Here is a 55731-nt window from a genome sequence, read left to right as displayed (position 1 = left end):
CAAGGTGCTGCCGTCGGCCGCCGGCGCCACCCTCATGATCTTCCTCCGGAAGCGGTGAGTCCGGTGCCGGGTCGGGTCTCAGCCCCGCTCGAGGGCGCGCAGCACGCGGTCGGCGATGAGACGGTGCCCGGCGTCGGTCGGGTGGACGCCGTCGCTGCCGATCACGGGCGGCTGGGCGCCCGCGGCACCGGCGAACCAGTTCTCGCCGATGGGGTCGATGAACGTCGCCCCGGCGGCCAGGGCGGGCGTGCGGACCGCGTCGCGCAGGGCCTCGAGGCTCGGGGTGATGGTGCCGTCGGACCAGACCGGCCCGATGACGATCAGGTGCACCCCGGGCAGGCGGTCCTGCAGCTGCCGGTACAGGTCGGCCGCCGCGGCGGAGACCTGCGGGAGCGGGGTCAGGCCGTCGTTGCGCGAACCCTGCACCACGACCGTGCCCGGCCGCACCGCGACCGCCCGGTCGAGCTGCCCGGCCGCGAAGTCCTGCGTGCCGGGCGAGGCGTAGACGTACCCGGTGCCGCCGACGGCGACGTCGGTGACCCGCCAGCCCCGGGCCGCCCCCACGATCGCGGTCCAGTTGGCCCGCCCGGTCCCGCCGAGCTTGGTGCCCTGCGAGATCGAGTCGCCGATCACGGCGACGTCGGCGCCGCGGTCGGTGGCCGCGGCGGCGTCGACGTCGGAGAACCGCAGCGTCACGCCGAGCACCACGGCCACGACGAGGGCCAGCACGAGCACCGCGACCCCGCCCGAGACTCCCCGGCGGGCGCCGGGCGACAACCGCCCCCACGCCTGCCGCACCTGCCACACGTACCGGTTCACCCGGTGTTCCCCCTCGACGATTCCGGAGTGGTCATGACCAGCAGCGAGGCACCCTCGACGGTGCCCCCGGAGGCAGGCACCGAGCCGGCCCCCGACCTGCCGCGTCCGGCGGGCGACCTCGACCGTCGGACCCGCATCGCCCGCGCCGCCGCCCGGCACGGTGACGCGGCGGCCCCGGCCGCGCCGGTCCCTCCGACCACCCACCCGGTGCCGGTGGTGGACCTCGGCGAGGTGCCGCCGCTCGACGACCCGCGGGCCCGGCCCAGCTGGCAGGTGTTCCTGTGGTGGGTGGTGCAGCGGCTCGTGGTGACGAACTCGCTGCAGCCCTCCTCGCGGCTGCGCGCCCGGGCGCTGCGGGCGTTCGGCGCCGAGATCGGCCGCGACGTGATCATCCGGCCCCGGGTGCGGGTGCGGTTCCCCTGGAACCTGCACGTCGGCGACCGGTGCTGGATCGGCGAGGGTGTGTGGATCTCCAACCGGGACCTCGTGACGCTGGGCCACGACGCCGTGCTCTCCCAGGAGACCTTCGTGACGACGGGTTCCCACGACCGCCACCACATGGGCGTCGTGACCGCGCCGGTCGTCATCGAGGACGGCGCGTGGGTGACCACCCGCTGCATCGTGCTGCGCGGCGTGCGCGTCGGACGCTCCTGCATCGTCACTCCCAACACCGTCGTCGATCGCGACGTCCCGGCCGGCGCCGTCTACGGGACCCCACGGCCATCGGTGATCGGGGAGCGCTTCCGATGACGGCGTCGACCACCTCAGCTTCCCCGAGCACTACTCCGAACGGCCGCAGCCACACGCCACGTCACCCGGCCAGGGGACCCCTGCCCCCGCTGCCCGGCCCGCTGCGCACGGTGCTGGTGCTGCTCGTCGGGGTGCTGCCCGCCTCCCGGGCGAAGAACGCCCTGCTGCGCCTGCTCGGTCATCGCGTCTCGCCGCGCGCGAGGGTGGCGCCGTGCCTGCTGCTGCGCGTCGGGATGCTCGACCTCGCGGCGTCGTCGTCGGTCGGCACGGGCACGGTGATCCGGTCGGTGCGCCTCGTGCGGTTCGGCGAGAACGCCCACGTCCTGCAGTGGAACTGGATTTCGGCGGTGCCCGCCTTCGGCGTCGCCTTCCCCGACGACGACCGTCCCGGCACGTTCGTCATGGGTCGCGAGTCGGCGCTGATGAGCCGGCACTACCTCGACGTGAGCGGCGGCGTCTCGATCGGCGAGTTCACCTCGATCGCCGGGGTGCGCTCCACGATCATCACCCACGGCATCGACGTCGAGCAGAACGTGCAACAGCCCTTCGCGGTCGCGATCGGCGACCGCTGCCTCGTCGGCAGCACCGTCGTCCTCGTCCCCGGCACCACCGTGCCCGACGGGTGCCTGGTGGCGATGGGCTCGGTCCTCAAGGGCGAGCTCCCCCTCGCGGGCCACCTCTACGCCGGCAACCCGGCGACCCCCAAGCGCCCGATCTCGGGCGCCCACTTCACCCGTACCGAGGGCTACGTCTCGGTGCCCACCCCACGCCGAAACGGAGTCCAGTGAACCCCGCGACCACGGTCGAGCCGACCACGGCCCCCGCGTCCATGCACGAGCTGCAGGAGGCGGTCCACGGCGACGGCCACGACTACGTGGACGGCTCGCCGCACCTCATGCACGCCCGCCTCAACACGTGGATGCGGGACGTCCTCAACGCGACCGTCGCCGACCTCGGCGACCGCGCCGACCGTGCGGGACGGCCGGTGCGCGTCCTCGAGGTCGGGGCCGGGCACGGGCCGTTCACCGAGACCCTGCTGGCGGCGGGCGCCGAGGTGGTCGTCACCGAGATGAGCGCCCCGAGCGCCACCCACCTCGCCGGCCGGTTCCGCCACAACCCCCGCGTGCGGGTGGTCCACGACCCCACCGGGGACCTCGCGGCGCACGGCCGGGTCGACCTCGTCGTGTTCATGTCGGTGCTGCACCACATCCCGGACTACCTCGACGCCCTCGCGCGCGCCGCGGCCGTCGTCGAGCCGGGCGGGGCCCTCGTCTCCTTCCAGGACCCGGTGCTCTACTCCCGCCAGGGCCGGCCGTCGCGGGCGCTCGCCCGGGCCGCGACCCTGGCGTGGCGCACCACCCGCGGGGACCTCGCGCGCGGGCTGCGGACCCAGGCTCGGCGACTCCGCGGGGTCTACGACGAGAACGACCCGTCGGACATGAGCGAGTACCACTGCGTCCGCGACGGTGTCGACGAGCAGGCCGTGGCGACGCTGCTCGCCGGGCGGTTCGCCGACGTCCGGCTCGAGCACTACTGGTCCACCCAGGCCGGGTGGGCCCAGGCGCTCGGGCGGCACTGGGCCCCGCCGAACACCTTCGGGGTGGTGGCCCGCGGCCGGCGGTGATCACCCCTTCGGCCGTACCGCCCGCCGAGGCCCCCCGTTCGTGTCCCTCGACCCGGGCGCGCCGACGACGTGTGATCACGGGGGGTCCGCGCCGTCGGGGGGCGGGCGGGGACGGGGGTGTGCGGTGGCAGGGTCGTGCTCACGGTGCGGAGCGCCGCGGACGGACGACTGGGCGTTCTGTCGCTCCTGCGGGGCGGTCGACGTGCCCGCCCCCCGGCAGGCGCCGCAGGAGGCCCCGGCCCGCGCGGCGGTGACACCCACGGGTACCGCCGACGCGGCCGTGGCCGGGTCCCGCTCCGGGCCGCTGCCGACGCCGTCCCGGACCCCGACCCCTGCCCCTGCCCCGACCGCGCAGCACCCCGCGACGCCCGCGCGGGCGGTCCCCCGCCCCCGTCGTCCGGAGGGCGAGGGCCGCCCCGCGCCCTGGCCGACCGCCGACCGTCCCGCCCTCACGCCCTCCGCTCGTGTGCGGGTGCCGCTGCACGACACCCCGAACGCCGGTGTCCCCCGCGGGCCGGCGTCGGTCGCCCGGCCGACGGTGCGGGTCGGGTCGGCCGCCGACTGGGCCGCCGCGGCGCTCACGGCCCTCGTCGTGCTCGCCGTCCTCGCCCTGCCCGGGGCCGTGCTCGCGGTGACGCTCGGTGCGGACGCCGCCGCCGGCTCGCCGCTGCTGCTCCTGCCGGTCGCCGTGGCCCTCGGGGTGGGCGGGTCGGTGGCGGTCACCCTCGCCCCGATCGGCCTCGGCGCGACCGTCGCGGCCACTCCCCTCCTCGTCACCGGCGCCGCGGTCGCGGTCGGCGCCGCCCTCGTCGTCGCCCGCACCCGCCCCGCGGCAGAGGTCCCGCTGCAGGCGGCGCGCGCGCTGCTGCTGTTCGTCGCGGGCCTCGCGGCGGTCGCGGTGGCCGGGCGGGCGGGGGCGGCCGACGGGACGCTCACCGTCGCGGTGGCGCCGACGCTGCTCGGCGGCACGCTCTGGTTCGGCGGCGCGCTCGCCCTCGCGATCGCATGGCGGCGCCCCGACGCCCTGCCCGTTGCCCTGCGCCGCCCGCGCGACCTGCTCGCGGGCCCCGTCGCCGGGCTGGGCGCCATTCTCGGTGCGTGCTGGCTGGTCGGCCTCGCGCTCGTGGTGGCGGCGGTGCTCGCCCGCACCGGCACCGGGCTCCCGACCGGCGCGACCCCCACCGGTGGCACCCCGGCCGTCGCCGCCGTGCTGCTCGTGATCGTGTTCGCGCCGTCGGCCCTGCTGGTGGCGTTCGCCGTCGGCGTCGGCGTCCCCCTCACCCCGCGGGTGCCCGTCGCCGACGGCGAGATCGGGCTGGTGCACCTGCTGGGCGAGGGCCCGTCGTGGTGGCTCGCGCCGCTGGTCGCGGTCGTCGTCTGCACCCTCGGCGGGATGGTCGCCGCCCTGCACGCCCCCGCGCCCGACGTGGCGGTGCGCCGCGGCTGGGCGCTCGGCCCCGCCCTCGCCGTGCTCCTCGGCGCGGCGGTCCCGGCCACCTCGGTCGTCGTCGGCCCGTTCGGCGTGCAGCTCGACCTCGCCACCGCGGTGGTCCTCGGCCTCGCCTGGGGCGCCGTCGGGGGCCTGCTCGGCGCGGTCGTCGCGCCCGGGCTGCCGCCGGCGCTCCGCGGGGGACGCCTCGGTCCGCGTTCGACGTCCGCCGGTCAGGTGATCGGGGTCGCCGTGGTGGTGCTGTTCCTCGTCGCCGCCCTGGTCGTCGGGTTCGCCGCCGCAGCGCGACTCGGGTGAAGGTTGCTCATCCGATCGGGTGGTTACGTTAACGACCGGATGCCGCAGCACGACACCGTGGTGAGCACGCTCCGCCCGGAGCGTCCGTCGATGTCGGGGGACACCATGATGATCACCGCTGCTGCCGCCGTCGGGGCCACCGCGGGAGCCTGGCTGATCGCGCCGTTCGTCGCGATGGCCCGCCGCGGCACCCTCGACGACCAGGCCCGCGCCGCGGTGCGTGCCGAGGCCGACCGGGCGGACGCGCTCCGCCGCGCCCGTCGTCGGGAGGCCCTCGTCGCGGCGGCGGCCGCCGCGGACGACGTCGCCGTCCCGGCCCAGCGTCGCTCCAGCCCCGAGGCGCTGCCCGTCTCCTGACGCTCACGGCCGGTGCAGCCGCACCGCCACCCCGTCCGCTCCCGGTGTCACGTCCTCGAGCCGGAACCCGCCCGGCAGCGGCAGCCCGCTGCCGGGCAGCACCGGGAGTCGCGCGGGGAGCCGCCAGCGCCGTCGTCGGGACCGGACCGCGACGGCCCGCAGCACCAGCCCGGCGTCGACGATCTCCGGGCGCACCTCGACGGCGGGCCCGCGCGGCGCCCGGGACCAGCGCAGCACCGGGACCCCGTCGGCGAGCCCGACGCGTAGCGTCGCCCCGCCCGACCGGTCGAGGAGCGCCTGCACCGTCGGCAGCGGCACCATCCCGGACACCGTCACGCCCGCCGGTTCGAGCGCCCCGGACAGCCGGACGTCGACCGTCGCCACGTGTACCTGCGCGCGCGGGACCGCGAGGCCCGCCCACTCGACGTCCGTCGCCTCCACCCGCACGTCGCGCACCCGGCCCGGTCGCAGCAGCGAGCCGCCCGCGAACGTCACCGACGCCACGCGCAGCCGCACCGGACCCGCCGCCGTCGGCAGCGTGAGGACCCGGTCCCGCGCCCCGGCGGCCACCGCCGTACGCAGCAGCGCGAACCACGCGTCCGCGAGTCCCATGATCGGCCAGTCTGCCCACCGTCGGCGGCCGTACCTCCCGCGGGTCGGCGCCGTTCTGTGGTGCCATGGGCGGTATGCAGCAGTGCCGGCAGTGCGGCGGGGGGCCGGTCGAGGGCGGCTGGTGCCGCTCCTGCGGCATGCCCGCTCCCCCGGTCCCGACGTCGGGTCCTGCCGCCGCCCCGGCCACCCTCGCTGCGCCGGTCGGGGCACGGCCCGCCGGCCGGGCCCAGGCCATGCCCGTGCTGCTGTGGGCCGCGATCGGGGCGCTCGCGCTCGGCGGGGTGCTGTGCCTCACGACGCTGATCGGGTCGCTCTCCACCGCCGACGCGCTGTCCACCGACCAACTGGCGGTGCTCGCGAGCGCGGCGGGCACGGCGTCCCCCGGGTTCGGGCTGGTGGGGACCGTGTGGCTCGGGCTCGCCGCCGCGTTCCTCGCGCTCGGCAGCCGACCGGCCCGGGCCTTCACCGTGGTGGGCGCGGCCCTCGGGCTGTGCGCGCTGGTGTCGGGCCTGCTGGTGGTCCCGCTGGCCGCCGCCGCGCTGCTCACCGTCGGGGCCGCCGTCGTGCTCGCCCTCGTCCCCGACGCCCGGGAGTGGTTCGTCGGGCCCTACGCCCGCCCGGTGCGCGGCCCGGTGTCGGTACTGCTGGTGCGCACCGGCTCGCTGGGCGCCGCGATCGGCTGGATCCTCGCGGCCGTCGTGCTCGGGGTGGTGGGGCTGGCCGCGCTCGCGGGCGGTCTGGTGACGGCGTCGGTGGGCGCCGAGTCCGAGCTCGGGACGGCCCTCGGCGAGGTGCTCGGCGTGATCGGCGGCTTCGTCCTCGTCGCCGCCGTGTTCTGTGCCGGCCTCGCCGCACTGCAGCTCTGGGTCTTCTCGGCCCTGGCCCGCACCCCGCCGCGCTCCGGACGGGGCGCCCGCGTCACCGCGACCGTGCTCGCCGGCCTCGCGGGACTCGGGGCGCTCCTGGCCTGGGACCGCTGGACGCTGTTCGGGCTCGCGGTCGCGGCCGTGGTGGTCGGCGCGCTGTGGATCCCCGACGACGCCCGGGCCCACTTCGGCGACGCCCCGCTGCCCGTGGTGCGGCGCCTGCTCGACCGGGTGCACGCGCTCGGCCCCGCGCCCGCCCGCACCGCGGCCCCCGGAACCGCGCCCGCCGGGACGGCGCCCGTGCCCGCGCACGCCTGGTACGCCACGCCCGCTGACGGGCTGCCGGACCCGACGCGGGCGTCGGCGGCGCCGGAGCCTGCGGGCGCGTGGTCGCGCGACCCGATGTCAGGACCGGAGCAGGTCTGCGCGCTGTGCGGGACCCCGCTCACGCCCGGGTCCGCCTGCGGGACGTGCGGCGCGCGGCGCTGAGCACGACGCCGCCGTCCGGAGCATGATCGGTGTGGTGATGCGTGCTGACCTGGTGCTCGAGGGTGGTGGGGTCAAGGGGATCGGCCTGGCCGGGGCGGTCGCCGCCGTGACCGACGCTGGATACACCCCGCAACGGATCTCGGGGACGTCCGCGGGGGCCCTCGTGGGCGCGATCGCCGCGGCGGGCGCCCGGGGCGACCGGCTCGGGGAGATCACCCGCCGGCTGGACTTCCGTGCCGTCGCCGACCGGCACGGCGTCGGCCGCCTGCCCCTCGTCGGGCCGGTGCTCTCGCTGCTCACCGGCGCCGGGCTCTACACCGGCGACTACCTGCTGTCCTGGATCACCGACGAGCTCGCGGCGCTCGGCGTGCGGACCTGGGCCGACCTGCGCCTCGACGACCCGGCCCTGCCCCCGGAGCAGCGCTACTCCCTCGTCGTGACCTGCTCCGACCTCACCCTCGGCCAGCTCGTCCGCCTGCCGTGGGACTACCGCAGCGTGTACGGCCTCGACCCCGACACCCAGCCGGTGGCCGAGGCGGTGCGGGCGTCGATGTCGATCCCGTTCCTGTTCCGCCCGACGACACTGGTGCACGGATCGGGCACCGTGTCCTCGACGCTGGTCGACGGCGGGCTGCTCTCCAACTTCCCGATCGACTCGCTGGACCGCACCGACGGCGCCCCGCCCGGCTGGCCGACGTTCGGGGTCACCATCACCACCCGCCCCGGCGTCGGGGACCGGGTCGCGCTCTACCGTGTCCCGCTCGACTCCTGGCCGCAGCCGACGGCCCTGCGCCTGCTCGAGCAGCTCCTGACGACGATGGTGGTCGGCCGCGACCAGGCCTACCTCAACCGGCCGTGGGTCGCGGCGCGGACGATCCACGTCGACGCCGGCACCGTCGGGCTGCTCGACTTCGGCATCAGCCGCGCCCGCACCGACGCGTTGTACCGGCGCGGCTACGACGCGGCCGCCGCATTCCTGTCCGAGTTCGACTGGGACGCCTACCGCGAGCGCTACCGGAGCGAGGTGCCTGCGGCTCGTGAGCACTGAGTGGGGCTATAGCCCCACTCAGTGCTCACGTGCCGGAGGCACATCGTCCGTCCGCGGGCCGAACACGCACAGCGGGGCGAGCCACGGCTCCGGGTCACCGTCCCAGTCCCAGGCCCGCATCTGGTCGAGGCTGCGTCGGCTGAACACGCCCCGGAAGAACTCCCACCGCCCGACCGTCAGCGTGGCGGTCGGCCCGTCCCCGGTGCCACCGGTCAACTCCTTCCCGTCCGTGCGCACCACGAGGGTCCCCGGCACGCGGAGCCCCTTGAGCCACCCACCGCAGAGCATCGTGGCGACCCCGCCCCACGTCTCGACCGGCGGCACCTCGTCGCCGAGCGCCTCGACGACGTCCCCCTCGTGGACGAGGGCGTCGGCGCAGGCCGGCGGTGGGATCCTCCGGTCGTTGAGCCCGGCGACCATCGGGTCGACCAACGGAGCCCACTCGGCCAGCACGTCCTCGACGGGGACACCCAGCCGCTGGTCGACCTGGCCGGCGGTCCACTCGTCGTCGGGCGGGCCGGTGAGACGCCCGGCGAGGGCGTCGGCCGCGATGCCGACGAGGTGCGACACCACGGCGTGCACCGTCCACCCGGGGCAGGCGGGCACCAGGGTGCCCAGGGCGTCGGGGTCGAGGGCGGCGAGAGAGCGCATCCGCGCGTCCACGCGCCCGTGGGCGTCGCGGTAGGCGTCACCGAGGAGGACCGGCATACCGGGGACCTTAGAGTGGTCACGCCACGTCACAACCCGTGCGTATCGGGTGAACCTGGGTCGTGAACGGTCCCGGACGGGTCTCGTCCGGGCGATGCTGTCCGGCGGATCCGGTCGGCGGGGCCGGGCCTCGGACGTCGGGGGACGGACGCGGGAGTCACGGACGCGATGACGGTGGACGCGGGCCCGGCGCGCGCGCATCTGCTGCAGGTCGCCGAGAGCGATCACGGGCAGCGGGTCGGCACCGCCGCCTGGCTCGACCGCGAGCTGGCCTTCGGCGCGAAGGTCTACTACAAGGGCTGGCTCGGCGAGGACCGGCGCCTCGAGAAGCACTGGATCGCCGGCCCGCAGGCGACGGTGCGCACGCGGCGGGCGCTGGCGACCGGGCAGCTGGAGTTCATGGACTTCCCGCGCCTCGTCGACCTCGTCGACGGGACCGCGGAGGGGCTGCACCGGGTCCAGGCCGAGGAGCTGCACCGCGCGCTCGACGAGGGCTGGACCTCGGTGGCGATGACGCAGGAGTCGTCCCGCCGCCCGCTCGCCGACGACGACGAGGTGGCGGTCTTCGCGCAGCAGGAGGGCGGCTACGACGACCTCACGGCCCGCTTCCCGCTGCACGTGCTCTGCCAGCTGACGACGGCCGTGGAGAACGAGGTCCACGTCGTCCACTCGCTCGGCATCCACCACCGTGACGTGCTCGACGTCGGCTGGGGCGCCCACCAGTCGTGCGGGCGCTGGCGGGTCTCCGGCGACCTCGACGCGCACGTGGCCCAGCGCTTCGGCGGGGCGCTGACCGGGGCCATGCGCCGGGCCCGCACCACCGCCGAGGCGGGCACCGGGCAGAGCCCGGACCTGCACGTCGACCTGGGCGCGGTGGGGTTCGTCGACGTCGCCTGCGCCCAGCTGATGGTGCTGGCCGCCCGGTCGGCACCCGCCGGACAGCGGCTCGTGCTGCACGAACCGCCCCGGCTGCTGCGCCGCCTGCTCGACGCGCTGGAGCGGCCCGACACCATCGTGCTCCGCGAGGGCGGGGACGCGTGAGCCCGGGCGGGGCGGGATTGCTGCACGCGGCCGTCGTCGCGGAGGACCCCGAGGACCTCGCCCGGCTCTGCCTGCCCGCCGTGGACACCGCGCTCGCCGCCGGCGCCCCCGTGGAGGTGGTGCTCGACCGGCGCGGCGCCCGGACGTTCCGCGACGCCCGCCCGGACGCCCCCCTGGACCTGCCCGCCCCGGTCGACGTCGACCCCACCGTCCTCGGCCACCGGCTCGCCGACCTCGGGCCGGGCGCCGTGGTGGTCGGTCGGAGCTGCGCCGACGCCGACCCCGACGTCCGCGCGCTCGCCGAGGACGCGCTCTCCGTGCTGCTCGCCGACCAGGCGCTGGCGGTGCTGTGCGTCTACCCCCCGGTCCTGGTCGAGGCCGCCCGGCGCGCGCACCCGTGGCTGCTCACCCCCGACGGCCCCGTCCCCTCCCCCGACCACCTCCCGCCCGCCCCGACGAGCCCCGTGCCCGCGGCGGTCCTCGGCTCGTCGGTCGACCGGGTCCCGGTCCCCGACGGGGCGGCGCTCGCGGCGCTGCGCCACCGGGTCGCCGCCGCGGTGCGCGACGCCGGGCTTTACGGCGAGCGCGCCGAGGCCGCCGTGCTCGCCGCCCACGAGGCGATGCTGCTCGCCTGCGGGGTCGAGCTGGTCCCCGGGCCCGCCGACCTCCCGCCCGGGGAGCACACCCTCGACGTCCGGGTGAGCGCGGACGCGGTGGTCGCCGAGTGCCGGGCCGTGCCCGAGGTGGCCGGTGGTGCCGGGGTCGCCGTCGAGGACCCCCGCTTCGCCCACCTCACCCGCTTCTGCGACCACGCCACCGCCCACGACGACCGGCACGGCCGCACCGTCCGGGTCCTCACCGGCACCCGCTGATCTTCCTGCTCCCGGTGGCGGTCGCGCCGGGGGTCCGATCGACGCCACGCCCCGTGGGTGGCCGCGACGACGGCGCTCGCCATGTCGTTGCGCGAGTGCCGGGTGGTCGCCGTGGTCGAGGGGACGGAGTTCTCGGCCGTGTCGGCGGCCGTGGAGATCGCCACCGCCCTCGCCCGCGACGGAGCCCGGGTGCTGTTCGTCGAGGAGCAGGAGCAGGAGCGCTCCGGTTCATCCGAGTCACGGCGACGCGGATGATCGGACGCCGTTCCCTCCCGGGGCAGCCCGCGTCGCCATCACGGTGACCGCCACGCACCCCGGCGGGGGCGGCCGCAGTCGGGACGACCGCGGCGTGCGACACCGACGTCATCCCCGTGGTCCTCGCACCCACGGCGAGGTCCTCGACGTCGTCCGCAAGACCCGCGCCCGCACACCACGACACAACCGGCCGTGGCAGCCCGTGCCGACCGGTCCGCAGGATTGAAAGGCGTACGAAAGGTCCAGCGGGTGTGATCAGCACGTGAGCCGCTCGCGCTGACACACCGCCCCGCCGGGGGGAGGGGGCGACGGGGCGCGACGGTCGCGGAGGGCGACGACGGCGGTGCTGGGGGCCGCCGTCGTCGCCGCGGCCGGGTGGCTCGACGTCGCGTGGGTCGCGACGGCGCGGCAGATCACGCGCGACCGGCGACCGGCGACCTCGTCGCCGGAGGTTCCCGGCCCGGGCAATATCGCTACCCCGCCGCCCGCCCGCCGTCGAGTACCGCCGTGCCCTGGAGGAGTTCGTCGAGCTCCGCGAGTGAGCGGACGTGCAGGTCGGGCCGGACGACGGTCGCGGTCGGCGTCGCCCCGGTACCAGCCTGCCCGTGCCGCCGTTCGACCCAGCAGGTGCGCAGGCCGAGCGCGTGCGCCGCGCCGATGTCGTGGTACTGGCTCTGGGCGACGTGCAGCACCTCGTCCCGGCCGATCCCGACCGCGGCGAGCTTGTCCAGGGCCGCCTCGAACATGCGCGGGTCCGGCTTGTTCACGCCGACCTCGTCGACGGTCACCGTGGCGTGGAACGGGTGCCCCAGTGCCGGGCCCCACGCCTCGAGCGCGGCCCGGTCGGCGTTCGTCAGCGCCACCAGCACGAACCGGTCGCGCCAGCGGGCCAGCACCTCGGCGGCGTCGGGGAACGCCGGCCACGAGCCCAGTGACCACCGCAGCGGCGACGGCGAACCGGCCAGCTCCGGAATCCCGAGCTCGGCGGCCAGCTGCACCGAGATCGGGTCGAGCATCGCCGGGAACGGTCGCTCGGGCGTGAGCCGCTGCTGGGCGTCCTCGGCGGCGCCGAACGCCGCCAGCACCGACCGGTCGTCGGGAACGGGCGAGAAGGACCGGATACACCGCAGGATGCCCGACTCGAAGTCGATCAACGTCCCGACGACGTCGAAGGTCATGGCGCGGATCATGGCGACTCCCCCACAGGTAGACCGATCGGTTTACACGCACCTTGACCCACCGGTCGGTATACCGTCAAGTCATGACGACTCCCGCGGGGCAGCGCATCCTCGACCACGCCTCGGCGCTCTTCTATACGCACGGGATCACGGCGGTCGGGGTCGCGGGGATCGCCGAGGCGGCCGGCGTCACGAAGAAGACGCTCTACGACCAGTTCGGCTCCAAGGCCGCCCTGGTCACCGCGTACCTGCAGCGCCGGCACGACCGGTGGTGGGCCGACCTGCAGGAACGCCTCGCCGCGAAACCGCAGGTGGACACCGTGTTCGACAGCTACCTCGCGCACCCGCAGTTCGACACCGACCTCGGGTGCGGGTTCCAGCGCGCCGCCGCGGAGCTCCCCCGCGACCACCCGGCCTTTGCCGTGATCCAGGCCCACAAGCAGGCGGTCCGCGACGAGCTGACGCGGCTGACGGGCGACCCCGACCGCGCGGAGTACCTCTTCCTGCTCCTCGAGGGCGCCGTCGCGCGCCGGGCGGTGGAGGGCACGACCGACGCCCTCGACCGGGCCAGGGAACTGGCCGCACGCTGACCGAACGGCGTCCGCAGGAGCGACCCGTGAATCCCGCTCGCCCGGGCGCCACGGGGCCTAGGGTCGCGGCATGGCTGACGTTCCCGCCGATCTGCAGACCGCCGTCGACGCGGTGCTCCCCGATGCCCGGCGTGACCTCGACGGTCTCGTCCGCATCCCCAGCATCTGGGCCGACCCGGCCCACCGCGAGGACACCCGCCGGTCGGCCGACGCCGTGGCCATGCTCGCGCGGGAGGCCGGCGCGTCGTCGGTGGAGGTGCTCGCCGCGGCGGGCGGGGCACCGGCCGTCGTCGCGCGCTGGCCGGCGCCCGAGGGCCAGCCGACCGTGATGCTCTACGCCCACCACGACGTGCAGCCGACCGGCGGCGACGAGCTCTGGACCTCCGCCCCGTTCGAGCCCACGGAGCGCGACGGCCGGCTCTACGGGCGCGGCGCCGCGGACGACAAGGCCGGCGTGATGACACACCTCGCCACGCTGCGCGCGTACGACGGTCGCCCTCCGGTCGGGGTGACGTTGTTCGTGGAGGGCGAGGAGGAGTCGGGGTCGCCGACGCTGTCCGCGCTGCTCGCCGAGCACCATGCCGCACTCGCGGCCGACGTCATCGTCATCGCGGACGCCGGCAACCCGGCGGTCGACGTGCCCGCGCTGACCACGTCGCTGCGGGGACTCACGAACATCGTCGTCGAGGTGTCGATGCTCGAGCGCGCAGTGCACTCGGGGTTGTTCGGCGGTCCGGCCGGCGACGCCCTCACCGCGCTGTGCCGCCTGCTCGCGACGCTGCACGACGACAAGGGGTCGGTCGCGGTGCCGGGGCTCGTGCGCGGGTCCTCCGACGTGCCCGGGATGTCGGAGGAGCAGTTCCGCGGGGACGCCGGCGTCCTGGAGGGCGTGGACCTGCTCGGCACCGGGTCGATCGAGGAGCGGGTCGCGCAGCAGCCGGCGATCGCGGTGCTCGGCGTCGACGCCCCGGCCGTCGAGGGCGCGGCGAACATCCTCGTGCACCGCGCCCGCGCGATGATCAGCGTGCGCCTGGCGCCGGGCGACGCGACGGCGTCGGCCTTCGAGGCGGTCCGCGAACACCTGCAGCGCCAGGCCCCGTGGGGCGTGGGCCTGGAGGTCTCGCTGCACGCCTCCGGCGAGCCGTTCGCGCTGTCCGCCGAGGGCACCGTCTACGACCTCGCCCGCGAGGCCCTCTCCGCCGCCTTCGGCTCCGAGGCCGTCGAGATGGGGATGGGCGGCACGATCCCGTTCATCGCCGAGTTCGCCCGCACCTTCCCGGGCGCGACCGTGCTCGTCACCGGCGTCGGTGACCCGGCCTCGCGCTGGCACGGGATCGACGAGAGCCTGCACCTCGCGATGTTCCGCCGCTGCGTCCTCGCGGAGACGATGCTGCTGCGCTCGCTGACGCGGTAGGGCCTTCCCGACGGCGGGTCGCGCCGGTCACCACACGCCGGGTCGGTCGGCGGTGCGTGTCGTGCGGCGTCCGGAGCGGGCCCGATCGGCGCCGCGACGCTCACCGCACTGCACGGCCGACCCACCGCGACCCGCCGATCGCGCTTCCTCGGCGTCGGGGTGCGATCCCTAGCCTCGGGGCCAGCTCCCCAGCTCCCTGCCCGAGGACCACGATGCTCAAGGGATTCAAGGACTTCCTGCTCCGCGGGAACGTCATCGACCTCTCGGTGGCGGTCGTCATCGGTGCCGCGTTCACGGCGGTCGTCACGGCCTTCACCGAGTCGTTCCTCAAGCCGCTCATCCAGCTGCTCTCCCCCGGCGGCGACCAGTTCCGCGGCACGTTCCGCGTCAGCGGCGTGCCGTTCGACTACGCGACCTTCATCAACCAGGCGATCACGTTCTTCATCACGGCCGGGGTCGTGTACTTCCTGGTCGTCGCCCCGATGAAGGCGATCCAGAACCGGCGCCTGCGCGGCGAGGAGGCGGGCCCGTCGCAGCCGACGGACGTCGAGCTCCTCACCCAGATCCGCGACCTCCTCGAGGCGCAGGCGCAGGCCCGCGTCGAGAGCGCTCCCGACGACGGGCGTGGGCCCGCGATGCCGCCCGCGCCGACCACGCCGCCCGCGCCGCCCGCCCCGACCACGCCACCCACGCCACCCACGCCACCCACGCCGCCCGCACCGCCCTCCCCACCCGCGCCCCGCCCGGTGCGCGCTGACGAGGCGGAGACCGTGCCCGCCCGTGCGCCCGCTCCCCCGATGTACGCGGCGGCCGGTCACGGCGCCCCGCCCGTCCGGCCGACCCCGCCGCGCCCGGTCCCTGCTGCCGACGCCCCACCACGGCACAGCCGCGCGGGCGTGCGCTGACGTCTCAGCGCGACCGGCTCGACCACCACAACCACGCCGCGACCAGCACGAGCGCGACCGAGAGCAGGTCGGCCGTGGTCACGGCGTGGGTCTCGGAGAGGCGCAGCAGCTGCGGGCCCTCGACCGGCTGGTTCAGCGGGAGCCAGAGGATCGCGAGCCCGACGAGCACGAGCGCGACCACCCGCCGACGATCCACGGGCGCAGCCTACGAGGACGGCGACGGCAGTCGGCGGAAGTCCAGCTCGGTCTCCACCGCGGCACCGTCCGGGCCGCGCTCGACCCGGTAGGCGCGGGCACCGTCGCGTTCGGTGAGGACCTCGGCGAGCTCCGTGCCGCGGTAGAGCAGCCCGGCGCCGTCGTCGGTGGCGTACGCGGTGGGCACGATCTGCTCGGCGACGAGCCGGTGCAGCAGGGGACGGCGCTCGGACTCCGAGTCGTAGTGCACGCCGTTCGCGTACGGCAGCAGCGCGAGGCCGTTGATCACCGGCTGGAGCGTCGGGCCGAACGAGTCGGTCGTGCCGCCGACGTGCCAGCAGATCGACCCCGCCGAGACGCCCGTGAGCACCACCCCGGCCTCCCACGCCTCGCGCAGGATCGTGTCGAGCCCGTTCAGGCGCCAGAGCGCGAGCAGGGCGGCCACGCTGCCGCCCCACACCCAGATGACGTCCTGCGCGAGCAGGTGCGCGCGCAGGTCGTCGACGTTGGGCATCGGGATCAGCGCGACGTGGCTCGCGGCCCAGCCGAGGCGCGAGGCGTTGTCGTAGAAGGTCATGACGAGGCGCGGGTCGTCGCCCACCGCCGTCGGGATCAGGCACACCCGGGGCGCACGGCCGGTCACCCCGGCCAGCTCGACCGCGTGGTGGGTCAGCGGGGCGACCTGCCAGTCGATGCGGTCGGCGCGGCGCAGGCCGCCGGAGGTGGCGAGGATGGTCGGGCCGTCGGCGGGCATGGCGCGGACGGTAGCCGGGGCGGACCCGACGTCGGGAGGAGCGGTCCCGACGACAGGTGCCCGGCGCCGCGAGGTTTGGCCACGGGGTACCAGGAGGGCATGCGTTTGTTGATCGCGGGCGCGTCCGGCTTCGTCGGGCAGCGGCTGTGCGAGGCCCTGCACGACGCCGGCCACGCCGTGTCCGCCATGACCCGGCGCCCCGAGCGGTACGAGGGGTGCGGCGATCCGGTGCGCGGTGACGTGCACGAACCGGCGACGCTGCGCGGCGCGCTGGAGGGCCACGACGTGGCCTACTACTTGGTGCACTCGCTCGACCGCGCCGACTTCGTGCGCGCCGACGCCGACGGTGCCCGCGCCTTCGGTCGGGCCGCTGCCGCGGCCGGGGTGCGGCGGATCGTGTACCTCGGTGGCCTGGGTGACGACCGTGACGACCTCTCCGACCACCTGCGCAGCCGCCGCGAGGTCGAGTCGCACCTCGCCGAGGGCGGCGTGCCGGTGACGACGATCCGGGCCGGCATCATCGTCGGGCACGGCGGCATCTCGTGGGAGATGACCCGGCAGCTGGTCTCCCACCTGCCGGCCATGGTGTGCCCGCGCTGGGTGTACACCCGGACGCAGCCGATCGCGATCGACGACGTCGTGCACTACCTCGTCGCCGTTCTCGACGTCGACGCCACCACGGGTCGCGCCTTCGACGTCGGCGGCCCCGACGTGCTCGTGTACGCCGACATGATGCAGCGGGCCGCGGCCGTCATGGGCCGGCGCCGCCTCGCCATCGTGCCGGTGCCGCTGCTCACGCCGTCGCTGTCCTCGCGGTGGCTGTCACTGGTCACCGACGTCGACACCGCCACCGGCCGCTCCCTGATCGACTCGATGTCGAACGAGGTCGTGGTCCGCGACGACGCGATCCGTCGGCTCGTCCCGTTCGACCCGATGCCCTACGACGACGCGGTCCGCCGTGCCCTCGAGGACCGGGACGCGGCCGCCCGCTCGACGCCCGACCGGGCCGCTGCGGCGTAGAACGGTTTTGCACAACCAGGTAAGAGCCGTTATGGTCTGCGCACGGGTGGGGGCTCCAGCAGAGCGGGCCTCCTCCCCTCCGACTCCCCCCTCGACTCAGCCCCGGTCCGCGCCGAGCGTCTCGAGGAACATCCGGGCGACGACCTCGAGCCCGGCCGGGCCGATGTCCCGGCGCAGCGAGCGCCAGGTGAGGGTCAGCCCGTCGTCGTGACCGACGACGCCGAGGGTCACCGCCATGCGCGGTGAGAGGTTGGGCGGGCTGAACCGGACCTCGCGGACCCGGCCCGCCTCCGCCAGGTCGCCGAGGGCCGCCGGCCCGAGGTTCGACAGGATCGTCGTCTCGACGAAGCGTCCCTCGACCAGCGGCAGCAGCCGAGGCATCACGCGCTTCACCCCGCGCGGCGCGACGAGGACGGACAGCACGTCGACGATCCACCCCGCGGTGCCCTGCTCCTTGACCGCCCGGGTCTGCGCGGCCACGGCGGCGACCGCCGACGCGGCGTCGGCGAGGTCCCGGGTCGGCACCACGACCGCGACGTAGCTCGCGAGGTTGGCCACGGATTCGTCGTCCCCGCGCAGGTCGACCGGCATCATCACCGAGACGCTGCGCCCCACCCGCGCGCCCTGCCGCGCGTTCCACGCGACGACCGTGCGCAGGTGGGCGGCGAGCAGGAGGTCGTTGAGGGTCGCGCCCGACGGTCGCGACCCCCGCAGGGCCGCCACGACGCCGGGTTCCAGACGGCGGGTCACGAACGCGTGGTGGGGGCCGTCCGCTCCCCCGTCGCCGGCGACCCGGGTGAGTGCCGCGCGCCCCCACGCGTCGGAGGCGATCTTGCCCGCGCGGGCCGCGACGTCCCGCACGCCCCGGGCGCCGGCGAGGCGCCGGAGGTCGCGGGCCCGCCCGAGCCCGGCGTCGGGAAGTCTCCGCCCGGCGTAGGCGTCGACGACCGAGGCGACGAACCGCAGCGCCCCGCGCCCGTCGATCGCGGCGTGGTGGAACCGGAAGGCGATGACGTCGCCATCGGGATCGCGGGCGACGACGACGGCCACCGCCCGGTCGTCGGGCAGCCGCGACTGGAGCTCGTCGCGGGCGACGGTCACGTCGTCGGAGACCTCGACCGCGAGCGGGGCGTCGAGGACCCACCGCGCGCGCAGCGCCCACGGCGGCTCCGGCGCGGGCCGCGCCCGGGCCATCGGGTGCGCGTCGGCCGCCCGCGCGAGTGCCGTGGCGAGGCGGGCGGTGTCGACGTGCCCGGCCACCCGGATCTCGAGGTGGACGGAGAGCACCGACACCGCGCGGAGGTCCAGGAAGGCCTCGTCGAGCGGCGTCGCGGGGAGGGTGCGCGGCACGGGCCGGGAGTGCCCGGGCGGGATCGACCTCAGTCCGACGGCAGAGGCGTACACCTCTGGTGACGAACTCCCGCGTCGAAACTACGACATTCGTGTGAAGAACCGATCAAGATCGTCCGGCGCCGTCGCATCGCGTGGCCCTGCGGCGATCACCGCAGCGTCGACCCCGCCGGCACCTCCGTCGGCGGAGCGATTCCCGTGAGGACTTCCGAACGATGACGCAGCAGCTCCCCCCGCACGCCTCGCCCGAGCAGCCCGCCACCGCGTACGCCCCCACCACGCCGCAGCGCACCAACGTCATGGCGATCCTCTCGATCGTCTTCGCGTTCGTGTTCTCCCCGCTCGGCATCGTCTTCGGCATCATGGGCCGCCGCCAGGCCGCCGAGCGCCACGAGAACGGCCGCGGTCTCGCGACCGCCGGCATGTGGCTGTCCATCGCCTTCACCGTGATCGGCCTGCTGACCGCCGTGATCGTCACCATCATGGCCGCGTCGGTCGCGAGCCAGCTCCCGCAGCAGCCCGACAGCTCGCAGCAGGCCCCGACCGCCCCGTCGGCTGCCAACACCCCGGTCGTCGCCCCGGACCAGCTCGCGACCGAGGTCGCCGCCCAGACGGCCGCCACGAACGTCACCTGCGCCGAGCAGCTGCCCGGTCAGATCGGCGCCACCACGACGTGCTCCGGGACCGTCGGCGGCGCCCCCGCGCAGTTCGGCATCACGGTCAACACCGTGAACGGCACCCAGGTCGGCTTCCAGATCGCCCGGATCGGCTGACCCCCGGGGTCGCACCGGCCGCCGCCGTGCTCGGGCGAGCACGGCGGCGGCCGGCGGGCCGTGAGGACGAGTGCGAGGACTCGTCACCGCGTCGGTGTCGACCGCGCGGGCCGGGGTAAACGATCGAGGGCCGACAGATCGTGCGGGCCCGCCGACCGTCCTCTACCGCAAGGGGCCCCACCTCATGACCGAATACGCCGAGTACTCCGAGGTCCTCGAGGGGGCGTGCCCCTTCGGCGGCAACACCCTCGGCGGCGCGTACACCACCCCGCCGACGCTCTCCGACTGGTACCCGGACCGCCTGCGCGTCGAGCAGCTGCACCGCAACGGCGCGGCGGCGAACCCGCTGTCGGAGGACGACTACACCGCGGCGTTCGCCTCGATCGACCTGGCGGAGCTGAAGGCCGACATCCGGCACTTCATGACGACGTCGGTCTCCTGGTGGCCCTCGGACTACGGCAACTACGCCCCGCAGATGATCCGGATGGCGTGGCACGCAGCGGGCACCTACCGCATCGCCGACGGCCGCGGCGGCGCCGGCCAGGCCATGCAGCGCTTCGCCCCGATCTCCAGCTGGTGGGACAACGGCAACACCGACAAGTCGCGCCGCCTGCTCTGGCCGATCAAGAAGAAGTACGGCTCGGCGCTCTCCTGGGCCGACCTCATGATCCTCACCGGGAACGTGGCCCTGGAGGTCATGGGCTTCCCGACGACGGGCTTCGGCGGCGGTCGCCGCGACGCGTGGGAGGCCGACGACTCGACCTACTGGGGTCCCGAGTACATCGACATGTCCGACGTGAAGTCCTACGACGACATGGTCAACCGCGACCAGCGGTGGAGCACCCGGCCGGGCGAGAGCGGCTACGAGCTCGAGCAGCCCCTCGCCGCGTCGCACCAGTCGCTGATCTACGTCAACCCGGAGGGCCCCGAGGGCAACGGCGACCCCGCCGCGTCCGCGGTCGACATCCGCATCACCTTCGGCCGGATGGCCATGAACGACGAGGAGACGGTCGCGCTCATCGCCGGGGGCCACGCCTTCGGCAAGAGCCACGGCGCCGTCGCGCCGGACCGGATCGGGGCACCGCCGGAGATCTCGCCCATGGAGCAGATGGGTCTGGGCTGGGACAACCCCGAGGGGTCCGGCAACGCCCAGTACACGATGACCAACGGCATCGAGGGTTCGTGGACCCAGAACCCCACGCAGTGGGACAACTCCTACCTCGAGAACCTCTTCGGCCACGAGTGGGAGCAGACGCAGAGCCCGGCGGGCGCGTCGCAGTGGAAGCCGGTCGACCCGGACGCCCCGAAGACGCCCGACGCCCACCTCCCCGGCGTCGAGCACCCGCTGATGATGATGACCAGCGACATCGCGCTCAAGGTCGACCCGGTCTACCGCGAGATCTGCGAGCGCTTCCTCGCCGACTTCGACTACTTCACCCAGGAGTTCTCGAAGGCCTGGTACAAGCTGACCCACCGCGACATGGGCCCGAAGTCGCGCTACCTCGGCCCCGAGGTCGCGGCGGAGGACTTCATCTGGCAGGACCCGCTGCCCGCGCACGACGGTGCCGTGATCGACGAGGCCGAGGTCAACCGCCTCAAGCAGGTCCTGCTCGACTCCGGCCTCTCGGTGTCCGACCTGGCCTACACCGCCTTCTCCTCGGCGGTCACCTACCGCGACACCGACAAGCGCGGTGGCGCGAACGGCGCCCGCATCGCCCTGGCCCCGCAGAAGGACTGGGCGGTCAACGCCCGCACCGTGCCCGTCGTCGCGAAGCTCCGTGAGGTGGCGGCGGCCGAGTCCGGCGTCAGCCTCGCCGACCTGATCGTGCTGGGCGGCTGCGTCGCGGTCGAGCAGGCAGCGGCGGCCGCCGGGGTGCCGGTGACCGTGCCGTTCACCCCGGGTCGCGTCGACGCGTACCAGGAGCAGACGGACGTGCCGCAGTTCAACTGGCTCGCGCCGGTGGTCGACGGGTTCCGCAACTACCAGCTCGACGGGTACGCGCAGGTCGCCCGGATCGCCCCGGAGGAGCTGTTCCTCGACAAGGCGGCCCAGCTGAACCTCAGCGCGCCGGAGTGGGTCGTGCTCACCGGCGGCCTGCGGGTGCTGGGCTGCAACCACGACGGCTCGGGCTCCGGGGTGTTCACCAACCGGGTCGGCACGCTCAGCACGGACTTCTTCGACGTGCTGACGAGCATGGACTACGAGTGGAGGAAGGTGGACGACGCCGGCACCTCGTTCACCCTCGACGACCGCGAGAGCGGCCGCCCGGTCTTCCAGGCGGGCCGCAACGACCTCGTCTTCGGGTCCAACTCGCAGCTGCGCGCCGTGGCCGAGGTGTACGCGGGCAGCGACGGTCAGGAGCGGTTCGTGCGCGACTTCGTCGCGGTGTGGGACAAGGTGATGATGTCCGACCGGTACGACGTCGCGGTCGGGTGAGCGTGGCGGGTGGTGCGCCATGCGAGTGCGCACCACCCCGCTACGGTGACGCCATGTCGCTGCAGGTCGTCGCCCTGATCACCGCCAAGCCGGGCTCGGAGGAGCTCGTCGGTCGAGCCCTCGCGGAGCTGGTCACCGCGACCCGCGGCGAGGAGGGCTGCCTGTCCTACGAGCTCACCCGCTCCGCCGCGGAGCCGACGGTCTTCGTCACGGTCGAGCAGTGGCGCGAGCAGGCCGACCTGGACGCCCACATGCAGACCCCGCACGTCGCCCAGGCGTTCGCCGTGGCCGGCGAGCACCTCGCCGCGCCGCCGGCCATCCACCCGCTCGTCCCCGTCGAGGGCTGAGGCCCGACGTCGGGTGCCGCGGGCTGGCAGGCTCGCGGCATGCGCATCGCGGTGATCGGGCTCGGTGGGATGGGCAGTGCCCTGGCCGAGCGGCTGCTCGACGAGGGACACGAGCTCGAGGTCTGGAACCGGTCGCCCGCCCGCACCACCCCGTTCGAGGGCCGCGCCGAGGTCCTCGCCGATCCCGACGCTGCGACCGCCGACGCGGTGGTCGTGTCCCTCGCCGACGACGCGAGTCTGCTCGAGGTGGCCCTGCCCGGCGGCGAGGCGCGCGCGGCGTGGACGGGGATGCTCGTCGTGAACGCCTCGACCGTCGCGCCGGGCACCCAGACCACGCTCGCCGCGGCCTACGGGTCGCGTTTCGTCGCGGCCCCGATCCTCGGTGCACCCCATGCCGTACAGGCCGGGCAGGCGCGGTGGCTCGTCGGGGGTCCGGGACCCGCCCGCTCCACCCTCGCCCCACTGTGGGCCGCGTTCGTGGCCACCACCGAGGCGGGCGAGGACCCGGCCCGCGCCTCCGTCGTGAAGCTGCTGTCGAACCAGCTGCTGCTGGTCGGGGTCGCGATGGTGGCGGAGACCGTGCGCCTCGGCCGAGCCGCCGGGCTGGACGACACCGCCCTCACCGACCTGCTGCGCGAGTCCCCCATGCTCGCGCCCGGGTTGGCCAACCGCGTCGACGGGTTCGTCGACCCCCAGCACGCCGGATGGTTCACGAGCCCGCTCGCGGCCAAGGACCTCTCGCACGCCCTGGACCTGGGCGACGCCTCGTTCCCGGTGACCGCGGCGGCCCGCGACGCCTACCTCCGCGTCGCCGCCGACGGGTGGGCCGACGCCGACGTCACGGCCCTCGTGGAGCTCGGCGGTGGCTCCGCCATGTGAGCAGAAAGTGGGGCTATAAGCCCACTTTCTGCTCACGGGGCGAAGCCACCCAGGGCGTCCAGGGCGGCCCTGATCTCGGCGCGCACGGCCGGGTCGTCGATCAGCCCGTCGTCGCCGACCTGGGCGCGGGAGAGCGGCACCCGACGGCAGGCCGCCGGCACGACGCGCGCCTGGACGTAGCCCAGCACGGTCGCGAGCTCGGTGTGTGCGCCGGCCCCGCCGGTCGGCGCCGCCACCCCCGCCGCGTTGATCCACCCCGTCGGCAGGCCCGGCATCTCGGCCCCACCGACGGTCCAGTCGAGCAGGTTCTTGAACGCCCCTGGGAGCGCGCCCGCGTACTCCGGCGTGCAGATCAGCAGGGCGTCGGCGGCGGCCAGCGCACCCCGGAGGTCGGCGACGGCGGGCGGGAGCGGCTCGACGTCGTCGTCGGGGTTGAACGCGGGCAGCGCCGCGAGCCCGTCGTAGAGCCGCGTCCGCTGCGGGTCCATGGCGGCCGCGGTGCGCAGCAGCGCCGTGTTCGTCGATCCCGCCCGGGTGCTCCCCGAGACCAGCAGCACCGTCACCGGGGCAGCCTAGGACCGGACCGCGATACGGTTCCCGGTGTGGAGAACGACGAGATCGCGGCGGCCCTGCGCGGCCGCGCGGCGCTCGTCGGCGTCGAGCTCCTCGTCCTGCACGGTTCGCGCGCGCGTGGGGACGCCGGGCCGACATCCGACTGGGACGTCGGCTACCAGTCCGCTCCCGGGACCGACGTCGATCCGGCGGCCCTCCTCGACGTCCTCAGCTCGACACTCGTGACCGACGCGGTCGACCTGGTCGACCTCCGTCGTGCCAGCGCACTCCTCCGGTTCCGCGCCGCGCGGGACGGAGTGGCCCTGGTGGAGGCCCGCCCGGAGGTCTTCCTCGACTTCCGGCTCGAGGCCGTGCGGTTCTGGTGCGACGCCGAGCCGGTCATCCGCGCTGCCCAGGCCGAGGTCCTGGCGTCGCTCGGATGACGGTCGACCCCGAGCTGCTCGCCGAACGCAGCGCGAGCGTGCTCGCCCATCTCGACCGTGTGGCCACGGCGCTACCGGACGACCCGGACGACCTCCGTCCGATGTCGTCGGCGACCGACACGGTGATCCTGCATCTCTGGCAGGCCATCCAGATCGTCATCGATCTCGCGATGTCGGCCAGTGTTCGCCTGGGATCCGGGACCCCGCCGACCTACGGCGACGCCTTCCGCCTGCTGGCAGCGTCGGACGTCCTCGACAGCGCCCTCGCCGAACGTCTGGCGCGCGCCGCTGCGTTCCGGAATCTCATCGTCCACGCCTACGGGAAGCTCGACCTCGCGCGGGTGCACGCGATCGCGGCGTCCGGACCGACCGATCTCCGCGCGTTCCTGGTCGTCCTGCGCGATCGGGGCTGACGGGAACCGCCGTCTTGCCGCGCTGGGTCCATCAGTGGCGTGTGCGGTGCATCGGGGACCACCGCGCACCACACACGGCACTCGTCGACCTAGCGTCGGCCCAGCAGCCCGTCCACGAGCATCCGGACGTACATGTTGGCGACGGTGTCCGGGGACCGCGGGCCGGCAGGGTCCAACCACCGGGCCGTGCCGTTGAGCGCGTCGAGCAGCGCGAGGGCCGCCAGGGCCGGGTCGTCCACCGTGAACTCGCCCGACCGCACCCCGGCGGCCACGGTGTCCCGCACCCGTCGCTGGTAGTGCCTCCGGTGCGCCTCGACCTCGGCCCGGTGCTCGGGAGTCAGCGCCGCGAGTTCCTGGAGCCCGACGAGGAACTCCACCCGGCGTCGGACCAGGTGGCGCAGGTGCGCCCGGACCAGCGCCGCCAGCCGGGTGCCGGGCGTGCCGGCGTCGTCGAGCAGCGGCAGGGTCTCCTCGACCGGCTCGGCGGTCACCCGCCGGCAGATGGCCGCGAGGATCTCCTCCTTCGACCGGTAGTGGTGGTACAGGCTGGCCCCGCGGATGCCGAGCTCGTCAGCGATGTGCCGGGTGCCGACGGCGTGGTAGCCCTCGCGGGCGAACAACGCCGCCGCCGCGTCGACGATCTGCTCCGGCGTGACCCGGCGGCGGCCCGACAGCGGGACCGGCTCAGACATCGGGCACGTCGACGCGCCGCAGCTCGCGCTTGAGCACCTTGCCCTGCCCGTCGACCGGGAACGACTCCACCACGTGGACCGTCTTCGGCGTCTTGTACGACGCCAGGCGCTCCCGGCAGTAGGCGACGAGCGCGGCGGGTGCCACGGGCGAGCGCACGATCACGAACGCGGTCACCGCCTCCGACCAGTACTCGTCGGGCCGGCCCACCACGGCGGCGCGCAGCACGTCGGGATGGGAGTGCAGCACCCGCTCGACCTCCTGCGAGGACACGTTGAACCCACCGGACTTGATCATGTCCCGGGCGCGGTCGGCGAAGAACAGGTTGCCGGCCGCGTCGGACCGCACGATGTCCCCGGTGCGCAGCCACCCGTCGTCGGAGAACACGGCCTCGGTCCGTTCGGGCTCCTTGAAGTAGCCCAGCATCACCGAGGGCGAGCGGCACCAGAGCTCGCCGGTCTCCCCCGGCGCGGCGTCGGCGCCGTCGGGGCGGACGATCCGGGTCTCCAGGTGCGTCACCGGCGTGCCGATCCACGACGGATCGGCGTCCGGGATGTCCTCGAGCCGGGAGAACCAGCCGACCGACCCGAGCTGGGAGAGCTCCGACTGGCCCCAGTACGTCCCCCAGACCACCCCGTCCGCGGCGTCGGCCCATGCGTCGACTGCGGCCGGCGACACCTGGCCGCCGTAGGTCATCGCCCGGCGCACCGTGCCGACCGCCGCCGGCCCGAACCCGGGGTCGCGGGCGAGCGCGAGGTAGAAGGTCGGGGTCTGCGCGACGACGGTGACCCGCTCCGACGCGATCAGCTCCAGCGCCCGGGCGGGGTCGAGCGAGTCGGGCAGCACGAGGGTCGCGCCCATCATCGTCAGGGTCGTCATCGAGCCGAGCCCGGCGATCGTGAAGAACGGCATGGCGAACAGCCAGGTGTCGTCCGGGCCGGTCCGCAGGCCCCAGCTCCACGCCGGTGCGGTGGAGATCAGGTAGTTGCGGTGCGGGATCATCACGCCCTTCGGCGTGGATTCGGTGCCGGACGTGTAGACGAGCATCGCGAGGTCGTGCTCGTCGACGTCCACGTCGGGCTCGTGGTCAGGCCCCGCGACCACGTCGGGGAGCGCGGTCCAGCCCTCGGCCCGGCCGAGGACGATCCGGCCGGACACGCCGGTGGTGATCGGTCCGAGCAGGTCGACGTACTCCGGCCCGGCCACGACGACGGCGGGTTCGGCGTGCTCGAGCTGCGCCGCGACCTCGTCGCGGCCGTGCAGCACGTTGACCCCCGTGAACGCCGCGCCGGCCTTCAGCGCGCCGTAGTAGACGGCGACGACGTCGACGCCGTTGCGGGCCATGACGGCCACCCGGTCGCCGCGCCGGACCCCGAGACCCACGAGGTGGTGCGCGACCCCGTTCGCGCGCCGGTCGAGCTCGCCGTACGTGGTCTCGCGCCGCGAGCCGCCGTCGTAGGAGACCACCGCGACCCGGGCACCCTGCGTGCGCGCGTGGCGGCGGAGCTGGTCCCCGATCGTCGCCCGGCCGACGGGGCGACGGTGGACCTCGGGGAGCGCGCGGACGTCGGCCGCAGCGCTCACGCGGGCGCCCCGGCGAACATCGGGCGCCCGAAGGTCTCGTCGAAGGTGATCTCCTCGACCGGGGTGCGCGACAGCCTCGTCGGGAAGGCCTTCGCCGGGTAGCCGACGGCGACGTGGGCGGCGGTGATGTGGTCGTCCGGGACGGCCAGCAGCTCGCGGACCTGCGGCTCGACCGCGCACAGCAGCGTCGTCACCGCCGTGGCGACGCCCTGGGCGCGCAGCGCCAGGCAGAGGTTCTGCATCGTCGGGTAGATCGACGCGCCGCCCACCACCGACAGCCGACCCAGGTCGGTGTCCGTCGGGTGCAGGCCGGCGGTCTCGGCGCAGAGCACGAGGATCGCGGGCACCTCGGCGAGGTGGCGGGCGAAGTGGTCGGCGTCGCGGACCGTCTTCGGCAGCGCGTTGGCCTGCACGGTGCCCTCGCCGATCCCGGCGAAGTAGGCCTCCCACATCGGCAGGTACAGGTCGGCGAGCGCCTGCTTGCGAGCGGGGTCGCGCACGACGATCCACTTCACCGGCTGCCGGTTGCCGCCCTGCGGCCCGAAGCGGGCGACGTCGATCGCCGCGTGCAGCACCTCGTCGGGCACCGGGTCGTCACGGAAGTACCGGCACGTCCCGGTGGTCCGCATCGCCTCGTCCAGCTCCATCGCCGGTTCTCCTATCAGCGGGTAGGCCAGGAACCGTCACTGTGCTGTGGTCCCGACCACACGTCAAGCCCTTCGTAGCAGCTCGGACGGACGCTTGCGCAGCACCGCCCTACCCGCCGTAAGGTCCCGCTCGTGACCACCGTCAGCCGCACCGATCTCCGCCGCGCCCTCGACGCGGCCAACGTGCCGTGCCTGACGATGTGCCTGGTCCAGCTGACCGGCGACCTCCGGTGGCTGGAGCCGCCCTACGCGCCGACCCGCGCCCGGGGGCTCGACGACCACGACACCGGCGGGCTGCCCGACGACGTCCGGGCGGAGATCCGGGACGCGGCGGCCGACGCGGTCGCGGCCTTCCACGCCGGGACCCCGGTCGCGATCCCGGCCCCCCGCGGCGAGCTGCTCCTGCGGATGCTGCGGACGTTCACCGGGGAGCCGGTCGGCGACGAGTTCGAGCCGATGATGGCCGAGACCCTCGGGGTCGCGGCACCGGAACCGGCCCCGCACCCAACGGTGCCGCCCGGCACGGACGCGCTCGTCATCGGCGCTGGGGTCGGCGGGCTCCTCGCCGTCGCGACGTTGCGGGAGATGGGCATCCCGGTGACCGCCCTCGAGCGGAACACCGAGGTCGCCGGCACGTGGTGGGAGAACCGCTACCCCGGGGCGGGGGTCGACACCCCCAGCCACCTGTACTCCTACTCGTTCCGCCCGCACCCGTGGTCGACCGCGTTCGGCCGCCGCGACGAGGTGTTCGACTACCTGCGCGACTACTCCGACGAGGCCGACCTGCGCCGGTCGATCGAGTTCGGCGTCGAGGTCGAGGCCGCCACGTGGGACGAGGCGACCCACCGGTGGGAGGTCGTGACCCGTCATCGGGACGGCTCTCGCGAGACCCGGTCGGCGTCGCTGCTCATCTCCGCGGTCGGGCAGCTCAACCGGCCGACGGTGCCCGATCTACCGGGGCTCGACGGCTTCGACGGTCCGTTGTTCCACTCCGCCCGCTGGCCGGACGGGCTGGAGCTCGCCGGACGACGGGTCGCGGTGGTCGGGACCGGGGCGAGCGCCATGCAGATCGTCCCCCGCATCGCCGGGTCGGCCGGGGGCGTGACGATCTTCCAGCGCTCCCCGCAGTGGATCGCGCCGCACGAGGGCTACTTCGACGAGATCGGCGCCGACAAGCAGCAGGTCCTCGCCGAGGTGCCCTACTACGCCGGCTGGTACCGCGCCCGGCTGGCCTGGACGTTCAACGACAAGGTGCACCCCGCGCTCGTCGTCGACCCCGCCTGGGAGCACCCGGAGCGGTCGGTGAACGCCGCCAACGACGGCCACCGCCGGCACTTCACGCGCTACCTGGAGGCCGAGCTCGCGGGCCGCCCCGACCTCGTCGCGAAGGCCCTCCCCCACTACCCGCCGTTCGGGAAGCGGATGTTGCTCGACAACGGCTGGTTCGCCGCGCTGCGCCGCGACGACGTCGAGCTCGTGACGGAGGCCGTGGCCGAGGTGCTGCCCCACGGGCTGCGGACGACGTCGGGCGCCGAGTACCCCGCGGACGTCGTCGTGCTGGCCACGGGCTTCGCCGCGCACGAGTTCCTGGCCGGGGTGGACGTGCGGGGCCGTGCGGGGCGGTCGCTGGCGCAGGTGTGGGGCGACGACGACGCCCACGCCCACCTCGGCGTGACCGTCCCCGGCTTCCCGAACCTGTTCCTGCTCTCCGGCCCGAACACGGCCCTCGGCCACGGCGGCTCGCAGATCACGATCATCGAGCTGCAGATGCGCTACGTCGCCCGATTGATCGCCGGTCTGCTCGACGCCGGGTCGAGCGCGATCGAGGTGCGCCCGGAGGTCGCCGCGGCCTACGACGCCGAGGTCGACGCCGCGCACGCCGGGATGATCTGGACCCACCCCGGCATGACCAACTGGTACCGCAACGCGGCCGGACGCGTGGTCAACACGTTGCCGTGGCGGATCGTCGACTACCGGGCCCGCCTGGAGGCGTCGGGGGCAGCGGACCACGACCTGCGCCGACCACCAGGGTCCTCGGACGGGGGTGACGGGGAGGCGGACGGCCCGCTCCGCTGCGCAATTCCTCGGTAATTTTCCGTGACCGCCCCACCCGTCCCGCGACGCATTCGATGCGATTCCGTGACGGGAATCGATGCAACGTGTTCCACTCCCGCACGTCGAGAGCGACCGTGACGGTGTGGATACGGAGCGTGAGAACGCGCGCGGGCACGACCACGACCCCGGATCGGACGCGAGGGGACTTAGGTCCTGACTCCGTCGGACGGCGGTGACCGCGAGGAATCCCCGTGCTTGAGTCCGCATCCTGCGGCGACAGGTGGTCGCGTGGCGAGGGGGGATCGTGAATTCCTTGCGGATCGGCGTGGTGGGGTACGGCTACTGGGGGTCCAAGCACGTGCGGGTCCTGGGCGGACTGCCCGGGGTCGAGGTCGTCGTCATCGACGCGGTGCCGGCGCGGCTCGCGGAGGCCCGGCGGGTCCACGGGCCCGTGAGCTGCGTCGGCAGCCTCGAGCAGTGCCTCGACGACCTCGACGCGGTGGTCGTGGCCGCCCCGCCCGCCGCCCACGCCGACCTGGCGCTGACGGCGCTGGACGCGGGCCGCGGCGTGCTCGTCGAGAAACCGATGGCGACGTCGGTGGCCGACGCGGTGGCGATGGTGGATCTCGCCCGCACGCGGAACGTGTGCCTGATGGCGGGGCACACGTTCGAATACAACCCCGCCGTGTGGAAATTGAAGGAGATCATCGATTCCGGCGAACTCGGGCGCATTCTCTACATCGACACCGCCCGGCTCGATCTCGGTCGGTACCAGGCCGACTGCAACGTCGTCTGGGATCTCGCTCCGCACGACATCTCGATCGTCTCCTACCTGCTCGACGAGATGCCGGCCGAGACCGAGGTGTGGGCCCGCCGGCACGTCGGGCAACGTCACGCCGACGTCGCCTACCTGCGGATGGAGTTCGCCCGGCGGCAGGTCAACGCGTACGTCCACGTGAGCTGGCTGGACCCGTGCAAGGTGCGGCGCGTGACCGTCGTCGGGGAACGCAAGATGGCGGTCTACAACGACCTCTCCGACAACGAGCGGGTCCGCGTCTACGACATCGGGGTCAGCGCGCTGGAGCCCGACGCGGCGCACGCCATGCCGGTGTCCTACCGGACCGGCGACATCGTCTCGCCCTACATCCGGTTCTCCGAGCCGCTCCTGGTGCAGGACTCGCACTTCGTGGAGTGCCTGCGGACCGGCGCCACCCCCGCGACGCCGGGTGAGCGCGGCCTCGACGTCGTCCGGGTCCTCGCCGCCACCGACCACGCGACGGCGGACCGCCACGCCGCGACCGTGCGGTCGCTGGGGACCGCGTCGTGACCACCGTCGGGCTGCCCACCGCGGTCCCGTTCCTCGACCTCACCGCCGAGCACGAGCGGGTCCGCCCCGAACTCGACGCCGCCTGGACCGCGGTGCTCGCGCACGGCCGGTTCGTGGGCGGCCCGGAGGTGGCGGCCTTCGAGCAGGAGTTCGGCGCCTTCGTCGGCACGGGCGGCTGCGTCGGCGTCGGCAACGGCACCGACGCCCTGGAGCTGATCCTCGCCGCGCTCGGCATCGGGCGCGGCTGCGAGGTGATCGTGCCGACCAACACCTTCGTCGCGACCGCCGAGGCGGTCCGCGCGGTCGGGGCGACCCCGCGCTTCGTCGACGTGCGGCCGGGCGACCTCCTCGTCGACCCGGCGGCGGTCGCGGCCGCCGTCGGCCCGCGCACCGCGGCCGTCGTCGCGGTGCACCTGTTCGGCCAGGTGGCGGACATGCCGGCGCTCGCGGCGGTCGCCGACCGGCACGGCCTCGCGCTCGTGGAGGACGCGGCGCAGGCCCACGGGGCGCGCCGCGACGGCGTGCGGGCCGGGGCCGCCGGCGTGGCGGCGGCCTTCAGCTTCTACCCCGGCAAGAACCTCGGCGCGCTCGGCGACGGCGGCGCGGTGACCAGCCGCGACGCCGACCTGCTCGCGCGGGTGCGTCGTCTGGCCGATCACGGCCGCGACCCCCACGACCGGCACCTGCACCGCACGAGCGGACGCAACAGCCGCCTCGACACCCTGCAGGCCGCCGCGCTGCGACCGCGGCTGCGGCGCCTCGACGTCGACAACGAGGCCCGACGGCAGGTGGTGGCGCGCTACGCGGAGCGGCTGCCCGCCCGGTGCCGCCTGCTCGACGTCGACCCGCGCTCCGAACCCGTGCACCACCTCGCGGTGGTGCGCGTCGACCGCCGCGACGAGGTCGGGGCCGCGCTGGGCGCCGCCGGGATCGGCTGGGGCGTCCACTACCCGGTCCCCTGCCACCGCCAGCCGGCCTTCCGCACCGGTCACCACGCCCCCGTGCTGCCCGTCGCCGAGGCGGCCGCCCGACGGATCCTCTCGCTGCCCTGCTTCCCCGCGATGACACCCGCGCAGGTCGACCGGGTGGCGGACGTCCTCGCCGGCGCGACCCGCGACACCGACCCCCCTCCGGACGACGGCGCCGCGATCCGGCCCGTCGTGACCGCCCCGAGGAGCACCCCGTGACCGATCAGCAGGACGAGACCCGACGCAACGGTGCGGTCGCCGAGGACCCCGGTCCGGCGCCCGAGGAGGAGCGGACCCGGACGGTCGGGCTGCTGGAGACGCGCCGAGGCGGTCCCGACGACGGGTCGGGGCCGGGTCCCGCCGGAGCCGCGGGAGCCGAGGACGACCCGGCGGAACCGGACGACCCGCCGTCGGGACGGGGTGCCTCGGCGCTGGTCCGGGCGGCGGTGCTGGGGCTCGGGATCGTCCTGCTCGGCGCGGCCGTGGGGCTCGCCGCGGCGCTCCTCTCGCCGACCGAGTACGCGGGCCGCGCCACGGTGCTCTACATCATCAGCCAGGAGCAGCCGACCGGGTTCCTGCGCGAGGACCGGAACCTGACGACCCAGACGCTGCTCGCGACGAGCAACGCGGTGCTCGGCCCGGTCGCGGCCCAGTACGGGCTGACGCCGGCGACGCTGGCCGAGAAGGTCAGCGTGACGGTGCCCGACGGCAGCGAGCTGCTCACCGTCGAGGTGCGCGACCCGTCGCCGGACACGGCCGTCCGGGTCGCCGACGCGATCACCAAGCAGTACCTGCAGGTCAGTGCGTCGGCGCAGCCCGCGTCGGACCAGATGCGGTACCTGCAGGGCCAGCTGACAGCGGCCCAGAACCAGATCCAGCAGCTGCGGACCGACGGGAGCGCGCCCGCCCTCGCCCAGCTGACGGCGGTCGCCGACCGGGCGGGCAGCCTCAGCTCGCAGCTCGACACCCTGATGCTCGCCCAGGTGGCCCAGCCGCAGGCCCAGATCGTCGTGCCGGCCCACGCCGACGGCGCGGTGGGCCCGCAGCCGGTGCTCGCCACGGTCACCGGCGCCGTGAGCGGGCTGGTCGTCGCCCTCGCCGTCGGGGCCCTCCTCGCGTGGCGCCGCCAGCGTCGCGCCGCGGGATCATGACCCGGGCCGGGGCGGGCACGGCCCGGGTCGCGTCCCCCCGGGGCGCCGGCACGGCGCGCAGCTCGCTCACCGTCGCCGGCTGGACGACGGTCAGCCGCGTCACCGGCCTGCTGCGCGTGGTCGCGGTCGGGGCGGTGTTCGGCCCGACGTGGTTCGCCAACGTGTTCCAGTCGACCAACCAGGTGCCGAACCTGCTCTACGAGGTGATGGCGGGCCCCGTGCTCGCCCTGGTGGTGGTGCCCGCCGTCGTGCGGGCGCGCGCCCCCGGCAGCGCTGCGGACCACCGCCACCTGGTCGACGGCCTGACCGGCCTGCTGCTCGCGGCGGCGGCCGGGCTCGCGCTGGCGATCGTGGTCGCCGCCCCCGCCGTCGCGTGGGTGCTCACCACCGGCGTGGACGACCCGGCCGTGGCGGACCGGGCCTTCCGGGTCGCGGTGCTCCTGCTGTGCTGCGTGGCCCCGCAGGTGCCGCTGTACACGCTGGCCTACCTCGGGGCCGCGGCCCAGCAGGCCCGGCAGCGGTTCGCGCTCGCGGCCGCCGCACCCGCCGTCGAGAACCTGGGGCTGGTCGCCGTGGTCCTCGCGATCCTCGTGGTGCGCGGGCCGGGGATGGACGTCGGGACGGCACCGGTCGGGGCCGTCCTCGCGCTCGGTGCGGGCGCCACGGCGGCCGTGGCGCTGCACGCGGGCCTGCAGTGCTGGGGTGCGGCGCGGGCCGGGACGACGATGCGGCCCCGGTGGCGCCGGCACGACCCCGAGGTCGGCGTGGTGGTCCGGCGGCTGCGCGGGTCGGTCCGGGTCGCCGCACTCCCCGCGGCCGGGGTGTTCGTGCTGCTGGCGGTCGCGTCCACCGTGCCCGGCGGGGTCCCCGTGTTCTGGCTGGCGTACAGCATCGGCGCGGTCCCGACGGCCCTGGGCGCGCGGGCGGTCGCCACCGCGGTGCTGCCGGGGCTCTCGCGGGCCGCGCACGACGACGACGGGGCCGCCTTCGCCCGCGGCTGGCGGCAGGGCGCCGGGTACGCCGCGTTCGTGGGCGTCGGCGCCGCCGTCGTGCTCGTCGCCCTCGCCGGCCCCCTGGCCGCGGTGCTCGCCGCCGGAGAGCTCCACACCCGCGAGGTGGTCGCGTCGCTGGCCGTGTGCGTGGCGGTCATCGGGGTGTCGCAGGTGTTCGGGGGCACCTACGAGATGGGCCGCCAGGCGCTCTTCGCCCGCCTCGACGTACGCGGGGCCCGGTTCGCCACCGACGTGGGCACCGTCCTCGGCACCGCCGTCGGCGTCGCCGCCCTGGCCGCCGCGCCCGCGCTGCGACCGGCGCTGCTGTGCGTCGCGGTCCTGGTGCGCGATGCAGGCTGCACCGTCCTCGTGCTCGCCCGGCTGCGCCGCACGCTGCCCGGCCGCGCGCTCGTGGCCCGGCCCGCCCTCCTCGCGCTGGGCGCCGGCGTCGTGGTCGCCGTGCCGGTCGCCCTCGCCGCCCGGGCGCTGCTCGACGTCGTGGCCCCCGGCGAGCTCCTGGCGGTGGCGGCCCTCGCGGCCGCGGGCCTCGTCGTCGTCGGGGTGTACGCGGCGACGCTGCGGGCGACGCTGCGCGGGGTCGTGTCGCGGACGGGGCGGCCGGCATGGTGAGCCCGGCCGTCCGCCCCCGCGTCGGTGACGTGCCGCCCGCGGTCCTCGCCGCCGCCGTCGTTGTGACCGCGGCCCTCGCGGTCGGCGCCTCCCGGCTCGGGACCGCGACGGCCCAGCTCACCGTGGGCGTCGTCCTCGGGGTCCTCGTCGTCGGGACCCTCCTCGTCGTCACCGCGCTGCGACCGGTGACCGGGGTGTACGTCTACCTCGCGACGCTGCCGTTCCTCGCCGGCATCGACCGGTCCACGCTGCTCCCGCTCGTCCGGCCGAACGAACTGGTGCTCGCCCTGGTGCTCCTCGGCGCGGCGGCCGGCGGCCTCGTGCGGGGCCTGCGCCGGGGGTTCGTCCGTCCCGCCGTGAGCCGGGTGGACCTGCCCCTGGCCGTCCTGCTCGGGCTAGCGACGGTGTGGCCGCTCGCCTCCCAGCTGCTCCGCGGGCTCACCCCCTCCCAGGGCGACGTCGCCGCGACGCTGCCGCTGCTCAAGCTGGCGGCGCTCTACGTCCTCGTCCGGGTCACCGTCCGCGGCACGCCGCAGCTGGTGCGGGTCGCGCGCCTGGTGGTCTGGCCGGCCGCAGCCGTGGCGGTGATCGCGGTGCTGCAGACCCTGCAGGTGTCCCCGGTGCTGGCGGTGCTGGGGACGTGGTGGTCGTCGGCCGCCGACGGCCCGGCCGCCCTCGCCGAGCGCGGCACGACGACGCTGGGGTCGCCGCTCGCCACCGGCGACGTGCTGGTCATCGCCGCGGTGGTCCTCGTCTGCGCCGCGGCGCGGGGGCTGCTGGGCGTCCGGGAACGGGTCATCGCGGCCGTGCTGCTCGTCGCCGGCGTCCTCGCGACCGGTCAGGTGACGGCGTGGCTCTCCGCGGTGGTCGCCGCCGGGTTCCTGCTCGCGGCCTTCCCGCGCCTGCGACGACGGGCGGGGCGCGCGCTGCTGCCGGGGCTGGTCCTCGCCGCGGTCGCCGTCCCCGTCGTCACCACCCGCCTGCAGGACACCGCCGCCTCGGGGGTCCCGATCAGCTGGCTCACCCGCTGGGACAACCTCACCCACTTCTACCTGCCCGCCCTCACGCCGCCGGCGATCCTGCTCGGGGTCCGCCCGGACTCGGTGCTGCCCGCCCCGGAGACGTGGCGGGACCTGATCTACCTCGAGTCCGGGTACCTGGAGCTGATCTGGATCGGCGGCCTCCCCCTGCTGCTGGGCTTCGTCTGGTTCTCGGTGGCGGTCCTGCGCACCGCCCGGGACGCGGCCGACGGCCCGCACGGCCGGGCGGCCCTGGCCCAGGCGCTCCGGGTGAGCTGGTGGACCCTGCTCGTGGTCTCGGTGCTCGACGCGCACCTCACCCTGCGCGGCACCGGGGACCTGCTGTTCGTCCTGCTCGGGACCGTGGCGGGGGCCTCGGTGGTCGCCGTGGCGCCCGCGTCGCCCCGGCCGCGGTCGGTCGTGCTGCGCCGCGGGGCGGACCTGGTGGTGGCGTCGGTCGCGCTGGTGGTGCTGGCCGTGCCGCTGCTCGCGATCGCGCTCGTGGTGCGGCTGAGCGGCGCCGGCCCGGTGCTCGTCCGGCAACGGCGGGTGGGCCTGCACCGACGCCCGTTCGTGCTCTACAAGTTCCGGTCGATGCGCGTCGGCGGCTCCGACGTCGGGCTCCGCGCGCTCGTGGCGGCGGAGCTGCGGGGCGAGGACACCGCCGTCGACGGCAGCACGAAGCCCGCCGGTGACGCCCGGATCACCCGCGTCGGCCGGGTCCTGCGCCGCACGAGCGTCGACGAGCTGCCGCAGCTGTTGAACGTGCTGCGCGGCGACATGACGCTCGTCGGCCCCCGGCCGTGCCTGGAGTGGGAGGCACCGCTGTTCCCCCGCGAGTTCGACGCCCGCTTCTCGGTGCTCCCGGGCCTCACCGGGCTCTGGCAGGTCGAGGGGCGCAGCACCCTGGGCACGCTGGACATGCTGCGCCTCGACCTCGACTACGTGCACCGGCGCGGGCTGCGGCAGGACCTGCGGATCGTGCTGCGGACCGTGCCGGTGCTAGTGCGCGGGGACGGTGCCCGGTGACCACCGTCCCGACCATCCCGGCCGCCACGCTCGTCGAGGTCGACCCGCGCGACGACCCCCGTTGGGCCGCGTGGGCCGCGACCGCCGACGGCAGCCTCTTCGCCTCGCCGCCCTGGTTGCGCGCGGTGTGCCGGACCTACGGCTTCACCCCGCGGGCACGTCTCGTGCCGGGCCCGGACGGGACGCTCGGCGGCCTCGCCTGGGTGCCCGTCGACGACGTCCGCGGCGCCCGGTGGGTCAGCCTGCCCTTCTCCGACCGGGCCGACCCGCTGCCCGCCGACCCCGACGTGCTCGGCCGGCTCGTCGCGGACCGGCCCCCCGAGGTGCCGTGGACGGTCCGCCGGCTCGACGACGGGTCGGTCCGCCCACCCGCCGACGCGGCGGTGACCGGGCGGGCCGCCTGGCACGCCACCACCCTGGACGGCTCCCACGGCTCCGGCGGCGACGCCGGGACCCTGGCGGCCCGGCTGCACCCCGGCGCGTGGCGCAACGTGCGGCTCGCCGCCCGGCGCGGGGTGCGCGTCCGGCGCGACACCACACCCGCCGGGCTGCACGCGATGCACCGACTGCACGTGACCCGCCGTCGGGAACGGTACGGGATGCTCGCGCCGCCGCCCGAGCTGTTCGAGGAGCTGGCCGTCGAGTTCGGCGCGGACGACCGGATGGCCGTCCTGCTCGCCGAGGTCGACGACGAGGTCGTCGCGGGCGCGCTGTTCCTGGAGTGGGGCGACGTCCTGTCCTACAAGTTCGGCGCCTCGCGGGCCGGGGCGCTCGCGCTGCGGCCGAACGACGCGCTGTTCTGGGCGGGCCTGTGCCACGGCCTCGAGCGCGGGCTGCGCGCCGTCGACTGGGGCGTCAGCGACCTCGACCAGCCCGGCCTCGTCGCCTACAAGCGCCGGTGGGCCGACGACGAGCGCACGGTCCTCGGGCTCCGGTTCGGACCGGCGCCGGCGACCCGCCGGGTCGACGACCTGCTCGGCGAGGTCACCGCGCTGCTGACCGACCCCGCCGTGCCCGACGAACTCACCGCCCGCGCCGGTCGGGCGCTCTACCGCTACTTCTGCTGAGGGGGGACGGCATGACGAGGACGCGCGCCGCGGAGGCGCTCGGTGGCCACCGCCAGCAGCCGGCGTCCGGCCGCACTGCGCGTGGCGCCGTCGAGCGCCCACCGCGCCGGGGGCGACAGCTGCTCGACGGCGGGCGGGTAGGCGTACGGCACGCCGCCGAAGGACAGCTTGGCGCGGTCCGCGCCCGGCCAGGACTCCTCGCGGTCGGTCCGTCCCGCCGCCAGGTCGGCGAGCATCCCGGCGTCGATACCCCCGAAGTCGAACCAGCGGTAGCCCTCGTCGCGGGCCCAGCGGATCGCCGCCCAGCGCATCGCCCCGGGGACGCTCAGCTTGCCCGCGGGGCCCGACCGGTCGAACCCGCCCAGCCGGCCCTTGATCACCCCGCCGCAGCCGGTGAGCAGGTCGGCGGCGACGGGCCGGCCGTGCACCTCGCCGACGAAGAGCACGGCGTGCCCGGTCGGGGCGAGCTCGCGGTGGAACGCCTCGACGTAGGCGGGCGGCAGCGGCTGGTACCCCTGGTGGCGGGCGGTGTGCGCCATGAGGTCGCCGAGCAGGGCGACGTCGCGCTCGTCGCCGCGGCGCACCACGACCCCGCGGTCGGCCCACTTCCCGGTCCAGTAGCGCAGCCGTCGGCCGAGCCCGGCCCGCAGGGTCTCCTCGGGCACGGCGAGGTCGAGGCGCAGGGTGCCCGCCGGGGCCACCCCCGCGCTCGACCGTCGGAAGCCGCGGGCGAGCAGCGCGGCGCTGACGTCCTCGCCGTCGTCGGGTGGTTGCACGAACAGCGGCCGGACCGGGTTCGCCCAGCCCGCGAGGGTCTCGGCGAGCCGCGCCACCACGCGCTCGCGGTCCGCGGCGGCCGGGGCGACGACGGGTCCCGACGGCAGGTAGGCCAGCCCGGCCGGGCCGGCGGCGGTCCGCAGGAGCAGCTGCGCGCCCGCGACGAGGTGGCCCTCCTCGCGGATCGTGACGTGGCGCGCCGTGTAGCCGAGCGTGGCGCGGACCCGGGCCCACGCCGAGAGCTGGTTGACGTCGCTGCCCGGGGTGGCCGCGACCAGCGCGTCCCACTCCCGCTCGGCCGCCGGGTCGAGCTCGGAGATCACCCGCACGTCCATCCCGCCCCCTCACCGCGGCCCCCGGGCGGCGGCCGCCGGCCCAGGCTGCCAGCGCGGGGGCCGGTGGACCCGGGTCCAAAGTCCCTACTTGCCGAGTCGGAGGAGCAACCGTGAGAACCCATTGCGTGGGTGGGGGCCCGGCCGGGCTCTACACCGCCGTCGCGCTCGCCCGCCGCGAGCCGGGACGCCCGGTGACGGTCTGGGAGCGCAACCCGCCGGGCGTCACGCACGGCTGGGGGGTCGTGTTCTGGGACGACCTGCTCGACGAGATGCACCGGGTCGACCCGGTCTCGGCGCGCGCCCTGCGGCGCGCCGCGGTGGTGTGGGACGGGCAGGCCGTGCAGGTCGGGCACCGGGCGCCGGTGTTCCTCGGCGGGTCGGGCTACGCCGTCGGCCGCCACGCCCTGCTCGAGCTGCTCGGCGCCCGCGCCCGCGCCCTCGGGGTGGAGGTGCGGAGCGACGAACCCGCGCCGGCGGATCTACTCGACCCCGACGGGGACGGGCTCGTCGTCGCCGCCGACGGGGCAGGCAGCGCGGTCCGGCAGGCCCACGCGCGGACGTTCCGGGCGCACGTGACCTGCGGCGTGAACCGCTACCTCTGGCTCGGCACGCCCGCGCTCTTCGACACCTTCACCTTCGGGTTCGTCGACACCGGCGCCGGCTGGATCTGGTGCCACGCCTACCGGTTCGACGCCGACACCAGCACCTTCATCGTCGAGGCCCCGCCGACCACGTGGTCCGCCCTCGGCTTCGACCGCCTCGACACGGCGGCGTGCCTGGACACGCTCGTCGAGCTCTTCGAGCCGGTGCTGCACGGCGCGCCGCTGCGGATCGGGACCGGGCCCGGGACCGGCACCGCGGCGCCGTGGCAGACGTTCCGCGCCGTGACCGCCGAGCGCTGGCACCACGGCCGGATCGCGCTGGTCGGCGACGCCGCGCACACCACGCACTTCGCGATCGGGTCCGGCACCAGGCTCGCGCTCGGCGACGCGGCGGCCCTGGCCGAGCACGTCGCGGGCGTCGACCGGGAGCGCCTGCCGGGCGCGCTGGCCGACTACGGCCGTCGTCGTCGGCGGGAGATCCGGCCGTGGCAGGTCGAGGCCGAGCGCAGCAGCGCCTGGTTCGAGGACCCGGACGCCTGGCTCGACGGCGGCGACGACCTCGCGCTGGGCTGGTCGCTCTGGCAGCGGCGCAGCAGCGCCCCGATCTGGCGGTGGTACGTGCACCGGGCGAGCCAGCACGGGCCGGTCCGGCGGGCGCGGGTCTCGGCCGCCGCGGCCCGACGTCGGGTCCGCGCGGCCCGACGCGTCCTCGCGACCGCGGGGGAGGCACGGTGAGGCGGCGGACGGCGCCGGTGCTGCTCGCCGTGCTGGTGCTCCTCGCCGTGGCGGCCTGTTCGTCGGTGCCCGCCGCGGTGGACCCCTCGGGGACACCGGGACCGCAGGCCCGCTCCGCCGTACCCGACACCTCGCCCCCGCACGGCCTGCCGCCGCGCGACGGCTACCTCACGCTGCGCCCGGTCGGCGCCTTCGGGTCGCTGCCCGACGACGTCGCCGCGGCGGCGCTGGTCCGGCGCTCGACGTGGGAGCCGCGGCCGGACAACACCGTGGCCAACCACCAGGTCCCGCCCGCGGACTTCCGGCCCGCCGGCTACCCCGGGATGACCAACGAACAGGCGGTCTTCGGGCGGATCACCGGGAACTTCACCGGGACCACCGACGAGATCTTCCAGTGGGCCGCCGCGAAGTGGGGGCTGCCCGACGAGCTGATCCGCGCGGAGGCCGCCACGGAGTCGGGCTGGTATCAGAACCACAAGGACCAGGACGGCAAGCCGATCGCCCAGCAGGGGTACGGCGACTTCGGCGACTGCGGCGGCTCTCCGCCCGGCGCGCCGTACGGGCCCGACGGGCCGTCCAGCTTCGGGATCATGCAGGCCAAGTGGTGCACCCTGAACGACCCGACGCAGGACGGCTACGGCGGCTGGCCCTGGACCGAGAACTCGACGGCCTACGCCGTGGACACCTACGGGGCCATCATCCGCGGGTGCTACGAGGGCTGGGAGCCCTGGTTGGGAGCGGCCTACCACCCCGGGGACCTGTGGGGCTGCGTGGGCCGGTGGTACGCCGGGGCCTGGTACAACGACGCGGCCCGGGGCTACATCGCCCGGGTGCAGCAGGCGCTGGCGGACAAGCCGTGGCTGGGGTGGGCGTCGTGAGGCGGCGGCCGCGGGTGTGCGTGGTGCGCCAGCACTACGTGCCCCGCGACAGCCGGGTGGCACGCGCCGTGCACGCACTCGTGGCGCGGGGTTTCGACGTCGACGTGCTCTGCCTGCGGGCCCCCGGTGAGCCCGTCCGCGAACGGCACGGCCGGGTGCGGATCCACCGGCTGCCGCTGCGCCACCACCCGGAGGCCGGGACGCTCGGGTACGTCGCCGAGTACACCGCGTTCCTGGTGGCCGCGACGGTGCTGGTGGCGCTCGCCCACGGGGTCCGGCGCTACCGGGTGGTGCAGATCCACTCGGTCCCGGACGTCCTGGTGCTCGCCGGGTTCGTGCCCCGACTGCTGGGCGCGCGGGTGCTGCTCGACCTGCAGGAGTGCATGCCGGAGTTCTTCGCGACGAAGTTCGGGGGCGGGTCGCGCCACCCCGTCGTCGTGCTGCTGGCACGCCTCGAGCAGGCCGCGATCCTGCTGGCCGATCACGTCATCACCCCGACCGACCAGATGCGCGCGGTCTTCCTGCGCCGCGGCGCGGACGCCGACCGCATCACGACCGTGATGGACGGCGCCGACCCGGCCGTGTTCGCCGTGCCGCGGCCCCGGACGACCCTCGAGGACGACCGGTTCACGCTCGTCTCCCACGGCACGATCGAGGAGCACTACGGGCTGGACACGGTGCTGCGGGCGGTGGCGCTGCTGCGCGACCGTGTGCCCGGGCTGCACCTGGAGCTCTACGGGGACGGGCCGGCGCTGTCGGGCCTGCGGCGCCTGGCCGACGAGCTCGGGGTGGCCGACCTGGTGTCCTTCAGCGGCGGCTTCGTGCCGATGCCCGACCTCGTCGACGCCCTCGCGCGCGCCGACGTCGGGGTGCTCGCCGTGCGTCGGGACCCGTTCCGGGACGTGGCGCTGCCCGGCAAGATCTTCGACTTCGTCGTCATGGGCGTGCCGGTGGTCGCCTCGCGGACGCGGTCGATGCAGGAGACGTTCGGTGACGCCGTGGAGTCCTTCGAGTCCGGGGACGCCGAGGACCTCGCCCGCGCGGTGCTCGCCCTGCACCGCTCCCCCGACCGCCGTGCGGCGCTGGTGGCCCGTGCCCGGGAGCGGGCCGAGCCGCTGGCCTGGGACCGGCAGCGCGACCGCTACCTCGCCACCGTGGTCGACCTCGTCGAGGGGCGGCCGGTCGGCCGGTACCGCGCCCGGGCCGCCTGCCGCCGGTTGGCGCCGTGCACCGCGCTCAGGCCGGGATCCAGCTCCCGTGGAACCCTGCCGGAACCCCGCGGGGCAGGGTGACGGCGGCGACGGTCCGCGTGATGTCCGAGGCGTCGAGCACGAGCAGCCGGGACGCCGACCCGTCGCGGCGCGTGGTGATGGTGAGCAGCCAGCCGTCGTCCTCGGCGCGGTCGGGGGCGGCGGAGGGGACGAACACGGCCTCACCGGCGGAGACGTCACGGCCCGGGTCGTGGGTGGTGGTGACGCCCGTGTCGAGGTCGAGCTTCACGACGGCGTCGCTGTACCGACCCGACGCGACGGCGTACCGGTAGCGGGCGGACCGGCCCACCCGGTCGTCGTCGAGCGTCGGCATCTCGAGCGGGCGGTCGTCGAGCGCGGTCCCACTGACGGCGCCGGTGGTGAGGTCCAGCGTCCAGCGGTGGTAGCGCGCGACGCCGAGCGCCACGGCCTCCGACGCCGGGTCCCGCTGCGGCCGGCGCCGGCGCTTCGACGGGAAGAGCGCGGCGGCATCGGGGCCCGAGTAGCGGGCACCGTCGAGCACGATCCGCCCCGACCCGTCGTCGGGAAGGAAGACCGCGGTCCCGACGTGGAAGACGTAGCAGGGGTCGATCTCGAACCAACGCACCGGCGCGGCCGGGTCGTCGAGGGCCATGACGCCGAGCCGCGCGCCGTAGCGCTCCTCCCAGCCGAACGGCATGCCGGAGACGACCATGCGCCGCCAGGCGAACGTCATCGGCAGGTCGAGGAAGATCGCGTGACGGTCGGTGATCGCGAGGTCGTGCATCATCGTCGGCCGGTCGACCGACACCGGACGACTCTCGATCAGCTCGCCCGTCGCCGACAGCCGGTGGTAGGTCAGGTACGGCGGGAACGGCGAATAGCCGTGGAAGTGCATCTCCCCGGTGACCGGGTCGGTCTTCGGGTGGGCGCACATGGCGGTCTTCAGGCGGCCGTCGAAGTCGCACGGGCCGACCGTGTCGAGGTCCTCGTCGACCTCGTACGGGAACCCCTGCTCGACCAGCGCGAGCAGTTTCCCCGCCTGCGGCACGATGTGGGTGTTGGCGGGGACGGCGGTGAGGTCGGGACCGCGGAGCCCGAGGAACGGCTTCCCCTCGAGCGCCCGGGTGCGCACCCACCGGTTGCGATACCACTCCGCGCGCCCGTTCCGCAGCCGCAGGCCGTGCAGCATCCCGTGCCCGCGGAACCAGTGCCCGGGGTCGTCGCCGGGCAGCGGGTTCGGGCCGTTGCGGATGTAGCGGCCGTCCAGCTCGGGCGGCAGCGCCCCCTCGACCGGCAGGTCGACGGCGTCGATCTCGTCGGGCACCGGGGTGTAGCGGTCGCGCGTGGGGGGTGCTTCGGCGGTCATCGCCTCCGAGTGTGCGCGTTCCCGACGGCGGGTGCGCGGGCAGCGTTCGCGGAGTGCGGCGGAGTGCGCCACCGCTGATGCACTTCGCCGCACTCGCTAGCGCGGCAACGGCACGGGCGCCGCCGAGCTCGCGACCGCCGTCTCCGCCCGCCGCGGCGTCGGCACCACGACGAGCTGTCCGTCTCGGGTGCGCAGGGCGACCTGGCGGGCCGTGCGGAGCCGGTGCTGCGGGTCGAGGGCGGACGAGAGCTCCGGGCGGTCCGAGCGGACCGCCCGCAGGTGGCTCCACTCCGGCCGTCCGGCGTCGAGCACCTCGTCGACGAGCCCCCGCGCGACGTCGAGCTCGACCGAGGCCGCCGACCACGCCGCACCGCGCAGGTCCGCGGCAGCGCCGTCGAGGACGATGCGCGTGAGCGCGAGGTCGCCGGTCGCCCGGGCGAGCGCGGCCCGGGCCAGGACGAGGGCCTCGCGCCAGGGCCGGGGGTCGGAGTCGACGAGGTGGTCGTCGAGGTCGTCCGCGGCGGCGTGTGCCTCCGCGGTCCGGCCGAGGCGGGCCAGGACGGGGATCAGGACGATGCGCGCTCGCGTGCCCCGCTCCCGGTCGGCGGTGGTGCGGATCGCGAATCGGAGCCACCGGACGGCGGCGTCGTCGTCCCCGTCCTGTCGGGCCATCGACACGAGTGCCAGGGCCGCGGCGGCCGCGAGCTCGTCGTCGCCGTCGGCCGCGAGCTCGAAGCGTCGCCGGGCCTCGATCCGGCGGTCCGCGGAGTCCGGCTCGGCCAGCGCGAGACGCGCGAGCAGGTCCTGGGTGGCGCGGTCGGCGCCGTCGATGCCGGCCAGGAGGTCGTGGGCGGCGCGTCGCCGCCCGGAGCGCAGTTCGGCCAGGCCCGCGGCCCGCCGGGAGGCACGGGCGTCCTCGGCGTCGCCACGGGCGGCGACGGACCGGTGCCAGCGCGCGGCCGCCTCGTCGTGCCCGTGCTGCTCGGCGGCCGTCGCGACCGCCCACGCCGCCTCGACCGGCACCTCGTCGGGGTCGAGCCGCCCCAGCAGGACGGCACCGACGCCGGCGTCGCCGCGTGCCACGGCCACGCGGCCGGCGACCAGGAGCTCGGCCGGGTCGGCGACCTCGCGCAGCCGGCGGGCGAAGTCGGTGGTGATGGGCCGGACGGCCTCGGCGTGGTCGACGACGGCGGGGTCGGGCGCGAGGTGCGGCCGTCCGTCGCGGGTCGTGCGGTGCACGAACCCGCCCTCGACCGCCGCCGCCAGGCCGTCGGTGTCCGCGGTGAGGGCCGCCAGCTCGGTCTCGTCGAGGGCGTTCCCGACGGCGAGGCGGTGCCGGTCGGTCACGGCCGCCACGACCGCGCGGAGGGCCTCCGGGACCTCGCACTCGTCGTCGGGAAGGGTCTCCACGAGAACGAACGGCAGGTCGGGGACCGGACCGAGCACCGCGTCGAGCACGGCGGGCCGGGCGCCGATGAGGCCCCGGTCCGGCAGCGCCTCGAGCTGCGCCGGCAGGGCGTCGTCGAGGACGTCGAGGTCCTCGCCGTGCCGCTCGACCGCCGCCGCGAGGACCGCACGCACCGCGACCACCGACGGGCCCGTCACGAGCACCCGACCGCACTCGGCGAGCGCCGCGTCGATCGCCTCGCCGGCCGGCACCTCCGTGACCGCGCCGTCATCAATCCGCGTCATGCTCGGTATGTCCGAGCGGAGGCGGCCGGTGTTGCACCTGGTGCCCGTGCCTCACCCGTGCGGGACGCGTGGTTAGCCCGGTCGGCCCAACGAATCAGCGGCGTTGGTGCTCCTGGAGCCAGAACGCCGCCGCAGCCCTTCGAGGAACTCCCGGTGCGCCCGCTCCAGGCGCGGACGCTCGTCGGCGTAAATCTTCCGCGTCGTCGCGACCCAGTGCACGCGCGCCCGGGGGTCGTCGTCGAACAGGAGGAGTCCGTGCTGGGCCACCCGACCGCGCAGCTCCAGCGGCGCCGTGTCCAGCACGAGGAGGTCCACCGAGGGCGGCAGCGACACCTCGAACGACGCCGGGGCCGAGTCCCCCCACCACGCGGCGACGTCGACGTCGGAGTCCGGGCGGTGCGTCCCGGCGGCCCGGCTGCCATGAAGCAGGGCGAACCGTGCGCCCGCCTCCCGCAGGCCGGCGACGATGCGCTCACGCAGGTCGGCCGGGACGTCCTCGATCACGCCGGCGAGTGTGGCACGGCCTGGCCGAGCGTCCGGTCGACGGCGCGCAGCGTGCCCTCGCAGGGTGTCCGGGGATGCCGCGTACGGGACGAACGGGTCGCTCGTGCGTATAGAAGCCACGAACGACCCGTTCGTCACGGACGAGATCGGCTACTTCTTCGTCCAGGTGCAGGTCCCGCTGAACTCGATGTACTGGTCCGAGGACTTCACGACCATCGTCGAGCTGCCCTGCACGTTGTCGTTCGCGTTGATGGAGCTCAGCTCGCCGTCCGCGCTGCTCAGCCGAGCCCAGTAGCACCACTGGGACCCCGTCGTGCTGTACGTCCCGGCCTGGATCTCGGACCCGACGGCGTAGGTGCCGGCCACGTAGGTCCCGGCGGGCAGGCTCACCGCGGAGGAGGACGAGCTCGACGAGGGCGAGTAGGTGCCTGAGCTGTAGCTCGGCGCCTTCGACACGGCCGACCCGATGACCGCCACCCAGATCATGCAGATCAGCAGACCGACGGCACCGAGGACGGCCCCCGCGATCGCGAGTCCCCGTCCGATGCCGGACTTCGAGGCCGCGACGATGCCGACGATCGAGAGCACGAGTCCCACGGGCGAGAGCACCCACGAGACGATCCCAATGATCGGGATCAGCGCGAGCACGGCACCGATCAGGGCGACGACGAAGCCGGCGGTGGCGAGGCCGTTGCGAGGCGCGGGCGGCGGCACCGGGACTCCGCCGGCCGGCATCTGCACCCACCCGTACTGCGACGGGTGGCCGTACTGCCCGTGCTGCGAACCGTCCTGCTGCATCGTCATGATGGGCTCCCCCCGACCGAACCACGCCTGTCACAGCTCGTGTCGAAGCGCACCGACACCCCGTTATCGACACGCCGAAACGTCGCCCATTCGGGCTACGTCATGATGATGGGTACGAGCGTCGGAGCGCGGACACCAGCGCCCAGGGACCGGTGACCTCGAAGCGGCACCGCGTCCCGTCCGCGGCGGTCACGACCACCACCGGGCGGCCGTCCCGCGGACCCGGTTCCCGCGCGAGGTCGAGAGGGGCCGGCAGCACCCGGATCGTCGGGCCGGGGCGTGTCGCGTCGTCGCGGCGGGCGGCCGCGAACACGAGCTCGTCGGCGAAGGCGAGCAGCGAGCCGCGGCAGGCCCCGTCGTCGTGCACGAGGGTCGGACGGCCGAGCGCGGGGTCGAGCAGCACCACCTCGCGGCGCCACCGGGGCATCTCGGGCGCCCGTTCGCGGAGCACGAGGTCCTCGCTGTCGTGCTCCGGCGGCACCCGACCGGCCCACAGCACGTCCTCGACGTCGGACGGACCGGCGGCGTCGCGGTCCCGCCACCAGCGCGGTCCCCACCACGGCGGTTCCGACAGCAGCACCAGCCACGACCCGAGGGCCGCCAGGAACGCGGCCAGCACCACGACCCCGCCGACCGGCGCGGTGATCAGCGGCAGCACGCCGAGCGCCACGAGGAACAGCCCGACCCCCGGCATCAGCGTGATCGGCGCCGAGCGGGTCGGTTCCGGCCGTGCCCATCCGCGCCACGCCCCGCTCCACGCGAGCGTGCCGGCCCCGAGCAGCACGATCCCGGCGACCAGCGCCACGAGCGAGACCGGGGACAGCACCACGGACCGAGATTCCCCTGGACCCTGCGCCGCCGCACGCATGTTCCCGACGAGGGGTCGGTGCCCGTCAGGCTCCGGCGCCGCCGTCGACCGGGACGATCGCGCCGGTGACCATGGACGCCCGGTCGCTGAGCAGCCAGCCGGCGACCTCGGCGACCTCCTCCGGCCGGGCCATGCGGCCGAGCGGGATGCTGGCCTCGATCCGCTCGGTGACGCCGGGCGAGGCCGCCTCCCAGGTGTCGATCATCTCGGTCGCGGTGCCGCCCGGGGTGATGCCGTTGACCCGGATGCCGTGCGGCCCCCACGTGACCGCGGCCGACTCGGTGATGCTGTTCAGCGCGCGCTTCATGGCGCCGTACGCGGGCAGCTGCGCGTTGGCCCGGCGGCTGCCGATGCTCGACGTGTTGACGATCGCGCCGCCGCCCGACCGCCGCATCAGCGCCGCCTCGGCCGTCATCGCCGTCCAGTGCGCGCGGAAGTTGACCGCGAACTGCTCGTCGATGTCCTCGTCGGTGGTGGTGTCGAGCGGGCCGGGCTGCTGGATCGCGGCGCCGTTGTTGAAGGCGCCGTCGAGCCGGCCGTGCAGCTCGTCGACCCGCGCGAGGGCCGCGGTGATGCTCGCCGCGTCGGCCAGGTCGACCATCACGGCGTCCGCGACCCCACCCTCGGCGCGGATGTCGGCGACCAGGCGGTCGAGCGCGTCGGCGCTCCGGGAGGCGAGCACCACGGCGGCACCCTCGCGGGCGAACAGTCGGCCCGCCGCCGCACCAATTCCCCGGCTCGCACCGGTGATGAAGACGATCTTGTCATGGAGGAGGCCGATCGGGGTGCTGGTGGTCATGGCTCCACCGTGCGCGCACACGGCAGTCGCTCCCAGGCCCTGCTGGTCCCAGGCTCGATGATCACCCGCCCGCACCGTCCGGTCCCAGGCCGCGACGGCGCTGGGCCTCGGTCAGCCGGCTCGATCGCCCACGCGGACGGAGGGTTTCCCGTCGGCGGGCACTCGGGGGGCCGGGACCTTCGGACCCGACTCGTTGTGCGGGGTGGACAGGGCACGCACGAGCTGCGTCCGGGAGGTCACGCGGAGCTTCGCGTAGACCTTGCGCAGGTGGTACTCGACGGTCTTCGGGCTGAGGAAGAGTGCGGAGGCCGCCTCCCGGTTGCTCATCCCGTCCGCGACGGCGAGCGCACACCGCAACTCCTGCGGGCTCAGCTCGCGGAGGTCGTCCCGCCCTTCGGATGGCGGTCGCTCCCCCGCCGCCCGCAGCTCGGCCGCCGCGGCCGAGGTCCAAGGGACGGCCCAGTGCGGCGAAGGTCGTCCGTGCCTCGCGGAGCACCGACCGACTCGCCCGGATGTCGCGGCGCCGCCTCAGGTGGCGGCCCCAGCACAGCTGCGTGCGCGCCCGGTCGAACGGTGAGGACCGCGCGTGATGCTCCATGGCACGCAAGAACCAGTCGTCCGCGGCGTCGGGGTCGGCGAGGAGGGCGTGGCAGCGGGCGCTCGTGGCCCGGGCCCACGCCGTGTCGGATGCCTCGACGAGGCCGTCGAACCGGTCGAGGACGCGTCGCGCCCCGTCGAGGTCGCCGGAGCGTGCGAGTGCTTCGACGAGGTCCGGTCCGAACGGGACCGCCCGCGGGTCGTAGCAGCTGAGCTCCTGGCGACGGTCCTCGGCGCCGAGCAGGGCCGCCACCGCGGCCGGGAGGTCATCGCGACCGAGTTCCAGGAGTCCGAGCGCCGCGAGGGCGTAGATGCGCAGCGGTGGCGCGGGCATCTCGTGCTCCCCCGCGAGCACGGTCCCGACGTCGTCGCGACAGCGCCGGTCGTTCCCACGCGCGGCGTCGAGCCACGCCCGGTCCCCGCGCGCGAAGAGGCCGAGCAGGTGCTCGCCGGTCTCGTGGGCGAGATCGACCGCCTCGTCCCCGGCGGCGAGCGCCTCGGCCCACCGGCCCTGCCAGCCGTACACCTCGCCCGCGCACGCGAGGGCGTGGGCCCGGGCGGACGGCGCGTCGTCGCGTCCGCCCGCAGCCAGCTGCTCGCGCACCGACCGCTCGGCCTCCCCCAGCCGTTCGAGTCGCACGAGGGTCTGGGCGTGGCCGGGGAGGTCGGTGCTCCCGGACGGAGGCTCGTCGGGGAGGCCGTCCAGCACCGAACGCGCCTCGGCGTGCCGCCCGGACAGGACGAGGGACATCGCGCACAGCTGGGAGGCACTCCGCCCCGTCGGCGCGTCGACCCGGTCGTCCCCGGCCCAGGCACGGCCGCGCCGCGCGAGGTCGAGCGCCTCCGGGAGGGCGCCGTGGCTCATCGCCACGCTGCAGACGGGGACGAGGAGTCGGACCGCACGGGCCGGGTCGGCCTCCCGGATCCGTTCGGCCTCCTCGGCGGCGACGTGGGCTCGCGCCGTGCCCTCGGGTCCCCAGACCGCGGTCGCGAGCATGACGAGGTGGGCGTCGCACCTGGCCGTCGCGTCGACACCTTTTACGAGGACCTCCCCGGCATGACGACGGGCCCGTGCGGGCAGGCCCGCGGCGAGGCACGCCTGGGCGGCGACGAGGTGGCGCGCGACGCGACGCGGACCCGGCGGGGTCATCTCGGCCGCCTGCCCGAGCACGTCGGCGGCACCGGCCGGACCCGCTCGGTGCGCGAGGGCGCGTCCGGCGGCGTCGAGCGCGTCGGCGAGCTCGTCCTCCGGCCCGAAGGCGGCCCCGAGGAGGTGGCGCGCATGTCGTTCGGCGTCGGCATCGACCGCGTCCGGTGCCGTCACGGCGGCCAGCGCCCGCTGGGCGCGGCGACGGACGCTGGGGGTCAGCACGGCGAAGGCCGCTGCGCGCAGGAGCGGATGCCCGAAGACGACGGTGCCGTCGGCGGCGAGCCGGAGGATGCCCGCGTCCTCGGCCGGCTCGAGATCGACGATCGAGAGGCCGTCCGTAGCCAGGCCCGCCTCGAGCAGCGTGGGGGGCGCCGTCCCGGCGGCGACGACGACGGCGAGTGCCTCCAGGGTCCGGTCCGGCAAGCTGTCGAGCCGCCGTCGGTAGGCTTCCCCGACGCGGCGACCGACCGGCAACGGATCGGGTAGCGGAGCGTTCCCGGCGCGGTGGGCCGCGGAGAGGGCGGCCGCCGTCTCGAGCGCTGCCAGTGGGAGCCCGCCGCTGACCGCCTCGATCGCGCGGAGGACCTCGGGGCTCGTCGCGTATCCGGCGTCGTCGAGCACGCACGCGAGTGCGGGGAGGTCGAGCGGCCCCACCGCCAGCGGGACGGCCGCGCCCTCCAGGACGAGCGGACACGGGCCGGGGCGCGTGGCCGCAAGCAGCATCACGGGGTCATCCCCGAGTCGGCGAGCCACGAACGACAGGACGTCCGCGGACAGCTGGTCGAGCCAGTGGGCGTCGTCGATGACGATCAGCAGTGGGACGCGCTCGGTCACCGCCGCGAACAGCCCGAGCACGGCGACGCCCAGGGCGAAGCGGTCAGGTGCCTCGTCGTCGCTCGCTCCGGTGACCGCGTGGACGGCGCGGCGCCGCTTCTCGGGGAGGGACGCAGCGTCTGGGAGGAGCGGCCGGAGGAGGGCGGACAGCGCCGCGAGAGCGATGTCGCTCTCCCCCTGGATCCCCACCATCGTGATCACGCGGAACCCGTCCCGACGCGCGCGATCGGCGGTCTCGCGACACAGGGTCGACTTGCCCGAGCCGGGCTCGCCCTCGGCGAGAACGACGACCGCCCGCTCCGTCGCCTCCCGCAGCCGGTCGGCCAGGAAGCGGCAGGTGGGGCCGCGACCGCGCAGGCCGACCGCTCCGTCGTCGAGCGGTGTCCGATCGTCGCCGTCCCCCACACCGACCACCCTAGGTGACCACAAAGCGACCTTCACTCTGCCGACTAGGGGTTTCCCGGATGGAGAGCGCCCGTCGAATTACTACGTTCGGTATCAGTCGCACGGAGGAGAGACTTCGATGGCCGCACCCGTCGTTCCGCAGCCCGACACCACCCAGCCTGTGAACACCCGGCCGGGAATCCCGCTGGCCGAGCTCCCGGACGCCCTCGGTCTGCTGTCCGGCCTCGCCGGCAGCTGGATCGGGACCGGCTTCAACCTGGTCTCGCTGCCCGACTTCGACTCGCGGCCGCCGAGTACCGGCCCCGCACCGTTCCGAGTGCTCCTGTCGTCGACGGTGGAGATCCTGGAGTTCACCCCGATCGGCGGGAAGGTGCCGAACCGCGGCAGCACGAACCAGGACGACATCGACATCGTCGGCCTGCGCTACCTCCAGCGCGTCGCCGACCGGGTGACCAACCAGGCGCTGCACATCGAGCCGGGCTTCTGGCTCTCCGTCCCCGCGACGACGGTCCCGTCCGACGGTCCGACCATCGTGCGGCAGGCGTCGATCCCCCACGGCACGTCGGTGCTCGCGATCGGCCAGGGATTTGAGATTCCCAGTGGACCGCGGATCGATCCGGTCAGTTCGACCCCGCTCAGCAACCCGCCCGGTCAGGACCTCTCGGGCAAGTACCTCGAGCCCCTGACCCATCCGACGCTGCCGCTGCCGCCCGGCTTCGACCCCGGCTACATCGCGAACATGAACCAGGCCCTCCTCGACGCGATCGCCGGGCAGACGATCGTCGACACGGTGGTTCTGATCATCTCCACCCGGGCCCCGGCGCAGGGACCCGCCGCTCGGGCCGGGGGGACGCTGAACATCCCCTTCGACATCTCGAACGCCAACGCGACCTCGATGGACGCGATCTTCTGGATCGAGACCGTCCGGCAGGCCGACGGCAGCACGTTCGTGCAGCTGCAGTACACGCAAACGGTCATTCTGAACTTCCTCGGGATCGACTGGCCGCACATCTCCGTCGCGACGCTCGTGAAGCAGTAGCAGTGATGACGCAGCCGTCCGGGGAGAGCCCGGTCGACCGGGAGGTCGCGGCCGCCGCGATGTCGCCCAAGGTGACCTGGGCCGCGGCCTCGTCCGCGCTGGCGACGATCGTCTGGACCATCGTCGGCGCCGTCGATCCCGCGCTGTTCCCGGCGTCCGAGGTGGCCGTGCTCACCGGTGCGACGGCGACGATCCTGGCGTTCCTGGGCGGGTACTTCGTCCGGGACCCGCTGCGTCACCAGCCGTGAGCGACGCGGCCACGTCGGTGCGCGGCGTCCACGGCACCGATCCCGACGACGCCGGCCGCAGTTCCTACCTGCGGCTGCGCCGGTTCATCGGCTGGGTCGCCGTGCTGCTCCCCGTCGTCGTCGGTGTCGGCGCCGCCGTGCTGCCGCCGCACGAGTTCCTGTCCTCGATCAGCGCGTCCTACTACGTGCCGGTCGTGGGCAACGTGTTCGTCGGGGCCATGTGCGCCTTCGGCGTCTTCCTCTGGCTCTACAACTACGACGCCGGATCGCGGGTCGACGACGTCGCGGGGTGGATCGCCGGAACGTTCGCGATCGGCGTCGGGATCTTCCCGACGAGCCCTGAGGACGTCCCGCACGCGGTCGTCAGCCTCGCCACGGCGCACGCCGTGTGCGCGACCGCGTTCTTCCTCGTGCTCGCGTGGTTCTCCCTCGTGTTGTTCCGCCGCACGGGGCCGCGACCCACGGCGCGCAAGGAGCTCCGCAACCGGGTGTACCTCGGGTGCGGGATCGCCATTCTCGCGGCGCTCGTCGCCGCGGGGTTCCTGCCCCTGCTCCTGGGTGCCATCGCCTATCACGACGCCCACGTCCTGTTCTTCTGCGAGACCGTCGCGGTCGAGGCCTTCGGGTTCTCCTGGCTGGTCAAGGGCGAGACCTTGCTGCGCGACCGTCCCGCGGACCCTTCACGACCCGCCACCGAGGAGTCGCCGTGAGACCCGAGAACCTGCGGCCTTACCAGGACGTCCTGACCTTCGTTCCACCCACCGCCCTCGTCGACGGCCAGGTCGAGACGGTGACCATCGGAGCGTCCGCGAAGGTGAGTTACTCGGCGCAGCTGCCGGACGGCCACGCCTGGTGCTACGACGGCCAGGTCCCGGGCCGGACCTTCGAGGTCCACCAGAACTCCACCGTGCAGGTGCGGTGGCACAACACGATCGGATCCGGCGACACGCTCCCGTTCCCCGTGGTCGTGTTCCCCGACCCGGCGCCCGACCCGGATCCGCCCACGGGAACCTTCTCCCCGCGTCCGCAGAACTTCCCCGGAGCCGACGGCGGGGAAGTCGACGATCACGCCGCCGCGCTCACCGCCGCGACCGTGACCCATCTGCACGGCGGGCTCACCGCCGCGGACAGCGACGGCTGGACGGAGAACGTCACGCGCAGCGGACGCACCCAGGTGACCACCTACGGCCCGCCCGACCCGACCGACCCCACCGCGCCGAAGCAACGGTCGACCCTCCTCTGGTACCACGACCACGCGATCGGGGTGACCCACCTCGACGTCTACGCCGGGCTGTTCGGGGCGTGGATCGTCCGGGACGACACCGAACACGGGCTGATGCACGGCGGTGTCCTTCCGCCGCGGGAGGACGAACGGGTCCTGGTGATCCAGGACCGCAACCTCGCCCTCGATGCGGACGGTGAGTTCACCGGGGACCTGTTGCATAAGACCGAGACCTCGACCGCCGAGATGTACGGCCCGTACACGATGGTCAACGGTGTCCTCTGGCCGACGCTGCAGGTGCCCGCGCGGCGGGTGCGGCTCCGCATCCTCAACGGCTCGAACGCCCGGACCTACGGGCTGCGGGCGGCGGCAGTGACCACCGCCGCGGACGGCGCGGTCGCCTACACGCCGCTCACGGCCGACGATCCCCTCCCGATCTTCCAGGTCGGCACCGACGGCGGACTGCTCGACCATCCGGTCGACCTGTCCGAGCCCCTTCCCGACGGCGGGTCCTCCTTGACCCTGAGTCCCGCGGAGCGGGCCGACGTCGTCGTCGACTTCAGCGGTCTCGCCGGGCACGCGCTGGCCTTCGTCAACACCGTGACGACCGACGCGGCCGAGCGGCTGACCCCGGGCGGCGTCTCCCCGGCGAACCGGACGCCGAACGCTCACGTCCTGCGGTTCGACGTGGTCGCGCCCGAGGACGGGATCGAGGGCAGCCACCCGATCTCGACGGCCACGACGCTCGACCCCCGGTTCGTCCGGTACGTCCACGACCTCGATTCGGCCTCGTCCCGCAAGCAGCTGCAGGTGGGGCGCCCGCACCAGCACCGCTGGATCGCGCTGACCGAGAACCCGACGGGCAACCTGCTGTTCCGCGAACTGGCGGAGTTCACCACCGATCCCGACGTGGCAGCGCGGACGTCGGAGCCGCTCATCCCGATCCGGGCGATGAACGGAGTCGTCACGTGGTATCGCACGATCGCGAAGTCGTTCCGGGACCCGGTCCGGTTCATGATCGACCAGGACGGCTGGGAGGTGTGGAACATCCTCAACCTGACCGGCGACGCGCACCCAGTGCACGTGCACCTCGTCCAGTTCCAGATCCTCACGAGACAGCCCTACGACGCCGGGCGGTTCTTCACCCCACCGGACCCGTCGAGGCTTGGCGACTCGGTCAGCCCGACGGACGTCGCCGCACCACCCGCCGCGAACGAGCAGGGGTTCAAGGACACGGTCCGGGTGATGCCGAGCTCGGTGGTGACTATCGCGGCCCAGTTCGTCGGCCACCTCGGGCGGTACATGTACCACTGCCACATCCTCGAGCACGAGGACCACGACATGATGCGGCCGTTCCAGGTGGTCTCCCCGACCGCCGCCGCGGTGATGCCGGACATGACCGGGATGTCGATGTGAGTGCGAACCGCGGCGACGGCGTGACTCCACCTCCGACGTCGATCGAGCCGACGTCGGAGTCCGGCCTCGGGGCACTCCTGCGATCCGGTCTTTCCCAGGCACGCACCCTGGGCGGTGCGGATCCCGATTGGGTCGGCCGGGTCGTCGAGGGCGTGAACGACTGGAACCAGCGAACTGTGGAGAATGCGACCTCGGCAGGAAACCGAGCTCCGCCGACTGGACCTCCAGCTCGCGGCGTCCAACGAGCAGCAACGCCTCCTCATCGAGAAGGAACTGCAGACCGGTGAGCAACGGCAGGAGTCCTACAGCGACATCATCCGCAGCGTGGTCCTTCTGCTTGTCGTCGTGACGGTGCTGGTGACCCCGCTGGTGGTGATGCTGGCCGGCCGCACCACGCCTCAGGACTTCTCCCAGTACATGGCGCCCGTGACCGGGATTGCCGGGACCGTCATCGGGTACTGGTTCAGCCGCCAAGGAACAACGTCGGGCAGGACCGCCAAGAGGAACCCTCGTGCTGTGCCGGATCCGCCGTCCGAAGCGCCGAAGGGGGCCGCATCACCCGGCGGCTGAGCCATGCGCGCTAGCCCCGACGCAACCGACTTCATCGGATAGGTATGGCCGCACCCAGCTG

At 74.9% G+C, this 55731-nt stretch carries 54 protein-coding genes and 1 pseudogene (1 of these 55 cut by a window edge); 36 read left to right on the top strand and 19 right to left on the bottom strand.

Features of this window, described 5'->3' with window-relative positions:
- Positions 1 to 58, top strand: partial view of a class I SAM-dependent methyltransferase gene (locus A3CO_RS0105235; protein WP_018331181.1) — the 3' portion only. 749 nt of this gene lie to the left of the window's left edge; only the last 58 of its 807 coding nucleotides appear in the window; its start codon lies off the left edge, out of view; the stop codon is at positions 56 to 58.
- A 20-nt stretch (positions 59 to 78) separates the two neighbouring features.
- On the opposite strand, the gene A3CO_RS0105230 is transcribed toward A3CO_RS0105235, so the two are convergent.
- On the bottom strand, positions 79 to 819 hold the full coding sequence (locus A3CO_RS0105230) for an SGNH/GDSL hydrolase family protein (protein ID WP_018331180.1): 741 nt from the start codon (positions 817 to 819) through the stop codon (positions 79 to 81).
- Between the two features lie 33 nt (positions 820 to 852).
- On the opposite strand from A3CO_RS0105230, the gene A3CO_RS0105225 reads away from it, so the two are divergent.
- From A3CO_RS0105225 to A3CO_RS0105205, 5 genes are all read left to right on the top strand, one after another.
- The gene (locus tag A3CO_RS0105225) at positions 853 to 1569 is read left to right on the top strand and encodes an LbetaH domain-containing protein (protein WP_211214398.1); all 717 of its coding nucleotides are present in this window, start codon (positions 853 to 855) and stop codon (positions 1567 to 1569) included.
- Entirely contained in the window at positions 1566 to 2357 is a 792-nt protein-coding gene (locus A3CO_RS0105220; RefSeq protein WP_084681575.1) for an acyltransferase, read from the top strand. Before A3CO_RS0105225 ends, A3CO_RS0105220 begins: the two co-directional genes overlap by 4 nt.
- On the top strand, positions 2354 to 3193 hold the full coding sequence (locus tag A3CO_RS0105215; RefSeq protein WP_018331177.1) for a class I SAM-dependent methyltransferase: 840 nt from the start codon (positions 2354 to 2356) through the stop codon (positions 3191 to 3193). The genes A3CO_RS0105220 and A3CO_RS0105215 overlap by 4 nt, the downstream gene beginning before the upstream one ends.
- 202 nt (positions 3194 to 3395) lie before the next feature.
- A complete protein-coding gene (locus A3CO_RS0105210; protein WP_018331176.1) occupies positions 3396 to 4940 on the top strand; it encodes a hypothetical protein in 1545 nt (514 codons plus the stop codon).
- A gap of 39 nt (positions 4941 to 4979) precedes the next feature.
- Entirely contained in the window at positions 4980 to 5297 is a 318-nt protein-coding gene (locus tag A3CO_RS0105205) for a hypothetical protein (protein WP_018331175.1), read from the top strand.
- 3 nt (positions 5298 to 5300) lie between these two features.
- Here the strand turns inward: A3CO_RS0105205 and A3CO_RS0105200 are convergent, their stop codons facing one another.
- On the bottom strand, positions 5301 to 5909 hold the full coding sequence (locus tag A3CO_RS0105200) for a hypothetical protein (protein WP_018331174.1): 609 nt from the start codon (positions 5907 to 5909) through the stop codon (positions 5301 to 5303).
- Between the two features lie 65 nt (positions 5910 to 5974).
- Here A3CO_RS0105200 and A3CO_RS0105195 point away from each other — a divergent pair, with 65 nt between their 5' ends.
- Both A3CO_RS0105195 and A3CO_RS0105190 read left to right on the top strand, forming a co-directional pair.
- Positions 5975 to 7264, top strand: coding sequence for a hypothetical protein (locus A3CO_RS0105195; RefSeq protein WP_157647081.1), 1290 nt, complete (start codon positions 5975 to 5977; stop codon positions 7262 to 7264).
- A 37-nt stretch (positions 7265 to 7301) separates the two neighbouring features.
- Positions 7302 to 8312, top strand: coding sequence for a patatin-like phospholipase family protein (locus A3CO_RS0105190; RefSeq protein WP_245561448.1), 1011 nt, complete (start codon positions 7302 to 7304; stop codon positions 8310 to 8312).
- A gap of 18 nt (positions 8313 to 8330) precedes the next feature.
- On the opposite strand, the gene A3CO_RS30185 is transcribed toward A3CO_RS0105190, so the two are convergent.
- Positions 8331 to 9020: a maleylpyruvate isomerase N-terminal domain-containing protein gene (locus A3CO_RS30185; RefSeq protein ID WP_018331171.1), complete on the bottom strand. Its 690-nt coding sequence runs from the start codon at positions 9018 to 9020 to the stop codon at positions 8331 to 8333.
- A gap of 168 nt (positions 9021 to 9188) precedes the next feature.
- Between A3CO_RS30185 and A3CO_RS35335 the strand changes: the two genes are divergently transcribed.
- From A3CO_RS35335 to A3CO_RS0105170, 3 genes are read left to right on the top strand one after another with little or no spacing between them, the layout of a single operon-like run.
- Entirely contained in the window at positions 9189 to 10061 is an 873-nt protein-coding gene (locus tag A3CO_RS35335; protein WP_018331170.1) for an STAS domain-containing protein, read from the top strand.
- A complete protein-coding gene (locus A3CO_RS0105175) occupies positions 10058 to 10933 on the top strand; it encodes a hypothetical protein (RefSeq protein ID WP_157647079.1) in 876 nt (291 codons plus the stop codon). Before A3CO_RS35335 ends, A3CO_RS0105175 begins: the two co-directional genes overlap by 4 nt.
- Positions 10934 to 10990: 57 nt before the next feature.
- Positions 10991 to 11188 (top strand): hypothetical protein, encoded by a 198-nt coding sequence (locus A3CO_RS0105170; protein WP_018331168.1) that lies wholly within the window; start codon positions 10991 to 10993, stop codon positions 11186 to 11188.
- A 473-nt stretch (positions 11189 to 11661) separates the two neighbouring features.
- Here the strand turns inward: A3CO_RS0105170 and A3CO_RS30175 are convergent, their stop codons facing one another.
- Positions 11662 to 12366: an HAD-IA family hydrolase gene (locus tag A3CO_RS30175; RefSeq protein ID WP_245561439.1), complete on the bottom strand. Its 705-nt coding sequence runs from the start codon at positions 12364 to 12366 to the stop codon at positions 11662 to 11664.
- A gap of 83 nt (positions 12367 to 12449) precedes the next feature.
- Between A3CO_RS30175 and A3CO_RS0105155 the strand changes: the two genes are divergently transcribed.
- From A3CO_RS0105155 to mscL, 3 genes and pseudogenes are all read left to right on the top strand, one after another.
- Entirely contained in the window at positions 12450 to 12956 is a 507-nt protein-coding gene (locus tag A3CO_RS0105155; protein WP_018331165.1) for a TetR/AcrR family transcriptional regulator, read from the top strand.
- Between the two features lie 70 nt (positions 12957 to 13026).
- A complete protein-coding gene (locus tag A3CO_RS0105150) occupies positions 13027 to 14370 on the top strand; it encodes a M20/M25/M40 family metallo-hydrolase (RefSeq protein ID WP_018331164.1) in 1344 nt (447 codons plus the stop codon).
- 212 nt (positions 14371 to 14582) lie between these two features.
- Positions 14583 to 14972 (top strand): annotated as a pseudogene (mscL, locus tag A3CO_RS38940) (large conductance mechanosensitive channel protein MscL); the annotation flags it as partial.
- A gap of 307 nt (positions 14973 to 15279) precedes the next feature.
- Here mscL and A3CO_RS37855 read toward each other — a convergent pair.
- A complete protein-coding gene (locus tag A3CO_RS37855) occupies positions 15280 to 15471 on the bottom strand; it encodes a hypothetical protein (protein ID WP_157647077.1) in 192 nt (63 codons plus the stop codon).
- A gap of 9 nt (positions 15472 to 15480) precedes the next feature.
- Positions 15481 to 16224: a Type 1 glutamine amidotransferase-like domain-containing protein gene (locus A3CO_RS0105135; RefSeq protein WP_018331161.1), complete on the bottom strand. Its 744-nt coding sequence runs from the start codon at positions 16222 to 16224 to the stop codon at positions 15481 to 15483.
- A 99-nt stretch (positions 16225 to 16323) separates the two neighbouring features.
- On the opposite strand from A3CO_RS0105135, the gene A3CO_RS0105130 reads away from it, so the two are divergent.
- Positions 16324 to 17244, top strand: coding sequence for an NAD(P)H-binding protein (locus A3CO_RS0105130; protein WP_026204298.1), 921 nt, complete (start codon positions 16324 to 16326; stop codon positions 17242 to 17244).
- 96 nt (positions 17245 to 17340) lie between these two features.
- Here A3CO_RS0105130 and A3CO_RS30165 read toward each other — a convergent pair whose 3' ends face one another.
- Positions 17341 to 18594, bottom strand: a complete 1254-nt coding sequence (locus A3CO_RS30165; RefSeq protein ID WP_018331159.1) for a hypothetical protein — start codon at positions 18592 to 18594, stop codon at positions 17341 to 17343.
- A 215-nt stretch (positions 18595 to 18809) separates the two neighbouring features.
- Between A3CO_RS30165 and A3CO_RS35330 the strand changes: the two genes are divergently transcribed.
- The 4 genes from A3CO_RS35330 (at position 18810) to A3CO_RS0105105 (ending at position 23030) form a co-directional block, all read left to right on the top strand.
- On the top strand, positions 18810 to 19367 hold the full coding sequence (locus A3CO_RS35330) for a DUF4190 domain-containing protein (RefSeq protein WP_051085850.1): 558 nt from the start codon (positions 18810 to 18812) through the stop codon (positions 19365 to 19367).
- A gap of 184 nt (positions 19368 to 19551) precedes the next feature.
- Positions 19552 to 21804 (top strand): catalase/peroxidase HPI, encoded by a 2253-nt coding sequence (gene katG / locus A3CO_RS0105115; RefSeq protein ID WP_018331158.1) that lies wholly within the window; start codon positions 19552 to 19554, stop codon positions 21802 to 21804.
- A 53-nt stretch (positions 21805 to 21857) separates the two neighbouring features.
- Positions 21858 to 22151, top strand: coding sequence for a putative quinol monooxygenase (locus tag A3CO_RS0105110; protein ID WP_018331157.1), 294 nt, complete (start codon positions 21858 to 21860; stop codon positions 22149 to 22151).
- A gap of 39 nt (positions 22152 to 22190) precedes the next feature.
- Complete coding sequence (locus A3CO_RS0105105) at positions 22191 to 23030, top strand: NAD(P)-dependent oxidoreductase (RefSeq protein ID WP_018331156.1); 840 nt, start codon at positions 22191 to 22193, stop codon at positions 23028 to 23030.
- Between the two features lie 32 nt (positions 23031 to 23062).
- Here A3CO_RS0105105 and A3CO_RS0105100 read toward each other — a convergent pair whose 3' ends face one another.
- Positions 23063 to 23593 carry an NADPH-dependent FMN reductase gene (locus A3CO_RS0105100; RefSeq protein WP_018331155.1) on the bottom strand — a complete coding sequence of 177 codons (531 nt, stop codon included), beginning with the start codon at positions 23591 to 23593 and terminating at the stop codon, positions 23063 to 23065.
- 39 nt (positions 23594 to 23632) lie between these two features.
- Between A3CO_RS0105100 and mntA the strand changes: the two genes are divergently transcribed.
- Together mntA and hepT are read left to right on the top strand one after the other, a co-directional pair.
- Positions 23633 to 24025, top strand: coding sequence for a type VII toxin-antitoxin system MntA family adenylyltransferase antitoxin (mntA, locus tag A3CO_RS30155; RefSeq protein WP_018331154.1), 393 nt, complete (start codon positions 23633 to 23635; stop codon positions 24023 to 24025).
- Entirely contained in the window at positions 24022 to 24438 is a 417-nt protein-coding gene (gene hepT / locus A3CO_RS35325; RefSeq protein WP_018331153.1) for a type VII toxin-antitoxin system HepT family RNase toxin, read from the top strand. Before mntA ends, hepT begins: the two co-directional genes overlap by 4 nt.
- Positions 24439 to 24527: 89 nt before the next feature.
- Here the strand turns inward: hepT and A3CO_RS0105085 are convergent, their stop codons facing one another.
- Genes A3CO_RS0105085 through A3CO_RS0105075 form a run of 3 tightly spaced genes read right to left on the bottom strand, consistent with a single transcriptional unit; the run spans position 24528 to position 27359 of the window.
- Positions 24528 to 25130 (bottom strand): TetR/AcrR family transcriptional regulator, encoded by a 603-nt coding sequence (locus A3CO_RS0105085; RefSeq protein WP_018331152.1) that lies wholly within the window; start codon positions 25128 to 25130, stop codon positions 24528 to 24530.
- Complete coding sequence (locus A3CO_RS0105080) at positions 25123 to 26712, bottom strand: class I adenylate-forming enzyme family protein (protein ID WP_018331151.1); 1590 nt, start codon at positions 26710 to 26712, stop codon at positions 25123 to 25125. Before A3CO_RS0105080 ends, A3CO_RS0105085 begins: the two co-directional genes overlap by 8 nt.
- Positions 26709 to 27359 (bottom strand): nitroreductase family protein, encoded by a 651-nt coding sequence (locus tag A3CO_RS0105075; RefSeq protein WP_018331150.1) that lies wholly within the window; start codon positions 27357 to 27359, stop codon positions 26709 to 26711. The genes A3CO_RS0105080 and A3CO_RS0105075 overlap by 4 nt, the downstream gene beginning before the upstream one ends.
- Positions 27360 to 27491: 132 nt before the next feature.
- Between A3CO_RS0105075 and A3CO_RS0105070 the strand changes: the two genes are divergently transcribed.
- The 7 genes from A3CO_RS0105070 to A3CO_RS0105035 all read left to right on the top strand — a co-directional run bounded on the left by A3CO_RS0105070 (position 27492) and on the right by A3CO_RS0105035 (position 37597).
- On the top strand, positions 27492 to 29450 hold the full coding sequence (locus A3CO_RS0105070; protein WP_018331149.1) for a flavin-containing monooxygenase: 1959 nt from the start codon (positions 27492 to 27494) through the stop codon (positions 29448 to 29450).
- Between the two features lie 268 nt (positions 29451 to 29718).
- Positions 29719 to 30741, top strand: coding sequence for a Gfo/Idh/MocA family protein (locus A3CO_RS0105065; protein ID WP_245561438.1), 1023 nt, complete (start codon positions 29719 to 29721; stop codon positions 30739 to 30741).
- Positions 30738 to 31928 (top strand): DegT/DnrJ/EryC1/StrS family aminotransferase, encoded by a 1191-nt coding sequence (locus A3CO_RS0105060; protein WP_018331147.1) that lies wholly within the window; start codon positions 30738 to 30740, stop codon positions 31926 to 31928. The genes A3CO_RS0105065 and A3CO_RS0105060 overlap by 4 nt, the downstream gene beginning before the upstream one ends.
- Entirely contained in the window at positions 31925 to 32860 is a 936-nt protein-coding gene (locus tag A3CO_RS0105055; RefSeq protein ID WP_018331146.1) for a hypothetical protein, read from the top strand. Before A3CO_RS0105060 ends, A3CO_RS0105055 begins: the two co-directional genes overlap by 4 nt.
- Positions 32857 to 34482 (top strand): lipid II flippase MurJ, encoded by a 1626-nt coding sequence (locus A3CO_RS0105050; protein ID WP_157647075.1) that lies wholly within the window; start codon positions 32857 to 32859, stop codon positions 34480 to 34482. The genes A3CO_RS0105055 and A3CO_RS0105050 overlap by 4 nt, the downstream gene beginning before the upstream one ends.
- Complete coding sequence (locus A3CO_RS30145; RefSeq protein ID WP_018331144.1) at positions 34476 to 36530, top strand: sugar transferase; 2055 nt, start codon at positions 34476 to 34478, stop codon at positions 36528 to 36530. Before A3CO_RS0105050 ends, A3CO_RS30145 begins: the two co-directional genes overlap by 7 nt.
- The gene (locus A3CO_RS0105035) at positions 36527 to 37597 is read left to right on the top strand and encodes a GNAT family N-acetyltransferase (protein ID WP_018331143.1); all 1071 of its coding nucleotides are present in this window, start codon (positions 36527 to 36529) and stop codon (positions 37595 to 37597) included. The genes A3CO_RS30145 and A3CO_RS0105035 overlap by 4 nt, the downstream gene beginning before the upstream one ends.
- Here A3CO_RS0105035 and A3CO_RS0105030 read toward each other — a convergent pair.
- Positions 37585 to 38709: a lipid II:glycine glycyltransferase FemX gene (locus A3CO_RS0105030; protein ID WP_018331142.1), complete on the bottom strand. Its 1125-nt coding sequence runs from the start codon at positions 38707 to 38709 to the stop codon at positions 37585 to 37587. The two genes, A3CO_RS0105035 and A3CO_RS0105030, sit on opposite strands and share 13 nt — an antisense overlap.
- A 110-nt stretch (positions 38710 to 38819) precedes the next feature.
- Between A3CO_RS0105030 and A3CO_RS0105025 the strand changes: the two genes are divergently transcribed.
- From A3CO_RS0105025 to A3CO_RS0105015, 3 genes are read left to right on the top strand one after another with little or no spacing between them, the layout of a single operon-like run.
- Complete coding sequence (locus tag A3CO_RS0105025) at positions 38820 to 40046, top strand: FAD-dependent monooxygenase (RefSeq protein ID WP_026204297.1); 1227 nt, start codon at positions 38820 to 38822, stop codon at positions 40044 to 40046.
- The gene (locus tag A3CO_RS38600; RefSeq protein WP_169510923.1) at positions 40043 to 40924 is read left to right on the top strand and encodes a hypothetical protein; all 882 of its coding nucleotides are present in this window, start codon (positions 40043 to 40045) and stop codon (positions 40922 to 40924) included. The genes A3CO_RS0105025 and A3CO_RS38600 overlap by 4 nt, the downstream gene beginning before the upstream one ends.
- Positions 40921 to 42216: a glycosyltransferase family 4 protein gene (locus A3CO_RS0105015; protein WP_169510922.1), complete on the top strand. Its 1296-nt coding sequence runs from the start codon at positions 40921 to 40923 to the stop codon at positions 42214 to 42216. The genes A3CO_RS38600 and A3CO_RS0105015 overlap by 4 nt, the downstream gene beginning before the upstream one ends.
- On the opposite strand, the gene A3CO_RS0105010 is transcribed toward A3CO_RS0105015, so the two are convergent.
- The 7 genes from A3CO_RS0105010 to A3CO_RS0104980 form a co-directional block, all read right to left on the bottom strand.
- The gene (locus A3CO_RS0105010; protein ID WP_018331138.1) at positions 42161 to 43522 is read right to left on the bottom strand and encodes a carotenoid oxygenase family protein; all 1362 of its coding nucleotides are present in this window, start codon (positions 43520 to 43522) and stop codon (positions 42161 to 42163) included. The two genes, A3CO_RS0105015 and A3CO_RS0105010, sit on opposite strands and share 56 nt — an antisense overlap.
- Before the next feature lie 96 nt (positions 43523 to 43618).
- Positions 43619 to 45214, bottom strand: a complete 1596-nt coding sequence (locus tag A3CO_RS0105005) for a hypothetical protein (protein WP_157647073.1) — start codon at positions 45212 to 45214, stop codon at positions 43619 to 43621.
- 72 nt (positions 45215 to 45286) lie between these two features.
- On the bottom strand, positions 45287 to 45718 hold the full coding sequence (locus tag A3CO_RS30140; protein WP_018331136.1) for a nucleotidyltransferase domain-containing protein: 432 nt from the start codon (positions 45716 to 45718) through the stop codon (positions 45287 to 45289).
- A gap of 150 nt (positions 45719 to 45868) precedes the next feature.
- Positions 45869 to 46522: a DUF4190 domain-containing protein gene (locus A3CO_RS35320; RefSeq protein WP_018331135.1), complete on the bottom strand. Its 654-nt coding sequence runs from the start codon at positions 46520 to 46522 to the stop codon at positions 45869 to 45871.
- A gap of 100 nt (positions 46523 to 46622) precedes the next feature.
- The gene (locus tag A3CO_RS0104990; protein WP_018331134.1) at positions 46623 to 47351 is read right to left on the bottom strand and encodes a hypothetical protein; all 729 of its coding nucleotides are present in this window, start codon (positions 47349 to 47351) and stop codon (positions 46623 to 46625) included.
- A gap of 64 nt (positions 47352 to 47415) precedes the next feature.
- Positions 47416 to 48189 carry an SDR family NAD(P)-dependent oxidoreductase gene (locus A3CO_RS0104985; RefSeq protein WP_018331133.1) on the bottom strand — a complete coding sequence of 258 codons (774 nt, stop codon included), beginning with the start codon at positions 48187 to 48189 and terminating at the stop codon, positions 47416 to 47418.
- A 61-nt stretch (positions 48190 to 48250) separates the two neighbouring features.
- Complete coding sequence (locus A3CO_RS0104980) at positions 48251 to 51175, bottom strand: AAA family ATPase (RefSeq protein ID WP_026204295.1); 2925 nt, start codon at positions 51173 to 51175, stop codon at positions 48251 to 48253.
- Between the two features lie 118 nt (positions 51176 to 51293).
- Here A3CO_RS0104980 and A3CO_RS0104975 point away from each other — a divergent pair, with 118 nt between their 5' ends.
- The 5 genes from A3CO_RS0104975 (at position 51294) to A3CO_RS0104955 (ending at position 55670) form a co-directional block, all read left to right on the top strand.
- The gene (locus tag A3CO_RS0104975; RefSeq protein WP_018331132.1) at positions 51294 to 52214 is read left to right on the top strand and encodes a heme-binding protein; all 921 of its coding nucleotides are present in this window, start codon (positions 51294 to 51296) and stop codon (positions 52212 to 52214) included.
- 5 nt (positions 52215 to 52219) lie between these two features.
- Entirely contained in the window at positions 52220 to 52462 is a 243-nt protein-coding gene (locus A3CO_RS0104970) for a hypothetical protein (RefSeq protein ID WP_018331131.1), read from the top strand.
- Positions 52459 to 53172, top strand: a complete 714-nt coding sequence (locus tag A3CO_RS30130; protein WP_018331130.1) for a hypothetical protein — start codon at positions 52459 to 52461, stop codon at positions 53170 to 53172. Before A3CO_RS0104970 ends, A3CO_RS30130 begins: the two co-directional genes overlap by 4 nt.
- Complete coding sequence (locus A3CO_RS0104960; RefSeq protein WP_018331129.1) at positions 53169 to 55100, top strand: multicopper oxidase family protein; 1932 nt, start codon at positions 53169 to 53171, stop codon at positions 55098 to 55100. Before A3CO_RS30130 ends, A3CO_RS0104960 begins: the two co-directional genes overlap by 4 nt.
- Positions 55101 to 55283: 183 nt before the next feature.
- Entirely contained in the window at positions 55284 to 55670 is a 387-nt protein-coding gene (locus A3CO_RS0104955; protein WP_018331128.1) for a hypothetical protein, read from the top strand.
- Positions 55671 to 55731: the final 61 nt, after the last annotated feature.

The sequence above is a fragment of the Actinomycetospora chiangmaiensis DSM 45062 genome (assembly GCF_000379625.1).
Lineage (GTDB): Bacteria > Actinomycetota > Actinomycetes > Mycobacteriales > Pseudonocardiaceae > Actinomycetospora > Actinomycetospora chiangmaiensis.
This window is presented reverse-complemented; position numbering and strand designations above follow the sequence as displayed.

Excerpts from the sequence above, each read along its gene's own strand:
- A3CO_RS0105225 (WP_211214398.1), top strand. The coding sequence starts at position 853 with ATGACCAGCAGCGAGGCACCCTCGACGGTGCCCCCGGAGGCAGGCACC.
- A3CO_RS0105220 (WP_084681575.1), top strand. The coding sequence starts at position 1,566 with ATGACGGCGTCGACCACCTCAGCTTCCCCGAGCACTACTCCGAACGGC.
- A3CO_RS0105205 (WP_018331175.1), top strand. The coding sequence starts at position 4,980 with ATGCCGCAGCACGACACCGTGGTGAGCACGCTCCGCCCGGAGCGTCCG.
- A3CO_RS0105200 (WP_018331174.1), bottom strand. The coding sequence starts at position 5,909 with ATGGGACTCGCGGACGCGTGGTTCGCGCTGCTGCGTACGGCGGTGGCC.
- A3CO_RS0105195 (WP_157647081.1), top strand. The coding sequence starts at position 5,975 with ATGGGCGGTATGCAGCAGTGCCGGCAGTGCGGCGGGGGGCCGGTCGAG.
- A3CO_RS0105190 (WP_245561448.1), top strand. The coding sequence starts at position 7,302 with ATGCGTGCTGACCTGGTGCTCGAGGGTGGTGGGGTCAAGGGGATCGGC.
- A3CO_RS30185 (WP_018331171.1), bottom strand. The coding sequence starts at position 9,020 with ATGCCGGTCCTCCTCGGTGACGCCTACCGCGACGCCCACGGGCGCGTG.
- A3CO_RS35335 (WP_018331170.1), top strand. The coding sequence starts at position 9,189 with ATGACGGTGGACGCGGGCCCGGCGCGCGCGCATCTGCTGCAGGTCGCC.
- A3CO_RS30175 (WP_245561439.1), bottom strand. The coding sequence starts at position 12,366 with ATGACCTTCGACGTCGTCGGGACGTTGATCGACTTCGAGTCGGGCATC.
- A3CO_RS0105155 (WP_018331165.1), top strand. The coding sequence starts at position 12,450 with ATGACGACTCCCGCGGGGCAGCGCATCCTCGACCACGCCTCGGCGCTC.
- A3CO_RS0105150 (WP_018331164.1), top strand. The coding sequence starts at position 13,027 with ATGGCTGACGTTCCCGCCGATCTGCAGACCGCCGTCGACGCGGTGCTC.
- A3CO_RS0105135 (WP_018331161.1), bottom strand. The coding sequence starts at position 16,224 with ATGCCCGCCGACGGCCCGACCATCCTCGCCACCTCCGGCGGCCTGCGC.
- A3CO_RS0105130 (WP_026204298.1), top strand. The coding sequence starts at position 16,324 with ATGCGTTTGTTGATCGCGGGCGCGTCCGGCTTCGTCGGGCAGCGGCTG.
- A3CO_RS35330 (WP_051085850.1), top strand. The coding sequence starts at position 18,810 with ATGACGCAGCAGCTCCCCCCGCACGCCTCGCCCGAGCAGCCCGCCACC.
- katG (WP_018331158.1), top strand. The coding sequence starts at position 19,552 with ATGACCGAATACGCCGAGTACTCCGAGGTCCTCGAGGGGGCGTGCCCC.
- A3CO_RS0105110 (WP_018331157.1), top strand. The coding sequence starts at position 21,858 with ATGTCGCTGCAGGTCGTCGCCCTGATCACCGCCAAGCCGGGCTCGGAG.
- A3CO_RS0105105 (WP_018331156.1), top strand. The coding sequence starts at position 22,191 with ATGCGCATCGCGGTGATCGGGCTCGGTGGGATGGGCAGTGCCCTGGCC.
- hepT (WP_018331153.1), top strand. The coding sequence starts at position 24,022 with ATGACGGTCGACCCCGAGCTGCTCGCCGAACGCAGCGCGAGCGTGCTC.
- A3CO_RS0105085 (WP_018331152.1), bottom strand. The coding sequence starts at position 25,130 with ATGTCTGAGCCGGTCCCGCTGTCGGGCCGCCGCCGGGTCACGCCGGAG.
- A3CO_RS0105075 (WP_018331150.1), bottom strand. The coding sequence starts at position 27,359 with ATGGAGCTGGACGAGGCGATGCGGACCACCGGGACGTGCCGGTACTTC.
- A3CO_RS0105050 (WP_157647075.1), top strand. The coding sequence starts at position 32,857 with ATGACCCGGGCCGGGGCGGGCACGGCCCGGGTCGCGTCCCCCCGGGGC.
- A3CO_RS30145 (WP_018331144.1), top strand. The coding sequence starts at position 34,476 with ATGGTGAGCCCGGCCGTCCGCCCCCGCGTCGGTGACGTGCCGCCCGCG.
- A3CO_RS0105030 (WP_018331142.1), bottom strand. The coding sequence starts at position 38,709 with ATGGACGTGCGGGTGATCTCCGAGCTCGACCCGGCGGCCGAGCGGGAG.
- A3CO_RS0105010 (WP_018331138.1), bottom strand. The coding sequence starts at position 43,522 with ATGACCGCCGAAGCACCCCCCACGCGCGACCGCTACACCCCGGTGCCC.
- A3CO_RS0105005 (WP_157647073.1), bottom strand. The coding sequence starts at position 45,214 with ATGACGCGGATTGATGACGGCGCGGTCACGGAGGTGCCGGCCGGCGAG.
- A3CO_RS35320 (WP_018331135.1), bottom strand. The coding sequence starts at position 46,522 with ATGACGATGCAGCAGGACGGTTCGCAGCACGGGCAGTACGGCCACCCG.
- A3CO_RS0104985 (WP_018331133.1), bottom strand. The coding sequence starts at position 48,189 with ATGACCACCAGCACCCCGATCGGCCTCCTCCATGACAAGATCGTCTTC.
- A3CO_RS0104975 (WP_018331132.1), top strand. The coding sequence starts at position 51,294 with ATGGCCGCACCCGTCGTTCCGCAGCCCGACACCACCCAGCCTGTGAAC.
- A3CO_RS0104970 (WP_018331131.1), top strand. The coding sequence starts at position 52,220 with ATGACGCAGCCGTCCGGGGAGAGCCCGGTCGACCGGGAGGTCGCGGCC.
- A3CO_RS0104955 (WP_018331128.1), top strand. The coding sequence starts at position 55,284 with ATGCGACCTCGGCAGGAAACCGAGCTCCGCCGACTGGACCTCCAGCTC.